Origin of the sequence: Propioniciclava soli (assembly GCF_014858005.1) — a bacterium.
GTDB classification, from domain to species: Bacteria; Actinomycetota; Actinomycetes; order Propionibacteriales; family Propionibacteriaceae; genus Propioniciclava; species Propioniciclava soli.
In genome coordinates, this window is sequence record NZ_JACYOT010000005.1 from 339,642 (window position 1) to 397,312 (window position 57,671).

Sequence of the window (57,671 nt, forward strand, 5' to 3'; positions counted from 1 at the left end):
CGGCCCACTGGCCGTCGTCGTCCTGCAGCGCGAGCAGCCGCGCGCCGAACCCCTCGGTCGCGACCCGGGCGCGGGTCGCCTGCCACGTGACCTCGTCGGCCCCGGCGAGATCACGCTCGACCTGCCAGCGCAGGGCCGGGTCGGAGTCGAGCAGCCAGTCGAGCACTGCGGTGTCCATGCCGCAACGCTACTGCGGGTGACGGACTCCCGGCATCAGCCCCGCGGCGACGATCGCCGCCGCGGCCCGCTGGGCCACCTCGGCCTCGGGGACGCCGAGCGCCCGCGCGGCGTCGACCACGGACGCGAACTCCGCGGCGGCGTGCAGCACGCGGCCCCCGCGCGCGCCGACCTTGACGCGCACCGACTGGCCGAGGACGTCGACGTCGGTCCAGGACCGGTCGAGCACGGTGCGCGTCACGGGCGACTCGCGGACGCCCAGGGTGGTCGTGTGCGACAGCAACACGTCGATGATCCGCGGCCGGGACGCCGCGTCGGCGAGGGCGTGCACGGTGAACGCGGGGCGTCCTTTCTTCATCTGGATCGGGACGAGCCACGCGTCGGCGGCACCGGCGGCCAGGCAGGCGTCCAGCACCCCGGGCCACAGGCGGGGGTCGAGGTCGTCGACGTTGGCGCGGAGCTCGGCGAGATCGGTGGCCGGGTGGTCGGCCACCGACTCGCCAAGCATCACGCGGACGACGTTGGGCCGGCCCGGGGTGTCGCGGCCGCCCGCTCCCACGCCGAGGCCGGTCACCAGCAGGGGCGGCAGCGCCTCGCAGACGTCGGCCAGCGCCCGGATGAGCGCGACCCCCGTCGGGGTGGCCAGCTCACCCGGTTCGCCGGGGGGCAGCACCTCGGCGGGGGTGTCGTGGGCTCCGGTGGCAGGGTCGTCTTGGTGGCCGTGCGGGTACGGATGCGCGTGCGGGTGCGCGTGCCCGGGTGCGTGGGCTCTGGGCGTGCCGGCGGACGCCAGGGTCCGCCAGCCCACCACGAGGCGGGCGACCGCGGGCACGGGGACGGGGATGTCGCCGTGGGCGGCGCGGACGCGTCCGGAGCCGAGCGCCACCGGGGAGGCCGACACGCTGGTGACGCCCAGCAGCCGCAACGCCTCGCACGAGCCGACGACGTCGGCGATCGAGTCGAGCGCGCCCACCTCGTGGAAGTGGACGTCGTCGGGGGCGATGCCGTGGGTGGCGCCCTCGGCGTCCGCCAACCGGCCGAAGACGGCCAGGGCCCGGTCACGGGTGGTCGGATCGAGGTCGGCCTCGGCCAGGCGGGCCCGGATCGAGCGCCACGTGCGGTGCGGCGGGTCGTCGGTCAGGACGCGGACCCGCGCCTTGGTGCCGCGTTGACCCGCCCGGTCGACCACCTCGGTCTCGAGGCGCACCGAGCCGGGCGCGACGGCGTCCAGCGCCTGTTGCACGGCGGCCACGTCCGCGCCGGCGTCCAACAGACTGCCGAGCACCATGTCGCCGGCGACCCCGGCGGTGACGTCGAACCACGCGTGAACCATGGGCCCCATCCTGCCCGGTCCGAGGAAGCGTCAGGCGCCCGCGCCGCCCCGCCGCTTGCTGATGAGGTCGAACGCCACGGCGCCGAGCAGCACCAGTCCCTTGATGGCCTGCTGCCACGCGGGGTCGACGGACAGGATCGACAGGCCCATGTTGAGCACGCCCATGATGAGGGCGCCGATGATCGCGCCGGAGACCCGGCCGATGCCGCCCGTCACCGCGGTGCCACCGATGAAGCAGGCGGCGATGGCGTCCAGCTCGAAGTTGACGCCCGCCGCGGCGATGCCGGCGCCCGCGCGCGAGGTGGTGACCACGGACGCCAGCGCCGCGAGCACGCCCATGTTGACGAAGATCCAGAAGTTGGTCTGCCGCACGTTGACACCCGAGAGCCGCGCCGCCGCGACGTTGCCACCGATGGCGTAGATGTGCCGCCCGAAGACGGTGCGGTTCATCACGAAGGCGTAGACGAGGATCAGGGTGGCGCAGAGGATGAGCACGAACGGGGTGCCGATGGAGCTGTTTGCCAGCGTCCAGGTGAAGAAGAGGATGAGCGCGACGATCAGGCCGTTGCGGATCCAGAACATCGCGGCTCCCTCGGGTGCGAGCCCGTGGCGGGTCATCGTGGCCCGGTTGCGCAGCTGGGACACGACGAGACCGACGGCGGCGACCACGCCGATGACCACGGTCAACACGTCCAGGTTGCCGACGTAGCCGAGCCAGCCCAGCGCGCCCCGGTTGCTGATGGCGATGAACCCGGCGGGCAGCCCCGCGATGGTCTCACCGACGATGACGATCGCCAGACCGCGGAAGAGCAGCATGCCGGCCAGCGTCACGATGAACGCCGGGACGCCCATGAAGGCGACCCAGAACCCCTGCCAGCAGCCGATCAGCGCGCCGACGACCAGGGCCAGGAGCACGGCCAGCGGCCAGGGCAGGTTCCACTGCATCATCGAGATCGCCAGCACGCCGCCGATGAACGCGACGACCGACCCGACGGACAGGTCGATGTGCCCGGCGACGATGACCATGAGCATGCCGATGGCCAGGATCATCACGTACGCGTTCTGCTGCAGCAGGCTGGCCACGTTGTTGGGCATCAGCAACCGGCCGCCGGTGAGGAACTGGAACAACAGCACGATCGCGACGAGCGCGCCGAGGATGCCGTACTGCCGCAGCGCCGACGCGCGCTGGGTCGCCGACTTCGGCGCGGCCGGCTGGGGCTCGGGCGCGGCGGCGGCAGGGGTTGTGGAGGCGGACGCCGTCATCGGGTCACCTTTCCTTGTGCTGGGTCATGAGGGCCATGAGGCTCTCCTGGTCGGCGTCGGCGCGGTCGAGTTGGCCGGTGATGCGGCCCGCCGACAGGGTGAAGATGCGGTCGCAGATGCCGAGGAGCTCGGGCAGCTCCGACGAGATGACGACCACGGCCTTGCCGGCGTCCGCCAACGCGTTGATGTGGGTGTAGATCTCGTACTTGGCCCCCACGTCGATGCCGCGCGTGGGTTCGTCGAGGATGAGGACCTCCGGCTCGCTGAACATCCACTTCGCCAGCACGACCTTTTGCTGGTTGCCGCCCGAGAGCTGCCCGACGACGGTGTCCACCGACGGGGCGCGCGTGTTCAGCTTGGTGCGGTAGCCGTCGGCGACGACATACTCCTTGGGGTTGTCGACGACGCCTGCCGTGGACACCTTGTCCAGCGCGGCGGAGGTCGTGTTGTGCTTGATGTCGTCGATGAGGTTCAGCCCGTAGCGCTTGCGGTCCTCCGACGCGTAGGCGAACCCGAGCTGGATCGCGCGGTCCACCGTGGCGGGCTGCACCTCCTCGCCGTGGAGGAACACCCGCCCGCTGATGCGCGTGCCCCACGAGCGTCCGAACAGGCTCATGGCGAGCTCCGTCCGGCCAGCGCCCATGAGCCCCGCGATGCCGACGATCTCGCCGGCCCGCACGTCCAGGTTCGCCCCGCGGACGACGGCCCGCTCGGGGTCGAGCGGGTGGTGCACCGTCCAGTCCTCGACGCGCAGCACCTCGGCGCCGAGGCGGGGCGTCCGCTCGGGGAACCGGTGGTCGAGGCTGCGGCCCACCATCGCGCGGATGATGCGGGCCTCGGTGACCGGCTCGGCGCCGTGCATGTCCATCGTCTCGATGGTCTGGCCGTCACGGATCACCGTCGTCGTGTCCGCGATGGCCTCGATCTCGTTCAGCTTGTGACTGATGATGATGCAGGTGATGCCCTCGGTGCGCAGCCCCCGGATGAGGTCGAGCAGATGCGCGGAGTCGTCGTCGTTGAGCGCGGCGGTCGGCTCGTCCAGGATCAACAACCGGACGTCCTTGCTGAGCGCCTTGGCGATCTCGACGAGCTGCTGCTTGCCGACGCCGAGGTGCATCACGACCGTCTCGGGCGCCTCGGCGAGGCCGACGCGGGTGAGGAGGGCCGAGGCCTGCGCGTTGGTGGCGTTCCAGTCGATGACGCCGCCCCGGGCACGTTCGTTGCCGAGGAAGATGTTCTCCGCGATCGAGAGGAACGGGCTCAGCGCCAGCTCCTGGTGGATGATGACGACCCCGTCCCGTTCGGAGTCGCGGATGCCGCGGTAGCGCACCTCCGCGCCGTCGATGAGGATCTGACCGTCGTAGCTGCCGTGGGGGTACACCCCGGACAGCACTTTCATCAGCGTCGACTTGCCGGCGCCGTTCTCACCACAGATGGCGTGCACCTCGCCCCGGCGCACCCGCAGATTCACGTTGGACAGCGCCTTGACGCCGGGGAACGTCTTCGTGATGTTCCGCATCTCGAGAATGGTGTCGTCGCTCACAGCGCGCCTTCCTGCTCCGCGCGACGAGATCTCGTCCGCACGAGCTGGTTGTGGTCGGGGCCGGGCGGTGGGGGACGCCCGCGTCGGCGTCCCCCACCCCACGGGTCAGATCCCGAGGTCGGCCTTGGTGTAGAACCCGGACTCCACGAGGGTGTCCTCGATGTTGTCCTGCGTCACCACGACGGGCTCCAGCAGGTAGGTGGGGACCACCTTCTCGCCGTTGTCGTAGGTCTCGGTGTCGTTCACGTCGACCTCCTCGCCCTTGACGACCTGGTCGACCATGGTGGCCACCTGGTCACCCAGCTCGCGGGTGTCTTTCCACACCGTCATCGACTGCTTGCCGGCGATGATGTTCTGCACGTTCGCCTTGTCGGCGTCCTGGCCGGTGAGGATCGGGTAGCCCTCACCCGGGGTGTAGCCGGCTCCCTCGAGCGCCTGGGCGATGCCGAGGGCCAACGAGTCGTTGGGGCTCAGCACGACATCGACCTTCTCGCCGCCGGCGTAGAAGGTGTTGAGGCGGTTCTGCATCTCGTCCTGGGCGTCCTTGCTGCCCCAGCCGAGGATGCCGATGCTCTGCCACTCCTCATCGGTCGCCGGCGCCTTGCCGGAGGGGACGGTGATCTGGCCCGACTGGATCAGCGGGTTGAGCACGTCCCACGCCCCGGAGAAGAAGAACTTGGCGTTGTTGTCGTCGGGTGAGCCGGCGAACGGTTCGAGCGTGACCTGGTCGCTGCCGATCTGCTCGGTGATGTACTCCCCCTGCAGCTTGCCGACGAGGTAGTTGTCGAACGTCGCGTAGTAGTCGACGTCGGGCGTCTCGTTGATGAGCCGGTCGTAGGCGATCACCGTGATGTCGCGGCTCTTCGCGGTGGCCAGCACGGGCGCCAGCGCGGTGCCGTCGATCGAGGCGATGACCAGCACCTCCGGATCCTGGTTGATCATGTTCTGGATCTGGGTGATCTGCTGGTCGACCTTGTTGTCGGCGTACTGCAGGGTGGTCTCGTACCCCATCCCCTGCAACAGGGATTCCAGGTGGGCGCCGTCCTTGTTCCAGCGCTCGAGGCTGCGGGTCGGCATCGCGATCCCGATGAGGCCACCCTCGGCGGCGGCCGTGGTACCACCCGCGGTGGTCTCGCCCGTGGTCGTGGTTCCGGCACGCTCCGAGGAGCACCCGCCGAGCGCGAGGGCGAGGGCCAGGGCACTGGCCCCGATCGCCGCTGAGATGCGTCGCATCGCGTTCCTTTCTCTCCGCGGCCACTGCGCCGCGTCGCCGGGCGCCGCCACCACGCGCCACCCGGTGTTGTTGTTTCCCGCAACATCGGGCTGGCGCACGGGCCACCGCAATCACCACGGGGCGTGGCTGGACATCACAGTTTGGACACGGCCGGACGCCGCCCCCGGGGGGTAGCCTTCGCCCATGCCCGCGACGCCCCGACCGCCGACCCCGCACCCCTCCGGAGCCCGTCCGCCGCGCCTGCCCCGCGCGGTCGTCCCCCAGCACGTGGCCGTCGTCATGGACGGCAACGGCCGGTGGGCCAAGGAGCGCGGTCTCCCCCGCACCGACGGCCACGCCCGCGGCGAGGCGTCCCTGCTCGACGTCATCCACGGCGCCATCGAGATCGGGGTGCCCTACCTCTCGGCGTACGCCTTCTCCACCGAGAACTGGAAGCGGTCGCCCGACGAGGTGCGGTGGCTCATGGGGTTCAACCGCGACGTGATCCACCGGCGCCGCGAGGAGCTGAGCGCCATCGGCGTCCGCATCGTGTGGGCCGGACGCGCACCGCGGCTGTGGCGCAGCGTCATCAACGAGCTGAAGGTCGCGGAGCAGATGAGCGCGGCGAACACCACGCTCACGCTCCAGTTCTGCGTCAACTACGGCGGACGCGCCGAGATCGTGGACGCCGCCCGCCGCCTCGCGGCGGAGGCGCGGGCCGGTCGGCTCGACCCGGAGAAGATCACCGAGAAGACGCTGCGCTCCCAGCTCTACTGGCCCGATGTGCCCGACGTGGACCTGTTCATCCGCAGCTCCGGTGAGCAGCGCACGTCCAACTTCATGCTGTGGCAGTCCGCCTACGCCGAGATGGTGTTCCTCGACCGGCTGTGGCCCGACTTCGACCGGCGCGACCTGTGGGCCGCCGTCGAACAGTACGCCCGCCGCGACCGCCGCTACGGCGGGGCGCTGCCCAACGAGAGCTCCTGACGCCGCCCCGTCACGCGGCCGCCACCCGGCGGTCGTCGGCACGGGTGACGATGACCGGGCACCGGGCTGCGCGCAACACCGCCTTGCTCGTGGAGCCGAGCAAGAGGCCGGCGAACCCGCCGCGCCCGCGCGAGCCCACGACCAGGAGGCTGGCCTGCTTGGACGCCTCGGCCAACAGGTGAGCGGGCTGCCCGGCCTCCACCTCGACGCGGGCCACGAGGCCCGGCTGCGCCGTCCGGTGGGGGGCCAGCTTCGCCTCCATGGCGTCACGCAGCGCGGACTCGAGGGGGACTGGGTCGAAGGCACCGGCACCGAGCGGACCCGGCAGCCAGGGCGTCAGGTCGAAGGCGTGCACGGCCACGAGCTCCACGCGGCGCTGCAGCGCTTCGGCCACCGCCAGCCGCAGCGCGGCCTCCGCTTCGGCGGAGTCGTCGAGACCGACCACGACGGGTCCGTCCGGGGTGTCGTCCGCGAGGTCGGTGATGACCGCGACCGGTCCGCGCGCGTGGGCGACCACCGCGTCCGCCGTGCCGCCCAGCACGCGCACCGTGGCCGGGGCGTGCTCACCGCGGGCCCCCACGACCACGAGCTCGGCGGTCTTCGACGCCTGGGCGAGCGCGTAGGACGCCAGCCCTTCGTGGAGGTGCGTCTCCAGCGACACCTCAGGGTGATGGCCGCTGACCCGTTCGCGCAGCGCGTCCAGGCGTTCCGCGGCGGCCCGGTGGAGATGCTCGGGCCAGTCCGGCGTCGCCATCGCGTCGAACAGGCGAGAGCGCGGCGGTATCGGCACCTCGGGCAGCGCGAGCACGATCAGCAGGCGTGAGCCGCGCTCCGCGGCCCGCTCTGCGGCCCAGTCGACGGCCTGCTCGGCCCTGCGCGAGAGATCGGTCCCGACGACCAACGCATCGGTGGCATCGAACGAAATGGACATGGCCTCCTCCTCACTGAGTGGGCCCCGCCTCACCGGGTGGACCGCTCAGGCGTGGCCCAAGGTGTGCCTCCAGCCTACGCCCGACCCGGCTCGCCCACCGGAGAACGCCCGGAGAGGTTGCTTCCGGGCGGGTCATGGGGTGGTGTAGAGGGACGGGCGGGCATCCGCCGACACTGCACAACGAAGGAGATGGCTGTGAAGGGATTGGACCAGGACCGCGTGTTTTTGATCACCGGGGGGATCGGAGGGATCGGGCTTGGCGTGGCTCAAACGCTGCTGGAGTACGGCTCCCGCGTCGTGGTGACCGACGTGGTGGGCGAGGAGGGCGCAGACGAGGTGGCCCGGCTCGGCGCTGGGGATCGCGTGCGGTACGTCGACCTGGATGTCACCGATCCGGAGGCGGCCGAGTCCGTGGCGGATCAGCTGGAGGCCGACGGCTGGCCAGTGTTCGGGCTGATGGCCAACGCGGGGGTGGCGCCGACGTCGCCCACCGTCGACTACCCGGACGACACGTGGCGCACGACGGTGGACATCAACCTCAATGGCGTCTTCTGGACGGTCCGCAGCTTCGGGCGGCGCATGGTGGAACGCGGCGAGGGGGCGATCATCCTCACCTCCTCGATTGCCGGGCTGCGCGTCGTTTCCCCCGAGACGCACGTCGCCTACGGCGCGACGAAGGCGGCCGTGGCGCACATGGCGTCGCTGTTGGGCGTCGAGTGGGCGAAGGAGGGCGTCAGGGTGAACGCACTCGCGCCGGGCTACACCGACACCTCGATTCTCGACGCGATCCGCGAGGAGTCGCCGGAGACCATCGAGGAGTGGAAGCACCGCACCCCGCTCGGCCGGCTCATTCAACCCGAGGAGATCGGGCAGGCGGCGGCGTTCCTGTTCTCCGATCTGGCGAGCGGCATCACGGCCACCACGCTCAGCGTCGACGGCGGGTACGCCGCCCGCTGACGGCCGCTCGTGCCCGGGGGCCGGCTCGGCCGCGCCTAGTCGGCCCCCGACTCCATGCTCGAGATGACCTGGGCCTCCTCGATGTGGGCCGGCGCGCCGGCGACACCCTCGGTGATCGCCCGGGCCTCACCGCCGTCCAGCTCGCCCACCAGCTCGCTCACCGCGCCGCCGACCAGGCCGAGCGCGGAGTACTGCTCGAGCCGGGTGCGCGTGTCGGCGATGTCGAGGTTGCGCATGGTGAGCTGACCGATGCGGTCGACCGGGCCGAACGCGGCGTCCTCGACCCGCTCCATCGAGAGCTTCTCGGGGTGGTAGCTGAGCGCCGGGCCCGCGGTGTCGAGGATCGAGTGGTCCCAGCCGCGGCGCAGCTTCAGCGTCACCTCGCCGGTGACGGCGGACGCCACCCACTGCTGCAGCGACGTGCGAATCATGAGGGACTGCGGGTCGAGCCAGCGGCCCTCGTAGAGGAGCCGGCCCAGCTTGCGGCCCTCGTTGTGGTAGCTGGCGACCGTGTCCTCGTTGTGGATGGCGTTGACGAGCCGCTCGTAGGCCAGGTGCAGCAGGGCCATACCGGGCGCCTCGTAGATGCCGCGGCTCTTGGCCTCGATGATGCGGTTCTCGATCTGGTCGCTCATGCCGAGCCCATGGCGTCCGCCGATGTCGTTGGCCTCGCGGACGAGGGCGACCGCGTCGGGGAACGTGCGGCCGTTGATGCGCACCGGCAGGCCCTGCTCGAACGCGATCGAGACGACCTCGGCGGCGATCTCGACGTCGTCGCGGTAGTGGGCGACGCCCATGATGGGGTCGACGATCTCCATGCCCGTGTCGAGGTACTCGAGCTTCTTGGCCTCGTGCGTCGCACCCCAGATGTTGGCGTCGGTGGAGTACGCCTTCTCCTTCGAGTCGCGGTAGGGCAGGTCGCGCGCGCTGAGCCAGGCGCTCATCTCGTCGCGGCCACCCAACTCGGTGACGAAGTCGGAGTCGAGCCACGGCTTGTAGATGCGCAGCTGCGGGTTGGCGAGCAACCCGTAGCGGTAGAAGCGCTCGATGTCGTTGCCCTTGTAGGTCGACCCGTCGCCCCAGACGTGGACGTCGTCCTCACGCATCGCGCGCACCAGCATCGTGCCCGTCACCGCGCGGCCGAGGGGGGTGGTGTTGAAGTACGGGACGCCGGCGCTGCGGATGTGGAACGCCCCGCACTGCAGCGCGACCAGGCCCTCGTTCACCAGCTCCGTGGTGCAGTCGACGAGCCGGTAGCCCTCGGCGCCGTACTGGGCGGCGCGGCTCGGCACCGAGTCGATGTCGGGCTCGTCGTACTGGCCGATGTCTGCGGTGTAGGTGTACGGGATCGCCCCCTTCTCCCGCATCCACGCGACGGCCACCGACGTGTCGAGCCCCCCGGAGAATGCGAGACCGACCTTCTCCCCCACGGGAAGCTTCATGAGCACCTTGGACATGGGCGCGATCCTATCGGCCCTCCGGGCGGGCACCTTGAACATCTCGGCCACCGCGCTCACCGGTGCCCGGCCTCGACAACCCATGCACAAGCCCGCCTTGTCGACGCCCGCGGGCTTCAAGACGTCGACAACCCATGCACAAGCCCGCCTTGTCGACGCCCGCGGGCTTCAAGACGTCGACAACCCATGCACAAGCCCGCCTTGTCGACGCCCGCGGGCTTCAAGACGTCGACAACCCATGCACAAGCCCGCCTTGTCGACGCCCGCGGGCTTCAAGACGTCGACAACCCATGCACAAGCCCGCCTTGTCGACGCCCGCGGGCTTCAAGACGTCGACAACCCATGCACAAGCCCGCGTCGTCGACGTCCGCCACCCCGCCAGCCCGGACGCCACGCCCTACGATCGGGACCATGACCAACAGCGCGCGCATCAGCACCGGGGTGCCGGGGTTGGACGCCGCGATCGACGGCCTGCGCATCGGCGACAACGTGGTGTGGCACTGCGCGTCGCTGGACGACTTCGCCCGGGTGCTGGCCCCCTTCTGGACGGCCGCCCGCGCCGACGGCCGTCGCCTGGTGTACGTGCGTTTCGCCGCCCACCCGCCGCTCGTCGAGGGCGACGACGTCGAGACCCACCACCTCGACCCCACCGCGGGCTTCGAGCCGTTCGCCGTTGCCGTCCACGACCTCATCGCGGCGACCGGCCGCGAGGCCTTCTACGTGTTCGACTCGCTGGCCGAGTTGCGCGAGGCCTGGCACTCCGACTTGATGGTGATGAATTTCTTCAAGGTCACGTGCCCCTTCCTCTACGAGCTGGACACCCTCGCCTACTTCCCGCTGCTGCGCGACGCGACCACCCCGGCCACGCTCGCCGGCATCCGGGAGACCACGCAGGTGCTGTTCGACCTCCACGTCGTGGACGGCGCCACGTACGTCCACCCCCTCAAGGTCGACCAGCGCAGCTCGGCCACCATGTTCTTCCCGCACCTCGTGGCCGACGGCACCGCCACCCCGGTCACCAGCTCCGAGGCGTCCGCCCGCCTCACCGCCGCCAAGGGGCGGGCGCGGCGGCGTCCGGACCACTGGACGCAGTTGCTCGACGATTGCTTCGATGCCCTCGATGCGGACGCCGACGCCCAGGCCCGCGCCCATGCGGTGCTCGCCGACGCCCTGCTCGGCCACCGTGGGCAGCGCATGGGTGAGCTGGCCCGCCGGCACCTCACGCTCGCCGACCTGCTCGTCGTCGCGTCCCGGGTGATCGGCACCGGCCAGGTTGGCGGCAAGGCCGTGGGCATGCTGACCTCGCGCGCCATCCTGCAGCACGACCCGCAGCGGCGCTTCGCGGAGCACCTCGAACCCCACGACTCCTTCCACATCGGCGCCGACGTCTTCTACACCTACCTCGTCACCAATGGCTGGTGGGAGCACCGCCTCGCCCAGCGCTCCGACGCGGGCTTTCTCACCGCGGGGGCCACGCTCCACGAGCTCCTGCGCCACGGCAACTTTCCCACCGCCATCCGTGAGGAATTCACCGCCCTGCTGGAGCACTTCGGACAGGCCCCGATCATCGTGCGCTCGTCCTCGCTGCTGGAGGACAACTTCGGCAATGCCTTCGCCGGCAAGTACGACAGCTTCTTCCTGGCCAACCAGGGCTCCCCCGAGGAACGCCTCGCCGCCCTGGAGGGCGCCGTGCGGGCGGTGTACGCGTCCGCCATGAGCGAGGACGCGCTGCGCTACCGGCAGGTGCGCGGGTTGGCCGAGGCCGACGAGCAGATGGCGATCCTCGTACAGCGCGTCTCGGGCGACCACCACGACGGCCGCTTCTTCCCGCACGCCGCCGGCGTCGCCAATTCCTCCAACCTCTACACGTGGGACGCCAGCGTGGACGCCGACGCCGGCATGCTGCGCCTGGTGGTGGGCCTCGGCACGCGCGCCGTCGACCGGACGAACCTCGACCACGCCCGCATCGTTGCGCTCGACGACCCGCTGCGCGGCCGCCTCTCCGATCCCGACGACCTGTCGGAGTTCAGCCAGCGCCGCGTGGACGTGATCGACCTCGCGTCCGGCCTCGCCACGGTGCCGCTGGACTCCCTGGTGGGCACCGACGTCCGCGCCGACTGGTCGCTGTTCACCAGCCCCGACACCGCGGCCCTGCGCCGCCGCGCCGACCTCGAGCGCCGCACCGGACGCCCCCGCGGCACGTCCAAGCCCCTCGTCGTGGCCGACTTCCGCGGTCTGCTCGCGGGCACGCCCTTCCCCCCGCTCATGCGCGGGATGCTCGCGGCCCTGGCGTCCGCCTACGACTACCCCGTCGACGTCGAGTTCACCGTCAACATCACCGCCGAGGGTGCGGTGCGGGTGGGGGTCGTCCAGTGTCGGCCGCTGCAGACGCGCGGCCCGGGCGCCGCAGTGGCCATGCCGACGGTGCGCGACGAGGCGGGCGTCCTGTTCGCCGCGCACGGGGAATTCATGGGCGGCAACGTCCGCACGCCGATTCGTTACGTGGTGGCCGTCCGTCCCGAGCGCTACCTCCAGCTCGGCACCCCCGCCCGCCACGGCGTGGCCCGGCTCGTCGGGCAGGTGAACCGGGCGCTGGCGTCCGAGCCGTTCCTGCTGCTCGGCCCGGGCCGGTGGGGCACCTCGACCGAGGCCCTCGGCGTTCCGGTCCGCTTCGCCGAGATCAACCACGCCACCGCCCTCGTCGAGACGACCTACGCCGAGGGCGGCTTCCGGCCCGAACTGAGCTACGGCAGCCACTTCTTCCAGGATCTCGTCGAGACCGGCATCTTCTACGCCGCGGTGTTCGACACCCGGCCCGACGTGACGTTCCACCCCGGCCTCGCCGTCGAGCGGCCCAACCTCGTCTCCGACCTCGTGACGGACGCCGCGCCGCACCTGGCATCGGTGGTGCACGTCGCCGCGTTCGACGACCTCGAGCTCGCCAGCGACGTCGTCAGCCAACGCGTGCTCTGCGCGACCGCGGGGGCGCTGGACGGCGCCCCCTGCGCCCGGTGAGGCCTCAGATGACGCCGAAGGCCATCATGGCGTCGGCCACGCGCAGGAAGCCGGCGACGTTCGCGCCCAGCACGTAGTCCCCCGGCGCCCCGTACTCCTCGGCGGTCTCGGAGCAGCGGCTGTGGATGCCGACCATGATCTCCTTGAGCCGCTCCTCGGTGTGCTCGAAGCTCCACGAGTCCCGCGATGCGTTCTGCTGCATCTCCAGCGCGGACGTGGCCACGCCACCGGCATTGGCCGCCTTGCCCGGAGCGAAGCGGACGCCGGCCGCGCGCAGCGCGCGGGTCGCCTCCGGGGTCGAGGGCATGTTGGCCCCCTCGGCTACGAGGGTGCACCCGTTCTTGATCAGGCTGCCGGCGCCGGTCTCATCGAGCTCGTTCTGGGTCGCGCACGGCAGGGCGATGTCGCACGGCACGTCCCAGATGGAGCCATCGGCGACGAACCGGGCCGAGCCGTTGGCGTCCGCGTACTCGCTGATCCGACCGCGCCGGATCTCCTTGAGATCCTGGATCTGCTCCAGATCGATGCCGGACTCGTCCACGATGTAGCCGCCGGAGTCCGACATCGCGACCACGGTGCCACCGAGCTGGTTGACCTTCTCCAGGGCGTAGATCGCGACGTTGCCCGAGCCCGACACCACCACCTTCTTGCCGTCGAAGCTCTCCCCCGACAGCTTGAGCATCTCGTCGGCGAAGAAGACCGTGCCGTACCCGGTGGCCTCGGTCCGCGCGCGCGAACCGCCCCAAGTGAGGCCCTTGCCGGTGATGACGCCCGACTCGTAGCGGCCGGTCATCTTCTTGTACTGCCCGAACAGGTAACCGATCTCGCGGCCGCCCACGCCGATGTCACCGGCGGGCACGTCGATGTCGTGGCCGATGTGGCCGCTCAGCTCGGTCATGAACGACTGGCAGAAGCGCATGATCTCGTTGTCGGACTTGCCCTTGGGGTCGAAGTCCGAGCCGCCCTTGCCGCCGCCGATGGGCATGCCGGTCAGGGCGTTCTTGAAGATCTGCTCGAAGCCCAGGAACTTGATGATGCCGAGGTAGACGCTGGGGTGGAAACGCAGGCCACCCTTGTAGGGCCCCAGCACGGAGTTGAACTGGACGCGGAAGCCGCGGTTGGTGTGGACGCGGCCGGCGTCGTCCTGCCAGTTGACCTTGAAGATGATCTGCCGGTTCGGCTCGCAGATGCGCGGGATGATGCCCATCTCGACGAACTCCGGACGCCGCTCCATCACCGGCCCGAGCGACTCGAGCACCTCGCGGACCGCCTGGTGGAACTCCACCTCGCCCGGGTTGCGGCGAACGACGGTCTCGAACTCCTCCTGCAGGGTCGGGGTCAGTTCCATGGGGGTACAGCCTCCTCGGTGTGGGTGCCCCCGCGTCGGGGGTCCTTCCCATCCTAGGGAGGGCATCCCGCCCGATGGGGACGTCAGTCACGGAACGGACGGCCCGCCCGGCCACCGGGCGGGCCGACCGGGCTCACAGCGCGGCGCGGCGGTTGACGGCGCTGAGCACCGCCTTCATGGACGCCGTGACGATCGAACTGTGCCGCCCGACGCCCCACAGGACGCGCGCGTCGTCGCCCTCGCCGACCTCGCACTCGACGTAGGCCGCGGCGAGGGCGTCCCCGCCGGCGGACAGGGCGTGCTCGGTGTAGTCGAGCACGCGCACCGGGTGGCCCGCCATGCCGAGGGCGTCCACGAACGCCGAGAGCGGCCCGTTGCCCTCGCCACCGACCTGCTTCTCGCGGCCGTGGACGCGCAGCGTGGCGTCCACGGTGTAGACGCCCTCCTCCGACTGCGAGCGGTACTGCAGCAGGTCGAGCGGGGTGTGCCGCGTCAGGTACTCGGACTCAAAGATCCGCCACATCTGCGCCGCGTTGACCTCGCCGCCGAGGGAGTCGGCCTGCTGCTGCACCACCCGGCTGAACTCGATCTGGAGGCGACGCGGCAGATCCATCGAGTGGTCGTTCTTCATGATGTAGGCCATGCCGCCCTTGCCGGACTGGCTGTTGACCCGGATGACCGCCTCGTACGTCCGGCCCACGTCGTGCGGGTCGACCGGCAGGTAGGGCGCCTCCCACGGCACCTCGTGGATCGTCTGGCCGGCGTCGGACGCCTTCTTCTCCAGGGCCTCGAGACCCTTCTTGATGGCGTCCTGGTGCGACCCGGAGAACGCCGTGTAGACCAGATCGCCGGCGTAGGGGTGACGCGGGTGGACGCTGATGCCGGTGCAGTACTCGACCGTGCGGCGCACCTCGTCGATGTCGGAGAAGTCCACCTGCGGGTCGATGCCCTGGGTGAACAGGTTCATGGCCAGGGTGACCAGGTCGACGTTGCCGGTCCGCTCGCCGTGGCCGAACAGGCAGCCCTCGACGCGGTCGGCACCGGCCATCAGGGCCAGCTCGGTCGCCGCCACGGCGGTGCCACGATCGTTGTGCGGGTGCAGGCTGACGCAGACGTTCTCGCGGTTGCGGATGTGGCGTCCGAAGTACTCGATCTGGTCGGCGTACGTGTTGGGGGTGCTCATCTCCACCGTGGCCGGCAGGTTGAAGATGATCTCGCGGCCGGCCTCCGGCTGCCAGACGTCGGCCACCCGGTTGCAGATCTCGACGGCGAAGTCCGTCGGCGTCTGGGTGAAGATCTCGGGGCTGTACTGGTAGCCGAACTCCACGTCACCGAGGTGCTGTTCGGCGTATTTCATGACGAGCTCGGTGCCCCGGGTGGCCATCGCGATGCACTGCGCCTCGTCGATGCCGAACACGACGCGGCGGAAGAGCTCGGCCGTCGCGTTGTACAGGTGGATGTTGGCGCGGCGGGCGCCGGCGAGCGACTCCGCGGTGCGGGCGATCAGGTCCTCCCGCGCCTGGGTCAGCACGGAGATCTGCACGTCGTCGGGGATGTGGTCGGCCTCGATGAGCTTGCGCACGAAGTCGAAGTCGGTCTGGGACGCCGACGGGAAGCCGACCTCGATCTCCTTGTAGCCCAGCTTGACGAGCAGGTCGAACATCTTCATCTTGCGGGCGGTCGTCATCGGATCGATGAGGGCCTGGTTGCCGTCACGCAGATCGGTGGACAGCCAGCGCGGGGCGTGGGTGATCTTGCGGCTGGGCCACGTGCGGTCGGGCACGTCGACGGGCTCGAACGCGGCGTAGCGGTGGAACGGCATGGGGCTGGGCTGTTGCACGGGCGCACCCTGCTGGGCGGCCGTACCGAAGGTGGTGGTGCTCATGGCTCTTTCCTGTCGGTGGATGGGGGCTGCCAGGCGCGTGGAGAAACTCCGCAACGAGGAAGCCTGACGCCTCGCACGCCCACGGTGGGGCGGAGGTCTAGGCCTCGCTGCGGCGACCAAGAAGCAGGTACGCCCATGCCATGGCGTCATGCTACACATCCCTGCCGGCCCCGGTGCGCCGGCTTCCCGGGCGTCCACCCGTTGGTCATCTGGGTGTCACCCACGGTGCGTAGGGTCGATCCATGAGCGAGGACCAGCAGAACTTCGATCCGTTCGCCGCCGGCGCGGGCCACGCCCACGCCCAGCGTGGGGAGCAGGCCACCGAAGAGCGCAACCACGACGCGGCAGACGCCGACCCGTCGGGTGCGGACGCCCCGGAGCCCGGCCACCTGGGCAACGACCTCTCCAAGATGACGCTCCTGGACACCGATCTGGAAGAACTCGCCGCCCAGGAGGCGCCCGAGCCGGATGAGTCGATCCAGACCGCGATCCACGACCTCCAGGCCGTGACGGACAAGCACGACATTCCCGGCTCACTGCCCTGACGGGCTCACTCTGACCGGCCCATGCTGGCGGTTCGGTCTGATCGGGTTCAGTGCTGGTCGCCCTCCTCGGGCACCCCGGACTCGACCATGGCCGAGGGCATGAGCCCCGGCAGGATGTCGGACAGGCTCAGGACGCCGACCTCGGCTCCCGACTCGGTGACGACGGCGAGCTGCGTCCGATGGCGCCGCAGCTCGGCGAGCACCGCGGTCAGCCCCGCGCCCGCGTCCACGACCACCGGGGTGCGTGCGAGGCTGCGCACCGGGGCGTCCGACGCCACGGCCAGGGTGTCGCGGACGTGCGCGACACCCACGGTGCGGTCGCCGTCCCGCACGAGGATGCGCAGGTGCCCACTCGCGCGGGTGGCGGCCTGGACGTCCGCGGCCGTGGCGTCCGCCGACACCGCGGTGAAGTGCTGCTGCTCGGCCAGCATCTCCCGCACGGTCTGGTCGCGCAGCCGCAGCACCGAGGTGAGCGAGCCGCGGTAGCGGACGTCGAGCGCGCCGACGTTCGCGGAGTGCTCGACGAGCTCGCGCAGGCCCGCGACGTCCTGGCCCGCAGAGAGTTCATCCACGGGCTCGGCACCCGCCTTGCGCACCAACCAGTTGGCTGCGGCGTTCATGCCGACCAGCAGCGGCCGGACGACGGCCATGAATGCCCGCATCGGCAGCGCCAACAGCACCGAGGAGTCCTCCGGGTGGGCGATCGCCCACGACTTCGGGGCCATCTCCCCCACCACCAGGTGCAGGAACGTGACGACCACCAGAGCCAGCACGAAGGCGACCACGTCGGCCACCACCAGCGGGAGTCCGACCGCCTCCAGCGGCGCCATCAACCAGTGGTGCACCGCCGGCTTGGTGATGGCGCCCAGCGCCAGGGTGCAGACGGTGATGCCGAGCTGGGATCCGGCCAGGAGAAGGGTGATCTCGGAGGAGTTCTTGAGCGCGGCGCGGCCGGCGGCGGAGTCGGCACGCTCCTCGAGCCGGTGCTGCTTGGATGCCATGAGCGCGAACTCGGTGGCCACGAAGAAGGCGGAGGCAACGATGATGACGACGGTCAAGGCGATCACCGCGCCGGTGCTCAACGACGTCTCGAGCGGGGTCATCACGCACCCCCGTCCGCGGCCGGGCCTTCGGTGGCGGCGCCGTCCTCGGCCAGGGAGATGAGCACCCGGCCGGGCACGTGGCGCGCCACCTCGAGCACTTCGAGGGTGACATGCCGCGGCGGCGTGTCAGGGTGCAGGGCGAGCTGGGCGGGGGTGGGTTCGAGCCGCAGCGTGACGCTCTGCCCCACCTCGGGAAGGTCACCGAACTCGCGGATGACGAGGCCGGCGATGGTCTGGAAGTCCCCCTCGGGCAGGGTCAGGCCGGTGCTGCGCTCCACCTCGTCCACGTGGACGTCACCCGCCACCTCCCACGGCCCCTCCGGCGCCCCCGGGGACGCGTCGGCCTCGACCGGGTCGTGCTCGTCGGCGATGTCGCCGATGATCTCCTCCACGAGGTCCTCCACCGTGACGATGCCGACGAAGGCACCGAACTCGTCCACCACGCACGCGATCTCGGCGTGGGCGTCCGCCAGTGCTGCCTGCGCATCCGGCAACGGCATGAAGACGGGCACCACCAGCGCCTCGCGGGTGATGCGGGTCACCGAGAGATCCGCGTCGGCGGGCACCCCGAGCACGTCGACCAGGTCGACGACGCCGACGACCCGCTCGCCGGCATCGAGGACCGGGTAGCGGGTGTGACCGGTCGCCATGAGCGCGCGCACCTCGGCGACGGTGACGGTGTCACGCACCGTGTCGACGCCGACCCGCGGCACCATGGCGTGCTGGACGTCGCGGCGGGGGAAGTCGAGGATGCGATCAATGACCACCGCGAGGGTCGGCGCAAGGGTGCCGGCGTCGCGGGAGAGGGCGACGACGCGCTCGAGGTCCGTGGCGGACGCGGTGGCCTCGACGTCGTGCACGGGCTCGATGCGGAGCGCACGCAACAGCAGCTCGGCCGCCTTGTCGAACACCCAGATCACGGGGCCCAGCACGGTCAGGTAGATCCGGGTCGAGGGCGTCAGCGCGTCCGCCGTCTGCGCCGACCGCGCGATCGCGTAGTTCTTGGGGAACAATTCGCCGAACAGCATCTGCACCAGCGTGGAGAACGCCAGGGCCACGATGCCGCCGATCGTGACGCTGATGGCGGTGCTCGTGCCGCCGGTGACCAGGCTGGCAAACGCCTGACCGATGAGGGGCTCGGCAACGTAACCGACCAGCAGGCCGGTGACCGTGATGCCCAGCTGGGCCCCCGACAGCATGAACGAGGTGCGTCGGGTGATGGTGAGCGTCGCCTCGGCGCGCTGGTCGCCGGCCGACGCGCGGCTGGCGAGCCGCGAGCGGTCCACGGCGACGTAGGCGAACTCCTGGGCCACGAAGTAGGCCGTCGCGGCCGTGATGGCGAACACCACCACCACGCCGACCAGGAGGGAGACGATCGGGGTCATCGGCCGGCCTCCAGTGCGGCCCGAACGGCAGCACTGCCGGCGTCGCGATCGCGCGTGAGCAGCCGCTCCGCCCGGCGCTCGTCCCCCCGCGTGGGCGTCCGGACGGTCACCGTGCCGCTCACCCGGCCGCGGACGACGAGGCGAGCGCCCTCAGCGCTGGGGCGGGTGGGCACGGTGCTCGTCACGCTGGAGCTGGAGTCGATCTGCAGACCCTGGGTGTCGACGCCCCAACTGGCAGGGACGACGAGGGTCGCCGCACCCCACCCACTCCCCACCAGCACGAGATCGATGATGGGCGCGAGCGCCTGGGCACGAGTGAAGTCCAGTGTCAGGCTGCCGATGCCGTACTGCGCCTCGAGGAAGGGCGGCACGTCCCACTCCCCCAGCACGCGCAACATGCGCCAGCCGCTGGATCGCAGCAACAGCGGCTCCTCGAAGCGCCATCCCGGCCCCGTCCCGGGAGTGGACTGCTCCCCCAACAGCGCCGCCAGCTCGGCCGCGGGCAGGAGGTCGTCCAACACGGCGGCCAGGTCCCCCCGGGTGCGGGCGTTCACGGCCCGCGGGACGCGATCCTCGAGTTCGTCGAAGGTGATCCGGGCGTCGGCGGCCGCGTTGCGCAGCGTCTCCAGCGCGTGTTCGCGATGGACGGTGCCGACACGGAGTGTCGCCTCCGGCCCGGGGCTCCCAACTGTCATGACGACGACCCTAGTCCGACCCGGACGTTGATGCCCTCACCGTGAGGCTCGGGCTCCGTTCAGTGCGAGACTCACGAGGGTGGCCAAGCGTTCGGGGAGGGGACGCCAGGAGTCCATGCCCTGCCGGGCGCGGTTGAGTTCAACCAGACCGGCGGAGATCACCATGCGCGCGGCGGCCCGAGCGGCCTCAGGCGGGGCGTCGGCGCCGATGATGTCGGTGATGCGGCGTTCGAGCTGGTCGACCTCGGCGAGGACGGCGTCCCGGTGCACCCCGTCTTGGCCGAACAGCAATTCCCGGGCCACCGCCATCGTGTTGGCGGGGTCGTGCGCCGACGCGGTCACGAATGGCTCGAGCAGGGCGAGGATGGCCTCGACCGGGTCATCGTGGCCGTCCGCCTGCTCCAGCACGTGCGGGAAGTCCCGACGCCACCGGTCCGCGACCACCATCATCAACAGCTCCGGCTTGCTGGCCGCGTACTGGAAGACCGTGCCCGCCGCCACGTCGGCCGCGTGGGCCACCGACGCCATCGTCATCTTGTCGTAGCCGTCGCGCTCCAGCCCGGCGGACGCCGCGGCCAGGATCCGTGCCCGCTTGTCGGCCTTGCTGCGCTCGCGCCGCCCTCCTGCGATCGTGGTTGGTGTCATACCTCCGCATCCTACGCCGTGGCGACACTCGCTCAATGTTGATCTTCCTCATCTTTGACATCCGCTCATTTTTGAGTAGCCTCAGATGTGTACCCAACGAAACCATGGAGGAACCGTGAACCACCTGCGCTACCGAGATGACCTCGAGACCATTCAGCCCAACGAGGAGCGCATCGCCCACGAGATCGTGGAGCACATGGGGCACACGCAGTTGGCGGCCGCCGGCCGCCACCGTCACGCCCACCGGGATGCCCACGCCAAGAGCCACGCACTGCTCACCGGCACCCTGCGCGTCCTCGACAACCTTCCCGACGAGCTCGCCCAGGGCGCCTTCGCCAATGCTGGCGAGCACGAGGTCGTCGCGCGGCTGTCGTCCGCGCCCGGCGACATCCGCAGCGACGAGGTGCCGGCGCCGCGCGGGTTCGCGCTGAAGATCCTCGGCGTCGAGGGCGAGCGGATGCCCGACCACCCCGACTCCACGAACCAGGACCTGCTGATGGTCAACTTCCCCGTGCTGGCCTTCGGCACCGTCGCGCGCTACCAGGAGATGCTGGGGCTGCTCGAGTCGCAGGCCGAGCGGCCAGCGGCCGTGCAGCGGGGCGTCGCCGCCACCGCCCGCGCCGTCGAGAAGGGGGTGGAGCGCCTCGGCCGCACCCCGAGCGCCACCCTCCAGGGCCTGGCCCGCGACTACGCCCACCCGCTCGGTGAGACCTACCACACCCAAGGTGCGCTCCGGTACGGCGACGCCGTCGCCAAGCTCTCCCTCGCGCCGGTCGGGGCCGTCGCCGAGCTCACCGGCCGGCCGATCGAGCCCGACTTCGACAGCAACGCGGACGCCATCGCGCGCCACTTCCGCGACGCCGGCGCCGACTACGAGCTCCGCGTCCAGCTCTGCACCGACCTGGAGCGCATGCCGATCGAGGACGCCGCAGTGCTGTGGGATCCGGCCCTGTCGCCCCACCGCACCGTCGCGACCCTGCACCTGCCCCCGCAGGACCTCAGCTCGCCCGCGCGGCGGGTCCACGGTGACGACCACCTGTCGTTCAGCCCCTTCAACGGGCTGGCGGCCCACCGCCCGCTGGGCTCGATCATGCGCGTGCGTCGGCTCGCCTACGCCCAGTCCTCCGACCTGCGGCACCGCCTCAACGCGGTCGCCCCCGCCGAACCGATGTCGGCCTCCGACATCCCCGCCTGAGCACCACCTCCCGAAAGGAAACCCCCCATGAACAACACGCAATCCCCCCACACCGGCAAGGATCTGCCCCGCCCGGGCAACCCCGACCCGCGGCTGTCCGACGAGTCCCGCCTGGAGGAGTTCCGCCGCGTGGCCGCCGAGGTCGCCGCAGACGCCCCCACCATCGCGCAGATCTCCATCAACGCGCTGATCAAGGACCACAACCCGCTCTACGACGGCAGCTCGCAGTCCGCCGGGCGCGCTGGGCGCCAGTCCGGCAACGTCTCCGAACTCACCGCCATCGCCGAACTCAAGCCCGGCGGCGCTGATCGGCTGCGCCGGATCTTCAACCTCACCGGCGGCAACTTCGACGGCGCCCAGCGCGTCTCGACCCTGCACAACATGCGCTTCGTCTTCTTCGACGACGACACCCGCATCATCTTCGCGACCGCCTACGACGGCGACTGGGACACCTACATCAACGACTTTGCGACCAAGATCCCCGAGCTGATGGACCTGCTGTTCGCGAACGTGGTCGGCTGGCCCGGCATCAGCTCCCCCGACGTCAAGGACTACATCGCCGAGCACCAGATCGACGCCGCGGGCTGGTTCGTCGCCAACCCGCAGGTGACCGTCGTCGACACCCGCCGCCTGCAGCGGACCGAGCAGGCGCTCGACACGTTCCTGGACACCATGGCCTCGAACGATGCCGTCGACCCCACCACCCGGGAGGCGCTGCGCGTCCTCGCCGAGCAGGTCTCTGAGCCGACGGGGGTGGACTACTGATGTCCCCCACGCACCTGCTGCGCCGCTTCCGCCGCGAGAACGTGAGCCTGCAGCTCGACGACATCCAGGCGTTGATCCTGCGGGCGCGCCCCGAGCCCTACGTCGGGCTGCACGCCATGGTCCACTTCGACGAGCCGGACGGCGGACGCGACCTCATCGCCCGGCTCGCCGAGCACATCCCCTCCGCGGACGACTGGGCCGAGGACCGGCACGCCTGGTCCGGTGTGGCCCTGAGCTTCGCCGGGCTGCGGGCGCTCGGCGTGCCCGACGCGTCGCTCGAATCGTTCCCGCTGCCCTTCCAACAGGGCATGGCCGCGCGCGCCGAACAGCTGCGCGACCACGGTGAGAACGCCCCCGAGGACTGGGAGGAGGCCTACCGCGACCAGCGCTGCCACCTGGCGCTGACCATCTATGCGGACAACGAGGACGACCTCGCCCAGGCCGTCGCGACCGCCGAGCGCGAGCTCGAGGCGTCCACCGGGATCACCGTGGTGGGCACCCACACGTTCGGCGTCGACGAGCGGGCCGAGAACCCGTTCGGCTACCGCGACTCGATCTCCCAGCCCACCGTCGCTGGCTCGGGCGTGGCTCCGCAGCCGGGACAGGAGCGGGCCATCGCCGCCGGGGAGTTCATCCTCGGCGAGAACAGCGAGACCGGTGCGCCGGTCGCCATGCCCTCCCCCGACGTGCTGGGCCGCAACGGCTCGTTCGTCGTGCTGCGCAAGTACGACAGCCGGGTGGGCGCCTGGAACGACTTCCTGCGCGACCACGCCGGTGACGAGGCGGCCCAGGACCGGCTGGGTGCGCAGATGGTCGGGCGATGGCGCTCGGGCGCTCCGCTCGTCCTGGCCCCGGAGGGCGACGACCCCGCCCTCGGCGCCGACCCGACGCGGAACAACGACTTCGACTACGCCGACGACACCCGCGGCCTGGTGTGCCCGCACAGCAGCCACACGCGCCGGCTGAACCCGCGGTTCAGCGAGACCACCATCCTGAACGACGAGAACATTCACCGCATCATCCGGCGATCGTCGACGTTCGGGCCGCGCTGGACGCGAGAACTCACCGCTGCCGATGACCACGACGACGAGCGCGGGCTGTTCTTCATCTTCATCAGCGCGCGCGCCTACGACACGATCGAGTTCCTGCAACAAGAGTGGATCAACCGCGGCAACTTCATCGACCTCGGCACCGAGCGCGATCCCGTTGTCGGCCTCCACGACGAACCGGGGACCTTCACCGTGCCCGCCGAGCCGGCCCGCCGCCGCGTCCCGGGGGTGACCACCTTCAACCGGCTCCGCGGCGGGGAGTACATGTTCATGCCGTCGCTCTCGGCCCTGGCCTGGCTCGGACGGGCGGGCTGGCAGGCCTGAGGCTCAGCCCCACAGGGGCGAGGCCCCGTCGTCGCTCGCGTGGGGCCCCCGTTCGGGATCGTCGTCGGCGAACGGTCGACCCTCGGTCTCGGCCAGGGCCGCGCGGGCGGCGTCGCGCGACAGACCGGTCATCTGCAGCAGGTCGACGACCAGGGCGCGCAGCAGCACCATGAGCGCCACCGAGCGCCAGTAGTCGGCGCGCATCTGGGACGGCGCGAGCTGGGCCGCGGTGTCCAGCAGCAGGGCGCGGGCCCGGTCGGGCCGCGACCAGGTCCGCACCGCGTCGGCCAGCAGCCGGGCGGCCCGAGCGGTGTCGCTGACCAGCCCGCCCACCTCGGGCATCCAGCCGACCTCCTCGGTCATGCCCACCGCCTGGCGCTCCAGCAGCATCGCGCTGCGCACGGCCCGGCGCAGCAACCGGAACAGCCGGCCCAGCTGCGCCACCTCGCCACGGTGCCGCCGCAGCGCCGGGTTGAAACCCACGACGTCGCGCGCCGTCTTGATCGTGCGCTCCCAGTCGTCGGACACGTCGGTCAGCACTCGCCGCTGGGCCTTGACGTCGCCCAGCACCTCACGGTCGCCGGTGGTGAGGCCCCGGCCGATCAGCTCCAACATCTCGGCCAGCGCGATGAGGGCCGACGTGGCGTAGCGGCGTGGCCGGCTGGTGGGGTGACGGGGCAGGAGCACCGCGATCACGAAGGCGACGCTCACCCCGATCAGCGCCTCCACCCACCGGCTCTGGACGCCGCCGAGCGCGGCGTCCAACCACGACATGCCGACGATGACGATGCCGTTCACCCCGGCCTGCATGGTGGTGAGGTCACCGCGATCGATGAACCGCCCGAAGCACGCGGCGACGACGAGCACGACGCCGATCTGCCACCAGCCGGCGTCGAAGAAGTGCGTGAGCAGCTCGCCGATGAGCACGCCGACGGACGCCCCCAACCCCAGCTCGGCGACCTTCCGCGGCTCCCGGTCCACCTTGAACCCCAGGCACACCCACGCCGCGATCGGCGCGAAGATCGGGCTGGTGTGCCCGAAGACGCGCTCGGCGACCAGCCAGGCCAGAGACGCCCCGAACGCGGCCACCACGATCGGGAACAGCGACCCCCGGACGCGGCGGAACCCCTGCCGCACCGCCGAGCCGACGAAGACGCCCCGGCGCCGCAGGTCCAACCGCTCGGTGGTGCGGACGAGGAAGCTGTCGGGCATCGGTCACCCCCTCCGCTCAGAACCCCAGTCGGTTCAGATGCTTGGGGTCGCGCTGCCAGTCCGCGAGCACCTTGACGTGGATCATCAGGTGCACCGGCATGCCGAGCAACTGCTTGATCTGCAGGCGGGCATCGGTGCCGACCTGCTTGAGCCGCTCCCCGCGATGCCCGATGATGATGCCCTTCTGGCTCGCCCGCTCGACGATCACCGAGGCGTAGATGTCCATCAGCGGCTTGTCGGCCGGACGCCCTTCCCGCGGGTTCATCTCGTCGATGACCACGGCGATCGAGTGGGGCAACTCGTCGCTGACGCCCTCCAGCGCCGCCTCGCGGATCAGCTCGGCGATGCGGGTCTCGGTGGGCTCGTCGGTGATCTCCCCGTCCGGGTAGAGGGCTGGCCCCGGGGGCAGCAGGTTCACGATCTCGTCGACGACCACGTCCACCTGGTCGCCCGCCACCGCCGAGACCGGCACGACGGACTCCCACCGCACCCCGAGCGATTCCTCCAGCGAGGCGATCTTGACGAGGTGCTGGCCGAGTCGCTCGCGGCTCACCAGGTCGGTCTTCGTGGCCAGCGCGATCAGCTTCGGACGCCGCGGCAGCTCCGCGATCTGGCGCACCAGGTACTCATCCCCAGGGCCGATCCGCTGTGACGCCGGCAGGCAGACCCCGATGACGTCGACCTCGCTCCACGTGTCGTGCACCAGGTCATTGAGACGCTCACCGAGCAGCGTCCGCGGCCGGTGCAACCCGGGGGTGTCGACCAGCACCAGCTGGGCGTCGTCGCGGTTCACGATGCCGCGGATGACCCGCCGGGTGGTCTGCGGCTTGGACGACGTAATGGCGATCTTCTGCCCCACGATCGCGTTCGTCAGCGTCGACTTGCCTGCGTTCGGCCGCCCCACGAAGCAGGCGAAGCCCGACCGGAACCCCTCGGGAAAAACGAACGCGGACGCCGGCGCCGCGGCCGGCCCCCCGGCTCCCAAGGCCCGCTCGTCGTCGTCGAGGTCGTCGTCGACGTCCTCCGGGAGGTCGTCGGGGAGGTCGTCGGGAAGGCTGTCATCCATGTGGTCGGCTCCGTTCACTGGTCACGTGTCCAGCTCGTGGCGCCCCGGTGACCGGCCTCGGCGCCGCTCTCGGCGGCCAGGCCGACGGCGGCGTCCACCGCGGCATCGGCGTGGCTGTCGTCGGCGATGAGGCCGGCCACCACCGTCTGGATGGCGTGGCGCCGCCCGGACGCCCGCTCGGCCACGAGCTCGAGGCCCTCCCACTCGACCACCGACCCGGGGATGGGCACCTTGTTGAGTTCCTTGGCCATCAGGCCCAACACCGTGTCCACGTCGTCGTCGTCGACCCGCAGCCCGAACAGTTCACCCAACTCGTCCACCTGCAGTCGCGAGTTGACCCGGAACCGCCCGTCGGCGAGCTGCACGTAGGGCGGGATCTCCCGGTCGTACTCGTCGACGATCTCGCCGACGATCTCCTCCAGGATGTCCTCGATGGTCGCGAGCCCGGCCGTGCCCCCGAACTCGTCCACCACGATCACCACGTGGCTGCGGGTGAGCTGCATCTCCTTCAGCAGGGCGTCCACGGGCTTGGAGTCGGGGCAGAACGTCGGCTTGCGCATGAGCGAGTCGACCGTCTCGGACGCCTGCGCCTGCGGGTTGTCGTAGCTGCGGCGGATCACGTCCTTGAGGTAGAGCACGCCGCGCACGTCGTCGACGTCGTCACCGATCACCGGGATCCGGCTGAACCCCGAGCGGAGCGCGAGCGACAGGCCCTGGCGCAGCGTCTTGTCGGCCTCGATCCACACCATCTCGGTGCGGGGCACCATCACTTCCTTGACGATGGTGTCGCCCAGCTCGAACACCTGGTGGATCATCCGGCGCTCGCCCGCCTCGATCAGGTCGGACGCCTCCGCCATGTCCACCAGCTCGCGCAGTTCGGCCTCGGAGGTGAACGGGCCGTCGACGAAGCCGCGGCCCGGGGTGATCCAGTTGCCGACGATGATGAGGATCTGGGGGAACCAGCCGAGCACGGTCGTCAGCCCACTGACCAGCCCCGACGTGCGCAGCGCGATGGAATCGGCGTGCTGGCGGCCCAGCGTCCGGGCCCCCACCCCGATGAGGATGTAGCTGATGAGAACCATCGGCACGGCCGCCCACAGCAGCTGCCCGCCGATGCTCCCGACGTGGTCGGCGACGACGGCCGTCACCAACACGATGGCGACGATCTCGAGCACCATGCCGACGAACAACATGGTGTTGAGCGAGGGGGCGGGATCCTGCGTCATGGTCAGCAGCCGCTCGGCGCCGCGGCGTCCGTTCTTCACGTGCGCCTCGGCACGCGCCTTCGAGAACGACGTCAGCGCCGCCTGGATGGCCGTCGCCAGCCCGGACAGCAACACGCAGACAGCGGCAACCCCCAGCAGGATCCACTCGAATTGGGTCAACAGGGCACTACCGTTTCTGTGCGGCGACGGGTCGCGGCCATCCTACCCGTTGCGCATCGGGCGACCGTCAGGCGCCGGCCGCCGCCCAGGCGGCGATCACCTGGTCGTTGAGGCCGAACATGACCCGCTTCTCCTCCGGCTCGGCATGGTCGAAACCCAGCAGGTGCAACAGGCCGTGCACGAGCAGGTAGTCGGCCTCCTCCTCGGGCGTCCGCTGGTGCTGCGACGCCTGCGCCGCCGTCACCGTCGGGCACAGCACGATGTCGCCGAGCAGCCCCAGCGGCGGCTCGTCGTCGTCGGACGGGGGCCGCAGCTCGTCCATGGGGAAGCTCAGGACGTCGGTGGGGCCGGGCAGCCCCATGAACCGCTCGTGGTAGTCAGCCATCGTGGTCTCGTCGACCAGCAGGATCGACAGCTCGGCCTGCGGATGGATCCGCAGCTGCTCCAGGGCGAACGCGGCGAGCCGGACGAGGCGCTTCTCGTCCACCTCGATGCCGGACTCGTTGTTCAGGTCGATCATGGCCTGCTCCTGCGGGTGGGTTCGGGACGGGTCGATTCGGGTCGGGTCGACTCGTACCGGTCGTACGCCTCGACGATGCGCCCCACCAGCCGGTGCCGCACCACGTCGTGGTTGGTGAGGCGGCAGAAGGCGATGTCGGTGACCCCGTCCAGGATCGACTCGGCCTCGCGCAGCCCCGATTTCGTTCCCGACGGCAGGTCGACCTGGGTGACGTCGCCGGTCACGACCATGCGGGAGTTGAACCCGAGCCGGGTCAGGAACATCTTCATCTGTTCCATCGAGGTGTTCTGGGCCTCGTCGAGGATGATGAACGCGTCGTTCAGCGTGCGGCCGCGCATGTAGGCGAGCGGCGCCACCTCCACCGTGCCGGCGGTGAGCAGCCGCGGCACCTGGTCGGGGTCGAGCATGTCGTGCAGCGCGTCATACAGCGGGCGGACGTACGGGTCGATCTTGTCGTTCAGGGTGCCGGGCAGGAAGCCGAGGCGCTCACCGGCCTCGATCGCCGGCCGGGTCAAGATGATGCGGTTGACCTCCTTGGCCTGCAGCGCCTGGACGGCCTTGGCGACGGCGAGGTAGGTCTTGCCCGTACCGGCCGGCCCGATGCCGAACACCACGGTGTGGGCATCGATCGCGTCCACGTACCGCTTCTGGTTGAGCGTCTTGGGCCGGATCGTCTTGCCGCGCGCGGACAAGATGTTCTGGGTCAGCACCTCGGACGCGTGCAACTCGCCCGGCTCGGACGCCATCCCCACCACCCGCTCGACGGCGTCGGCGGTGAGACCCTGGCCGGTGCGGGCGATCGTGATGATCTCGGTGAGGGCGTCCGCAGCGGTGGCGACATCCGCGGCCGAACCCGTCAGGGTGATCTCGTTGCCGCGCACGTGGACGCCGGCGTCCACCGCCTGCTCGAGGATGCGCAGGAACTCGTCGCGGGGCCCCACGATGGTGACCATCGGGATGGAGGCCGGCACCGTGATGCGGCGGGTGGCCTCGGTCAGCGGAGTAGTCAGGATCGCTCCTCGTCAGCGGCAGGTTGAGGGGCCGGCCCCACGGCCGGCACCCGGGTGATTCTACTGGACTTCGTCGTCATCCTCGGTGTCGATGACGTGCATCGCCGCCTCCTCCGCCGAGGCCGCCCCGCCGTCGATGCCCACCGAGAACGCCACCGCGTCCTTCTCGTCGTCGACACCCGCCTCGCCGTGGCGGGCGTCCACGAGGCGTCCGGCGCGCTGGTTGCCCACCTGCCGCGACTCGCCGTCGGGGTTCCACGGGCGGTCATCCGGGCCGGACGACTCGGGCTCCTCCTGCTTGACGCGCATGGCGAGGGTCTCGCCCCGGCGCATTTCCGCGGCGGTGTTGCCGAAGCCCTGGGCCGGGGACCAGTCGTCCGGCGCGATGTACCCCTCGTCGAGCACGTCCGGGACGCCGCGATCCACCAGCGTGTCCGCCGGCTGCAGCTGCTCCAGGGAGTCGTCGAAGCCGTCCGCGATTCCGTTGTTCTCGCTCATGCACCGATCCTGCCACCAACGCCCGCGCCAGGCACGCCAATCACCGGGCCGCTGGGGTGGATCCGTGATCGCGGCGCGGGCGGCGGGGCGTAGGCTGTGCGGCCGTGACCTCGACAGCGACCCGCACCGACCGGCCCACCGCCACCTACGCGCGAGGGACGCGCGGCGTCCACGACCTCGTGCTCATGTCCTTCGTCGCCGTGCTGCTCATCAGCAACATCGGCGCGACGAAGCTGATCCAGTTCGGGCCGGACGTGGCGATCCTCGGCTTCCCGGTGCTGCCGATCATCACCGACGGCGGCGCGTTCCTGTTCCCCCTCGCCTACCTGCTGGGCGACGTGCTCGCGGAGGTCTACGGCATGCGTCGCGCCCGCCGGGCCATCGTCACCGGGTTCGTCTGGGCCGCGGTCATGAGCGTGACCTTCCTGGTGGTGGACGCCGCCCCGCCCGCCGTCGACTGGCCCAACCAAGAGGCGTGGAGCGCCGTCCTCGGCTTCGTGCCACGCATCGTGCTGGCCAGCCTGGTCGGATTCCTCGTCGGGCAGTTCCTCAACGCGTGGGTGCTGGTGCGCATCAAGGACGCCTTCGGCGAGCGACGCCTGTGGGTGCGCCTCGTCACCTCGACCGTCGTCGGAGAGTTCGCCGACACAGTGCTGTTCTGCACCATCGCGTTCGGCCCGTTGGGGATGTGGCTCGGGGGCGGCTCGATCCCCCTGCCCCAGCTCGTCAACTACATCGTGGTGGGTTGGGTCTACAAGGTGCTGGTGGAGGTGCTGCTGCTCCCGGTCACCTACCGGCTCGTCGCGGCGGTGAAGCGGCGCGAGCCCGACTACCACTGACTCTCCTCGGCGTCCGCGACCCCGCCGGTGGCTGGCGGGTCAGGCGGCGCGGGGGCGTGCGGGGACGCTGACCACCACGGCGTTCGACGCCAGGTCGTGCCAGCCGCGCCGCTCCGGCCCGAGCACCGACAGGTAGCCCAGACCGGCGGGCAATCCGAGCACGAACAGCATCGCCGCGCGCGCGAGGCCCCGGCTCCACCCGAGCCGCTCGCGGGTGCGATAGTGCACCACCCGCGTCCCCACCAGCCGCTTGCCGAGCGTCTGACCCCGCGCATTGCCGATCGTGAAGTACACCAGCGCCAGCAGCGAGACGCTCCCGAGCACGGTCGCCATCGCCGCCACGTAGGCGGCCAGGGCCTGCGGTGTCGTGGGCCGGGGCACGACGAAGCCGGTCGCGAACTGGGCCCCGAGCATGACGGCGCTCAACAACAACCCGTCCAACAGCGCTCCGCCGAATCGCTGGCCAAGAGGTGCGAGATCGGGCGCCACCGTCGCCGCAGCCGGCGCGGGGCGCCGGGCCGGGTCGGATGCCCGGGTGGGGTCAGGTCGGCGAACCGGGTCCGGGACGACGGCGGGGCCACGAACCGGGCCCCCACCCGCCCCGCGCAGCGCCGCCCGGGCCACCGTGCGACCGTCCACGCCGTCTTCCGGAGCGGCCGGGTCGACTTCGTCCGGATGGCCCGCCCTGTCCGCACGGCCCGCCCTGTCCGCCCGGTGCTCACCGTCGCCGGTCCACGGTTCTGGACGCGGCCCGACGTGTCCGCTCTGCCGTGCTGCTGCAGTCGCGCCTCCCAACGGCGCGCCGCAGCGCGCGCAGCTGCGCGCCCCTGCGGTGTTGTGGTGCCGGCACAAGGAGCACTCCACGGGCCGGGGCCTCCTTCGCGTCCGTCACCGGCTGAGCGCGGTGAGCACTGGAATCGTCGTGCCAAGCCTGCCAGAGCGAAGGGGGACTGTCGGTGGGGAGGACTCCCCATTCACATCGGGTGCCGGGAGCGGGCGAGTTGTCCACAGGCGGCACCGGTCGCGCTGGCGGCGCGAGGCGTCCACGCCGCAGGCTCGTCCCATGACGGTTCCCGTGCCGGCCCTCGCGCCCCTCAGCCGCCCGGTGCTCATCCGACTGGTTCCACCCCTGCCCGCCGATGGCCCGGCGCAGCCGGAGCTGCCGTTCCGGGAGCCCCGGCCCGATCTCTGGCCCGCCCAGCCCTCCCGAACGGCGGAGGAACGGGTCGTGCGGGCGATCGCCGTCGCGCTCGTCGAGGTGCTCGCCGGGCGGCGTCCACCGAGCCAGGCCCACCCCATCGTGGCCGAGGAGGTGGGCAGCGTGGTCGGTCACGTGCTGCGTTCCCGCGTCGCGCACGGCCTGGTCGTGGCCTCGTTCCGCATGCAGGAGCCCCGACCCGGCGTCGCCGAGGTCACGCTCCGGCTCGCCGACGCCCACCGCAACGCCGCGCTGGCGCTCCGCCTCGAGGGGCGCCGCACCCGCTGGCGCTGCACCGCCCTGGAGGGGAGCCTCGTCGAGGGGGCGACCCGCCCGTTCCGGAGCCACTCCTGACCGGTCCCGCCCGGGCAGAGCGCCCGCCTCAGACCGTGCGGCCGTGGCAGTGCTTGAACTTCTTGCCCGACCCGCAGTGGCAGCGCTGGTTCGGGCCCAGCTTGCTGCGGCGCGGCTGGTCGGCATCGTCTCCGTCCTCCGCACCCGCACCCGCACCACCATCCGACGCCGCGTCCTGCGCCGGGGCCGCGCTGCGGACGGCCTGGCCGTCCTCGTCGGGAGCCGTGTAGGTCAACCGGGCCGGCTCGCGCTGCGGCGTGAGGCCGGGGGCCTGCACCGCCCCGGCGACGTTCACCGGCGCCCCGTCCGCGCCGGTCACGACGCCGACCTGCGGCGCCGGGGCCGTCTGGGGCGCGGCGTTGACCTCCAGGTTGAACAGGAAGCCGATCGACTCCTCGAGGAAGGCGTCCATCATGGCGTTGAACATGTCGCCACCCTCGCGCTGGTACTCCACCAGCGGGTCGCGCTGCGCCATCGCACGCAGGCCGATGCCCTCGCGCAGATAGTCCATCTCGTAGAGGTGTTCGCGCCACTTGCGGTCGAGCACGGTCAGGACGATGCGCCGCTCCAGCTCGCGCATCACCGGGGCCGTCAGCTGCTCCTCGCGCCGGTCGTAGGCGGCGTCGGCGTCCGCCACGAAGTCGTCCACCAGCGTGTCGGTCGTCAGGTCGGTGCGCTCGGCGTACTCCTCCAGGTCGAGGCCCACCGGGTAGAGGGTCCGCAGCTGGGTCCACAGCGCCTCGAGGTCCCAGTCCTCCAGGAACCCCTCGGTGTGCTGGCGGACGACCTGCTCCACGACGCGCGACGTCGCCACCCGCAGCTGGCCGTCCACATCGGCGCCCTCGAGCACCTTGCGCCGGTCACCGTAGATCGTGTGCCGCTGCCGGTTCATCACGTCGTCGTACTTCAGGACGTTCTTGCGCATCTCGAAGTTCTGCGCCTCCACCATCTCCTGGGCGCTCGCCACGGAGTTGGTGACCTGCTTGTTCTCGATCGGCACGTCGTCCGGCACGTTGAGCACGAGCAGGACGCGCTCGATCAGGTCGGCCTTGAACAACCGCATCAGGTCATCGGCCAGCGAGAGGTAGAACCGCGACTCCCCCGGGTCGCCCTGTCGACCCGACCGGCCGCGCAGCTGGTTGTCGATGCGTCGGCTCTCGTGCCGCTCCGAGCCCACCACGTACAGCCCGCCCAGCCCGACGACCTCCTCGTGCTCGGCGGCCGTCTGCGTTTCGAGCTCGGCGTACACCTCGGGCCACGCCGCCTCGTACTCCTCGGCGTTCTCCCGCGGGTCGAGCCCGCGCTGCCGCAGGGCGGCGTCCGCCAGGAACTCGGCGTTGCCGCCCAGGATGATGTCGGTACCGCGGCCAGCCATGTTGGTGGCCACGGTGACGGCGCCCTTGCGGCCGGCGAGCGCCACGATCGCGGCCTCCCGCGCGTGGTTCTTCGCGTTCAGCACCTCGTGCTTGACCCCGGCCTTCACGAGCCGGGCGCTGATGATCTCCGACTTCGCGACGGACGCGGTGCCCAGCAGCACCGGCTGCCCGGCGGCGTGGCGCTCCACGACGTCGGCGACCACGGCGTCGAACTTCGCGTCCTCCGTGCGGTAGATGAGGTCGGGCTGGTCGACGCGGATCATCGGCTTGTTCGTGGCGATCGGCAGCACGCCCAGGCCGTAGATCTTCTGGAACTCGCTCTCCTCGGTCTTCGCCGTGCCGGTCATGCCGGCGAGCTTGTCGTACATGCGGAAGTAGTTCTGCAGCGTGATCGTCGCGAGCGTCTGGAACTCCTCGCGGATCTGGACGCCCTCCTTCGCCTCGAGCGCCTGGTGCAGGCCCTCGGAGTAGCGACGCCCCACGAGCGTGCGGCCGGTGAACTCGTCGACGATCAGCACCTCGTTCTCGGGGGTGACCATGTAGTCCTTGTCCCGCCGGAACAGCTCCTTGGCGCGCACCGCATTGTTCAGGTAGCTGATCAACGGGGTGTTGGCCGACTCGTAGAGGTTGTCGATGCCCAAGCTGTCCTCGACCATCGTGATGCCGGGTTCCAGCACCGAAACGGTCTTCTTCTTCTCGTCGACCTCGTAGTGGGTGTCGCGCTTCATGCGCTTCACCAGGCGCGAGAACACCGGGTACCAGCGGTGGTTGTCCTCTGCCGGGCCGGAGATGATCAGCGGCGTGCGGGCCTCGTCGACGAGAATCGAGTCGACCTCGTCCACGATCGCGAAGTGGTGGCCGCGCTGCACGCAGTCGGCCAGCGACAGCGCCATGTTGTCGCGCAGGTAGTCGAAGCCGAACTCGTTGTTGGTGCCGTAGGTGACGTCGGCCGCGTAGGCCACCCGGCGCTGCGCCGGCGTCATCTGCTGCAGGATGACACCGGTCTCGAGGCCCAGGAAGTGGTGGACACGGCCCATCTGCTCGGACTGGTAACGCGCCAGGTAGTCGTTGACCGTGACGACGTGGACGCCCTTGCCCGACAGGGCGTTGAGGTAGCTGGGCAGCGTCGCGACGAGGGTCTTGCCCTCACCGGTCTTCATCTCGGCGATGTTGCCGAGGTGGAGGGCCGCCCCGCCCATGATCTGCACGTCGTAGTGCCGCTTGCCCAGCACGCGGGTGGCCGCCTCGCGGACGACGGCGAACGCCTCGGGGAGGATCGTGTCGAGCGACTCCCCGTTCTCGATCCGCTGGCGGAACGCCGGCGTCTCCGCGCGCAGGTCGTCGTCGCTCATCGCCTCGAACTCCGGCCCCACGAGGTTGACCTGGTCGGCGATCGCCGCGAGGCGACGGATCTGTCGCCCCTCGCCGAGATGCATCAGCTTGTCGAAAAGTCCCACGAGGAGTCATCCTACCGGCCCCGGCCCCCGCCCCCACCGGGCGGGCCCTCACAGCGCGGCGGCCAGCTCCGCAGCGAGGGTGCCTCGGCCGGCCGGCACCACGTCGTCGAGCCCCAGCCAGCCCGCCATCGTGCGCAGCTCGGACGCCAGCGCCGCGGCCGTCGCGGCCGCCGGTGCCGGTTCCTCCAGCCAGGCGGCCTGCACCCGCAGGACGCCGGCCGCCCGATCGGCCTTCAGGTCGACCCGCGCGGCAACCGCGTCGCCGTGGAGGAACAGGTACACGTAGTAGCCGTAACGGCGCTGCGGCTCGGGCACGTAGATCTCGATGCGGTACTCGGCGCCGAACAGCTGCTCCAGCCGTGGCCGGTCGAACACCAACGTGTCGAACGGGCTCACGAGGGCCTGCACGGCCAGGTTGCGCGGCCGTCGCGCCGCGTGCCACAGCCAGAACGGCTGCGGCAGCCCGGCGACGGTCGCCGGCACCAGCTCGCCGGACGCCTCGAGCGTCGCCACCGCCCGGCGCACCGCATCGGTGCGGAGGTAGAAGTACGTGCTGAGCGCCTTGACGTCAGCGACCCCCAAGGCGCGCGCCGCCCGGCGCACATAGGCCAGGTGGGCGTCCTCGGCCGTCAGCTCCCCGCGCGCGAGCACGGCGGGGGGCACCACGCGTTCGGTCAGGTCGTAGCGCCGCTCGAACGCGGCGTTGCGGCTGGCCACGCCGACCGTTCCGGCCGTGAAGTGGTGCTCTAGGACGTGCTTGACGGCCGACCAGTTCCACCCCCAGTGGTCGCGGGAGCGCTCCTCGGCGTGGTCGATCTCGCGTGGCGTCAGGGGCCCCGCGCCGGTGACGTCGGCCAGCACCCGCTGCTCGAGCTCGGGTGTCTCGGCGCGCAGGCGGGCGAGCGTGGCGTGCTCACGGCCCGCATTCGCGCGCATCCGCCAGCGCAGCGCCGGAAACAGGTCGACATCGACGAGGCAGGCGGCGTGGCTCCAGTATTCGACGAGCCGGCGCGGCGCCTGCCCGGCCGCCCGGTCGAGCAGCGCGGTGTCGTAGGGGCCGAGGCGGGCGAACAGTGGCATGTAGTGCGCACGCACCGCCACGTTCACCGAATCGATCTGGAACTGCGCGACGTCGCCGATGACGCGGGCGACGTGGCGCATGCCGACCGCCGCGGGGCGCGGCCGCCCAAACCCCTGGGCGGCCAGCGCGATGCGGCGGGCGGCGGCACGGGTGAGCCGAACCGGCGTCACTCCTTCTGACCGAGATCGAGGTGGATGACGCCGTAGTCGTAGGCCTTGCGCCGATAGACGACACTCGGTGCCCCCGACTCGGCGTCGACGTAGAGGAAGAAGTCGTGGCCGACGAGCTCCATCTCGTCCAGGGCCTGGGCCAACGTGAGCGGGGTGGCGGGGAAGATCTTCTCGCGGACGACCAGCGGGCCGTCGCCGGTGATCTCCAGCCCGCCGATGCGCTGCACGGGCGGGGCGTCCGGGTCGACGGCCGGCGTCTCCACCGGCGCGGACGCCATCTCGAGCGTCTCGGCGACCCGCAGCCCGCGGTGCACCTTGCGCCGGTCGGCGGCGCGGCGGAGCTGGGCCTTCAGCCGGTCCAGCGCGTGCTCGAAGGCCATCGACTTGTCGTCGGCGGCCGCCTCGGAGCGGACGACGGGGCCGCGGCCGTACAGCGTGATCTCGACGCTGGTGGCGTGGTCGGGCTGCTTGTGGGGGTGGGCCGACACCTGCACCTCGACGCGTTGGACGCGATCGCGGAAGCGTTCGATCGAGGCGATGCGCTCGGTCACCCTCTCCCTGAAGTCGTCGTTGATGGTGCAGCGGCGTCCGGTGACGATGACGTCCATGGCGAACCCTCCTTGATCGCGGATCACGAAAGGCACCGGGCCAGCCTCCGGCGAGGAACGCCGGGGGCCTGGCTGCTGGTGCCATGCGCCGACCCTAGCGCAGCGCCGTCCGCAATTCACCCGGATGGGGGTGCCCCGCCCCCGGGACGTTCCCGCGTCACGGCACACAGGACGGCCGCCCCGCACACGCTGGCCCCCGCGGCCCGTAGCGCCCGCGTCGCCTCGGCCAGGCTGGCGCCGGTGGTCGCCAGGTCGTCCACGACCACCACCGGACGCCCCCGCCGCGGTCGCGCCACGAACGCCCCCGCCACGTTGCGCCGACGGCCCACGACATCCAGACCCGCCTGGTCGGCGACGCGACGCCGGTGGCGCAGGCAGGCGTCCACCCCGGCGTCCAGCCCGGTGCCGGCCACCACCGCGGCGGCGTGTCGGGCCAGGAGGGCCGTGGTGTCCAGGCCGCGCTCGCGGACGGCGGCCGCCCGCGACGGCATGGGAACGAGGTCCACCCCGTCCGGCAGCCGGCCGCCGGCGAGCAGCAGGGCGGCGACCGCCCGCGCCAACGCCCACCCCAGCGGGTCGGCCAAACTGCGCGCGCCGCGCTCCTTGAACCCGATCGCCGCGGTGCGCCACGGGTCGGTGTAGTCGGCCGAGGCCCACACGGCGACGCCGGCGTCCACCGGCGCCGCGAACGGCGCCACCCCGGTGAGTGTGGCGTGGCAGGCCGGACACACGCCGGCGGTGGGCGCACCACACGTGGGGCAGCTCGCGCCCAGGAACCAGGACGCCGCCGCGTCCACCCCCGCCCGCACCCACACGCCCAGACATTAGGCCGGGCCTGTCACCTCACCCGGGGTAGAACACCGACGACGCCGACGACTGCTGGGCCGACCACCGGAAGTCGGCGTTGTAACGCAGCAGCTCACCCTCGGTGGAGCGGGCCAGCGCCGGCACGCCCGGTGCCACGGCGAGCTCGACGAGCCCGTCCTCACCGGTCGGCCCGATGGGCGCGAGCACCGACCCGTCCTGCGCCACGGACATGACGGTCGTCGTTCTGCCGTCGGCGACGAGGACGCACAGGGTGTCGGCGCTGCGCCACCCCACGTCGCGCACGGTACGCTGGGTGAGTTCCGACTCCGTGACCGACAGCGCCCGGACTCCCTCGACGCGCACCTCGTCCTCCGCCCGGACGATGACGCCGAGTGCCACCGTCCCCCCGCCGGGGCCATCCATGACGAACGCGATGCGGACCCCGTCCGGCGCGACCCGCAGGGCCCCGACGCGGCCCTCAGCCGAGCCCGTCACCGTCACGGCGACCGTCCGGCCGTCCGGCAGCACGGCACCGACCGCACCTCGGTCGTCGACGAACCACAGCTCGCCCTGCCGCGCGTAGTGCGGGCGGCGCAGGCCGATGGCGGAGGCGACCGGCTCGGCTCCCGGCTGGGTCATGGGTGCCACCAGGAGCTGGGAGCGGTCGGCGTTCACCCCCGCCGCGGCGAGGGCGTCCGGGCGGACGGCGGCGTAGGCGACGGCGTCCAGCCCGGGGGCGGTTTCGATCGCCTCGAGGCCGCCCGGCACCTCCACCAGACGCACGACGCGGCCGGCCACGACCGCGAAGAGCTGCCGGCTGGTCTGCCGGTCCTGCGGGTCGGCGTCCGCGAAGGCGTCCACCGCCACGAGACGCCCCTGCCCCTCCACCTGCCACGGCGACTGGCCAGCCCAGCCGACCTCGACCGCCGCCACGTTCTCGAAGGGACGCAGCGTCCACACGAGGCGGACGGCCAGCGCCCTCCGCTCGGCGTCGCTCAGATCGGGCCCGGTGCGCCGCAGCACCACCTGGGCGACCCCGTCCGTGTCGACGCGGACCGAGTCCAGCCCCACCACGGGGGACGCGGGGTCCAGCCCCGGGGCCAACCAGGCCGTCGGTGTGCTCACCACCGAGCGGACTGCCCCCTCAAGCGCGTAGGAACCGCGCGGGAAATACCGCGGGTCGGGCACCAGCCACTGCTGCCCGGGCGCGAAGAAGTACACCACGACCCGGGTGAAGGCACTCGTGAACAGGTACTCGGACACGATCAGACCCTCGGGCGGGTGGTCGATGCGCCACTGGCCGTCCGCGTCGGTGACCAGCCCGAAGTCGTGGTCGATCTCGCCGCTGGACTGGCGGTACGATCCGAGGTGGTCGAGGGTGCCGACCACGGGGGCGCTCAGCACGGCGCTGTCGTCGGTGGCGACGACGGGGTTGCCCTCGGCGTAGATGCGGACGCCGGCGTCCGGGTTCCACTCCGCATCCGCGGCCGGGGTGAGGTAGGCGCGGGCCAGCCGATACCCGGGCTGCCAGGACGCCATGGCGTGCAGGAAGCCCTCCACGACCTCGCTCGGGGTGGCGTCGCGACCGGGTGGGGCGGGTGCGATCTCCACGCCCGGATTGATGCGGCCGGGGTCGGCCGACACCTGCGTCACCGGGCCCGAGGTCGGCACCGAGGCGCAGCCGGCCAGGGCGCCTGCGGCCGCCCCGAGCAGCAGCGTGCGGCGTTTCAACGGACGCCCCCCGCCCCCGGCACCACCGGGATCGGCGACTCGGCCACGATGCCGCCCGGGGTCCGGGGCAGCGTGAGGCGAAACTGGGCGCCATGGCCGGGGCGGCCCCAGGCGTTGAGCCAGCCGCCGTGCAGTTCGGCGTTCTCCAGCGCGATCGACAGGCCGAGGCCCGACCCGCCCACCGTGCGCTGCCGCGACGGGTCGGCCCGCCAGAAGCGGGAGAACACCTGGTGCGCCTGGGCGGCGCTGAACCCGACGCCGTGGTCACGGACGGCGACGGCCACGGCGTCCTCGTTCGCGCGCACCGTGACGTCCACGTCCCGACCCTCACCGTGCTCGATCGCATTGCTCAACAGGTTCGACAGGATGCGCCGGATGCGCCGCGGGTCGACCTGGCAGCGGGTGTCGCCTGTGGCGTCCACGTGGATGGTCGTCGCGTACGCCTCGGCCAGCGACTGCTGGGCGGCCACCTCCGCCGCCACCAGGGCGGCGAGGTCGACCTCGTCGGCCTGGAGTTCGGCGGCGCCGGCGTCGAACCGGGAGATCTCCAGCAGGTCGGTGAGCAGCACCTCGAAGCGGTCGATCTCCTGGCGGAGCAGCTCCGCCGAGCGCTGCGGCAGCGGCGGCAGGGCGTCGCGGCCCTCGTAGAGCACGTCCACCGCCATCCGGATCGTGGTGAGCGGCGTACGCAGCTCGTGGCTCACGTCGGAGACGAACTGCCGCTGCACGCGGGAGAGATCCTCGAGCTGCTCCAACCGGCGGCCCAACTCGTCGGCCATGTGGTTCATGGAGCGCCCCAGCCCGGCCAGGTCGTCCGAGCCGCGGACGGCCATCCGCTCGTCGAGCTTGCCGGCGGCGATGCGTTCGGACGTCTCCCGCGCGGCCCGGATCGGGCGCAGCGCCTGCAGCGAGATGAGGTACATGATCCCGGTCATCAGGGGGAGGAAGGCCGCGGCGGCGAGCAGCGCCGAGCGTTGCACCACCTGGAGGGTCTGCTGCTCCTGGTCCATGAGGAACAGGAAGTACACCGGGTAGCGCCCGCTCCCGGGGGCCAGGAGCGCGCCCCCGACCACCAGCCCCGCCCGGTCGGCCCGGCCGTCGGTGAACCGGACCACGGTGGGGGTGGTGAACATCTCCGAGCCACCGACCTCGACGGCGTAGCGGATCGGGTCGGGCACGCTGGCGACGTCGACGCCGGCCGACGCGATGTCGGAGACGGGCCCCGCGATCACCACCTCGTACTGGTGACCCACGTTGCCGCGGCTGGCCGCGTCCCGGGCCAGCAGGGTGAGCCGTTCGTTGACCGTGGACGTCCGCAGGTCGGCGTCCCGCAGCGAGGCCTGCATGCCGTCCATCACGGCCGCCGCCTCGGACACCGACTGGCTGGTCTTGGCCGCCAGGATGCCGCGGGAGGAACTGTCGACCAGCAGCCAGCCGGTCACGGCGAGGACGATCAGCGAGGCGGCGACACTCATCGTCACGACCCGGAACGACAACGAGCGCGACCACCACGCCCGCGGCGAGCGCGCCAGGGCCGGCGGTTCGGGGGCCGGACGCGGTGCGTCCACCTGCTGGGTGGTCACGGGCTGGGCACGCCGGCCCGGTACCCGATGCCCCGCACGGTCACGACGATCTCGGGCCGCTCGGGGTCGCGCTCGATCTTGCTGCGCAGGCGCTGCACGTGCACGTTGACGAGCCGCGTGTCCCCCGTGTGGCGGTAGCCCCACACCTCTTGCAGCAGCAGCTCGCGGGTGAACGCCTGGCGGGGCTTGCGGGCCAGAGCGAGCAGGAGATCGAACTCCAGCGGCGTCAGGGCGATGGGCTCCCCGCCGCGGTGGACGGTGTGCGCCTCCACGTCGATCGCCACCTCACCGATGCGCAGGGTGTCGGCGTCCTCCTCCGGCGGGGCCGAGCGGCGCAGCCGCGTCTTCACGCGCGCCAGCAACTCCTGGGTCTTGAACGGCTTCGGCACGTAGTCGTCCGCGCCCGCCTCCAGCCCCTCCACGACGTCACGGGTGTCGGACTTGGCCGTGAGCATGACGATCGGGACGTCGGATTCCGCCCGCAGATCCCGGCACACGTCGACGCCGTCGCGCCCGGGCAGCATCAGGTCGAGCAGCACCAGATCCGGGCGGGCGCGGCGGAACTCCTCCAGCACCCTGTCCCCCCGCGCCACCCAGCTGGTCTCGTACCCGGACGCCTGCAACACGATCTGCAACATCTCGGCCAGCGCCACGTCGTCGTCGACGACGAGGATCACGCCGCCGGTGGATCGGCTCTCCCCCATGCTGCCCTCCTCGGTCTTCCCCGGGTCAGTTGAGCTCGGGGGTGGACGTCCATGTCGACAGCCAGCCTAGTTCGCCCTCCTGGCGGGCCAGCACGCGACGCCACAGCGTTTCGGGGTCGGGGTCGAACACGTCGGAGTACGTGGCCGGCACCACGAGCCACAGGTCGTCGGCGATCTCGCCCGCAAGCTGCCCGGGCCCCCACCCGGTGTAGCCGGCGAAGATCCGGAGGTCGCGGAACGCACCGTCGGCGAGTTCCAGCGGCGTCTGCAGGTGCAACAACCCGACCGTCGCGAACAGCTCGCGCCAGCCAGGTGGCTCCTCCGCGGCATCGGCCGGGGACGCCAGCGCGATCGCGCCGTCCGGCGACACCGGTCCGCCGTCGTGGAGGCGGTGCGGAAAGCTGACCAGCCGCTCCCACCCCGGCAGTGCGCGCTCGAGGTCAAAGTCGGAGAGCCGGTTGAGGATGACGCCGAGCGCGCCGTCGCCGTCCACGTCGAGCAACAGGACCACCGCGCCGTCGAACAGCCCGTCGCCCACCATGACGCCAGCCACCAGCAGGGTGCCCGGCCTGATCGCCGGGCCCGGGTTGTCGGCGTCCACGAGGCTCATCCTGCCATGCAGGCCGGCGCGGGGGGCTGCCCACGAATCCTCGGGAGCGTGCGACCGGGGGCGGCCGCCGTCCCATCTCATCGCTTCGAAAGGACTCCGGGCCCACGCCAACGTGCGGAGATCGAGACGCGTCCGGATCCTGGCGGCAGCCAGGAAGCGGCTCGCTGCCGCCGGCCACGAGGGGACGACCAACACCATGGACACGCGCGCCACGATGACGGACCTGGTCATCACGAGGATCGCCGCACGAACCCGCCCCCGCGCCCAGCTTCGGCAGGGGCACGCCATTGCGGCACGGGATCTTTCGTGACCGCAACGCCCGCCCCCGACCAGCCGGAGTCGCAGGGCGGCAACCTGGTCACTGTGCTGATCGCGCTCGGCGCCAACGCTCTCATCGCTGTCGCCAAGACGGTCGCCGCCCTGCTCTCGGGGTCGGCATCCATGGTTGCCGAGGCGGCCCACTCCTGGGCCGACACCGGCAACGAGGGACTGCTCCTCGTGGCCGAACGGCGCTCGGCACGGCGTGCGGACGACACGCACCCGCTGGGCTACGGTCGCGAGGCCTACGTGTGGGCCATGGTCGCCGCGTTCGGACTCTTCACGGCGGGGTCGATCCTGTCGATCACGCACGGCATCTCCGAGCTCTCCGCCGAGGGCGAGGGTGGCGACTACCTGCTGAGCTACGCCGTCCTCGCCGTGGCGTTCGTCCTGGAGGGCACCTCCTTTGCCCAGGCGGTGCGTCAGACGCGCGCGAGCGCTGCCCGGCTCGACATGCGACCCATGCGGTTCATCCTCGACACCAGCCAGACCACCCTGCGGGCGGTGTTCTTCGAGGACCTCGCCGCGCTCCTGGGCATCCTGCTCGCCGCCGGCGGCCTCGCGCTGCACGAGATCACCGACAACGCCATCTACGACGCCATCGGCTCCATCCTCGTCGGAGTCCTGCTCGGCGTGGTCGCCATCCTGCTCATCGTCCGCAACGGCCAGTTCCTGGTGGGCCAGACGGTCAGCCCCGAGATTCGACGCCGGGCCCTGGACGTCCTGAAGGCCGACCCGGAGGTCGACCGGGTGACCTTCCTCCACATGGAGTACGTCGGACCCTCCCGGGTCTTCGTCATCGCCGCCGTCGACCTCGTGGACGATGCGACCGAGTCCGTCATGCAAGGTCGGCTTCAAGCGGTCGAGGACCGCCTCCAGGCCAACCCCTTCGTCGAGCGCGCGGTCCTCAGCCTCGCGGCCCCGGGTGAGGCGGCGCTCGACTGAGCGCGTCCCGAACCGACGACCCCGCGCATCGCAAACGGACCAGGCACCGGGTGCATCACGTGGCGCGGCAGGGAGGGGAGTCGGCGGGGGCGATCACCTCCGGCAGGAGCGCCGGCGACCACGATCGCTCCAGCTACGCTAAACCCCCGGACCCGCGCGGTTGAGCGTGGGTCCGGGGGTTGACGTGCACCCTCACGAGGCACACAGGGGTGGAGGTGGCGGGAATTGAACCCGCGTCCTCGAAAGGCGAACCAGACATTCTCCGGGCGCAGCCGATGGTGTCGTTCTGCTCGGCCCCCGCGCTCGTCATCGGCACGTCGCGGACAGGCCCAGCCCTGGTGAAGTCCCGACCAGCCGCCAAGGCGTCGGCTGGTCAGCAAGCCTCCTAGATGAGGCCAGACACCGGACGGAAGGCTACATCCGGGCTGACCCTTCGATCACTGATCAGGCAGCGAGAGCGAAGTCTGCGCGAGTGTTGTCGGCAGTTAATGGTTTCCAGCGTTCGTTAACGAGATGTCGCTGGCTCCTCGGCCCGCTTCTCCTGGAACTACCGTCCCGAGTCGAAACCAGTCACCCCCTGTTGAGTTGTGCCCGTCCACCCTACCCGATCCTCGCCGGCTCGGATGGACGCTACCTCCTCAACGCCCGCGGGTGTCCAATGCTTCCCACGGCACGATGCGGGTCACGGGGTTGCGGAACGGCTGGCCGCTGAAGGCCCGCGCACCGCCCACCACGGTCAGACAGGCCCAGCCGAGCCAAGTGCCGAGCACGGTCAACGCAGCGATCCAGTCCGGCAGCAGCTGCGGCGCCGCGATGGCGACGACGAGGAACAGCGGCCCGGCGATCAGCTGGAAGTTGAACGCCTTCGCCGCCTCGGCACGCGCGGACGAGCCCCGCGAGCCCATCAGGTGGAACAGCAGTGGCCCCAGGATCCACGTGAACAGGCCCGACAGGTGCGCCAAGCCACCGGCGATCTGACCGGTCCGGGTGGCGAGCACCTGACGGCTGATCGCGGGCAGGCCGGCCAGACTCCCGCTCAGTTCGCGACGCGTCCGTGCCGCCAGCGCGGCGGAGAGGCGTTCGTCGAGCTCGACCTCGTCCAGCCGTCCCTCGCCGTAGGCGTCGCAGAGCCGCTGGGTGGCGCGCTGCCGTTCGGTCTCGGTGATGGGGGGTGCGGGGCGGTGGGCATCCAGGGCGGTCATGCTCCCAGTGTGCCCCCTCGGCGCAGCCCGCCCATCGGGTCAACCCCCGCCCGACCCCTGGGCGCGGTGGGTGTGTGGTGTCAGGTGGGCGGCGCCCGGTGTGTAGCGTGGCGTGCATGGACAAGCCAGACGTGAACATCCCCGACACTCCCCCACCCACCGAGCTCCAGCTCGACGACCTCGAGACCGGCAGCGGCCCCGAAGCCACACCCGGCAAGCGCGTGGCGGTGCACTACGTCGGGGTCGCCTGGTCCGACGGAACCGAGTTCGACAGCAGCTACGGACGCGGCGAGCCCCTCGTGTTCCCGCTCGGCGCGGGTCAGGTCATCCAGGGGTGGGACACGGGCATCGCCGGCATGAAGGTCGGTGGACGCCGTCGCATCACCATCCCGCCGCACCTGGGCTACGGCGCGCGGGGCGCGGGCGGCGTCATCAAGCCGAACGAGACCCTGGTGTTCGTGTGCGACCTGGTGGGCGTGGCCTGATCTGACGCCATGAAGACGCGGCGGTGCCCCTCAGGGGCGCCGCCGCCGTCGCGTCACCAGCTGCCGCCGCCGCCTCCACCGCCGCCGCCCCCGGCGAAGCCACCGAAACCGCCCCCACCGAGGCCGCCGAAGCCACCCCCGCCCCCGAAGCCGGATCCGCCACCGAAGCCGGTGTCACTGGCGAAGCTCGGGCCGCTGTGCGCGATCGACGGCGCGGTGGCCGGCCCCAGGGAGGAGCCCACGGCGTCCAGGTTCCACAAGATGACCGGCCCGTCCCAGAAGGTGCCCCCGTACCAGCTCGTGTCGGGCTGGGTGAGGCGTCCGAGCGAGATCGCCTCCTGGCACACCGACACCCACCGCTCGGCCAGGCCGAACAGCACGGCCCACGGCAGGTACTTGCTGAAGATGTCCTCGCCCTCCTCGAAGCGGAGCTGGTCGGCCTCCGCGGTGGCGATGTAGGTGCGGAACCCCTCGATCTGGTCGGTCCACGCCCGGCCGAGCGCCGTCCGCTGCCCGCGCGCCATGCGCGCCCGCACGACGAGCAGGGTGATCACCAGCGACACCGTGGCCGGCCCGAGGAACCACCAGAGCCCCCCGAGCGCCGGGAGGTCGAGGAACATGACGACGAGGAAGCCCGCCCACAACAGCCCCATGGCCGAGCCGGAACGCCGGCCTCGCCGGAGCTGGGTGAACCAGTTCTGCGCCCCCACCTCGGAGCGCGCATCCGCGGCCAGGCGGTCGGACGCCTGCGCGAGCTGCCCGGCCCGGCTGACGTCCACCGCGTCCTCGCCCCGGGCGAACATCTCGTCGCGCAGCAGGCGGCTCGGATGATCCGGCGCTCGCCGCGGGTCGCGGAGGATTGCGGTCGTTCCGTCCTGGCTGCTGAGCTGGACGGTGCCGGACGTCGCCAGCCCCACCAGGGTGGCCGAGAGGTGCGTGGTGCGGTAATGGCCGTCGAGCAGGAAGCCCGCGTAGGTCAGCGGCAGCGCCGGCGGGCTGAACGACACCGGCACCTCCTGGCGCGGGTCGTGACGGGTGATCGTCGCGGGTTGGCCCGGCGCAGGGACGGTGCCCGGCGGGAGACCGGCGTACCGCTGGTCGTGGCCATTGCGGCGGTAGTACCACCAGCCGAGCACGGGAATGACCAAGGCGGCCACCGCCCCGGCCCCCTGCATGAGGCGGGTGACCCGCACGTCCTGGGCATCCCCGCGCTCCACCAGGATCGGGGTGGCTCCGGTGACAGCGGACGCCTGCATCTGAACGCCCACGGTCAACAGGTCGCCCGCGGGAATGCCGTCCTGGGTGAACACCGCCTCACCCGCCTCGATGGTGGCACTCGTGCATGGCGTGTTCGAGCCCGGCTGCCCGACCGCACACCCCTGACCCTGGGCTCCGCCGGGCACGCTCACGCGGACACCGGCAGTCTCGATGGCGCCCATGCTCGAGCCGGTCACGTCCCAGTAGAGCTCGGGGACGCCGCTCTGCGGCGTCCGCAGCGAACCCCGCACTTCGTAGTTGATGACGTAGGTGGCGGTCGGCGCCGTGATCCTGCGATCCGCGCTACCGATGCGGATGCGCAGGACGCCTTCGCGGGGCGACGGGTTGTAGCGGGTGGTCTGCACCTCCGTGGAAACCCCCGGATCCGGCGAGGACACCTCGACGTTGGAGATGTCGTACACCATGTCCTGCTCGTCGTCGTAACGCTCACGCGTCACGAGGTAGCGCTCGTACCCGCGGCGCCCCGAGTCAGCCCCGAACCGCAGGACCACGGTCTCGGTGACGCTCAGCGCTCCGTCGGGAGACACCGTGTAGACGGCGTCGAAGGAGTCGAAGGAGTCATCGGCGGACGCCGGGAGCGCCACCCCGAGCCACAGGGTCAGCATCACCCCGAGGCCCACCAGGGCCGCCAGGAGGCGTCGAGGCACGGCCCTCACGTCACCGCCTGCCCTTGTTCCGGGTCGCCAGCGCCCGTTGCGCCTCCCGGTCAGCGTCACGCTTCGCGATCGTCTGGCGCTTGTCCCAATCGCGCTTGCCGGTCGCCACGGCGATCTCGACCTTCGCGTAGCCGTCGCTGAAGTAGATGGCCAGCGGCACGAGGGTGCGGCCCGAGTCCGCCACCTCACGCTCGAGCTTGACGATCTGGCGGCGGTGGAGCAGCAGCTTGCGGTTGCGGCGCGGAAGGTGGTTGTTGTGGGTGCCGAACGTGTACTCGGGGATGTGGACGTTGCGCAGCCACACCTCGCCGTCGTCGACGGTCGCGAAGCCCTCCGTGAGGGACGCCCGACCGGCACGCAACGCCTTCACCTCGGTGCCGGTGAGCACCATCCCCGCCTCCACCGTGTCGCCGATGGCATAGTTGCGCCGCGCCAGCTTGTTCTGGGCCACGAGGACCCTGCCCGTGGGTCGTGGCATGGAGATCCCCCTTCGTGTTCCGCCCGGAACGCCCAGCATAACCCGATCCGCCCGCCCGGGGCCGTCCGGTGCTCCCGGGCGGCTCGGGCAGGGGCCGGCGGTGCTCAGGGCAGGTACTGCATCGGGTTGACCGGGACCCCGTCGAGGCGCACCTCGAAGTGCAGGTGCGGCGTCGTGGAGAGGCCGGTGCTGCCGACGTAGCCGATCAGTTGGCCACGCTCGACGCGCTGCCCCACCGACACGGCGATGCGGGACTGGTGGGCGTACCCCGTCGTGACGTACTTGCCGTCGATGAGGTTGCCGTGGCCGATGAGCACGAAGTTGCCGAAGCCACCGTTGAGGCCGGCCTTCAACACGGTGCCGGACTGCGCGGCATAGATCGGCGTGCCGGTCGCAGCGCCCCAGTCGTTGCCGTTGTGCGGGCGCCAGACCTTGAGGATGGGGTGGAAGCGCATCCCGAAGGCCGAGCCCGGCGAGGCGTTGACCGGCCGGACGAAGCCGGCCGACGACACGCGCCCGCCCGAGCGCGACGCCGTCGACGACGTCTTCTCCGGGGCCGGGGCCGCCACCCGCTGCTGGGACGCCTGCCGTTGCGCCGCCTGGGCGGCGGCCGTGTCGCGCGCCGCACGCTCGCGCGCCTCGCGGGCCGCCTGCTCGCGGGCCGCCTGTTCCCGCGCCCGCTCCCGGGCCGCCTGCTCCCGGGCCTCGCGCTCGGCGCGCTCACGGGCCTCGGCCTCGGCCTTGAGCCGGCTGAGCTCGCCCTGGATCTCGGACTGCAGCTGGGCCTCCTCCGCAGCGAAGGACGCGTAGGACGCCTCGTCGGCGGCGAGCTGCGCCTGCGCACTCTGCCGCGCCGCCTCGTTGGCGGACACGAGAGCGGCGACGGATCGCTGCTGGGCGGCGGCCTGCGCCTCGAGCTGGGAGATCCTGAGCACGTTTGCCTCGGACTCGGCCTTGGCGTCGGCCACCCGCTGCTCCAGGGCGGCCGCCTCATCACGCGCCGCCTGCAGCTGGAGCAGGATCGCATCGAGGCGCGCCTTCTGCGCGGCCTGGGTGTCGAAGATCGTGGTGTTCCACTGGATGCGCTGCCCGAGCTCGGCGGTGGACCGCGCGTCGAACACGACCGACAGCCCCTCCAACCCCGAGCGCTGCTGGTAGGACTCGGTGACGGCGCCGATGATCACCTTCTGCTGCGCGGCCACGTCGGCCTCGCCCTGGGCCACGCGGGCCCGGGCCTCCTCGAGGGCCGCCTGGGCGGCGGCCAGCTCGGCGGCCAGTTGGGCATCGCGCTCCCGGGCAGCGGACAATTGCACCTGCATATCGGCCAAAACGGCGCGCGCGGCGTCCAATTGCGCTTGCGACTGCGCCAATTTCTGCGTGGCCGAATCGAGCGTCGCCGTCGATTCGCCGATGTCATTTCTGGCCTGATTCTGATTGGCCTGTGCCGCTGCGGCCGCGGCCCGCAAATCGGCCAGGGTGTCGGCATGGGCCACCGGGGTGCCGAGCGCCGTCGCGAGCACGACGACGGCCGCGGTGGCGGCCCGACGCCGGCCCCGCGAGCGGGACGTACGGTCAGGGGCGTGGGACGAGACGTCCACGGGGGGATCCCTTCGCTGGTTCGGTCGACGCACCGAACCCTGCGGGGATCAGACTCGCAGGAAGCGGCGCGTCGCTATCAACGTGGGAATGATAGAAAGCACGAGGGCGACCGTGACAAGCCCGATGACGGCGAGAGCCACGTGATCCCAGCCGATCCACTGCACAGTCTGGATGGCAGGTTTAGCCTTGTCGACGATCACGAACTTCTGCAGGGCCGCCAGCGTGCCCCCCGCCAGGGCCGCCCCGAGCAGCCCGGCGAGCACCGACTCGAGGAGGAACGGCGCCATGATGTAGGCGTTGCTGGCGCCCACGAGCCGCATGATCCCGATCTCGCGGCGGCGGCTGATCGCCGCCATGCGGATGGTGTTGGCGATCTGCAGGCCGGCGGCCAGCAGCAGCAGCGCGGACGCCCCCACCGCGAGCCAGCGGGCCAGGTTCAACCACTCGAAAAGGGGGTCCAGGTATTGCCGCAGGTCCTGGATCGCCTGGACGCCCGGCATCTGCCCGACCGACCCCTGCACGAGGGCATATTCCTCGGGGTTCACCAAGGCCACCCTGAAAAGATCCTGCATGTTCTCAGCAGACATGGAGTCGAGGATCGGCGAGTCCGCATAAGCGAGGCGGAACTCCTCAAACACCTCGGCCTTGCTCTGGTAGAACACCGCCTCGACCTCGGGGTTGGCCTCCAGGGCGGCGCGGACGCTCTCGCGCTGGGCCTCGGTCGCGTCCTGCCCCGGGGTGCAGTTGGGCCCCGAGGAGTCGGCGGTGCACAGGAAGACGGTGATCTCGATCTGGTCGTACCAGCGGCCCTTGATGAGCTCGACCTGCTGGGCCGCCAGCAGACCGACGCCGAACAGAGTGAGCGAGACCCACATGGTGACGATGACCGCCAGGGTCATGGACAGATTGCGGCGAAGGCCGGAGACCGCCTCCCTCAGCGTGTGACGCATGCCAGGTCCTCCCTCACCGATACCCGTAGACGCCCTGGGCCTGGTCGCGCACCAGTTCGCCGGCGTTGAGCTCGATGACGCGCCGGCGCATCTGGTCGACGATCGTCGAGTCGTGCGTGGCGACGACGACGGTCGTTCCGCCCTTGTTGATGCGGTCGAGCAGCTTCATGATGCCGACGCTGGTCGCCGGGTCGAGGTTGCCGGTCGGCTCGTCGGCGATCAGGATCGGCGGAGCGTTCACGACGGCGCGCGCCAGGGCCACCCGCTGCTGCTCGCCTCCGGAGAGCTCGTCGGGCAGTCGATCGGCCTTGTCCCCCAGCCCGACGAGCTCGAGGGTCTGCGGCACGGTGCGGCGGATGTGGGACCCCGACTTGCCGATCACCTGCAGCGCGAAGGCGACGTTCTCGTGGACCGTCTTGCCCGGCAGCAACCGGAAGTCCTGGAAGACGGTGCCGATCTGGCGGCGCAGCCGCGGCACGCGCCAGCCGGGGAGGCGTCCGACGTCGTGCCCGTTCACCGTCACGCTGCCCCGAGTGGCGCGGTGCTCGCGCAGGATCAGGCGCAGGAACGTCGACTTGCCCGATCCCGACGGGCCGACGAGGAAGACGAATTCACCAGGATCGATGGTGACATCGATGTGCGACAGGGCGGGACGCCGCTGCCCGGGGTAGGTCTTGGCGACCTGGTCGAACGTGATCACAGCTGTGCCCTCGGCCGGAGTCGGGAATGGGGGAAGGGTCCTGAGTTTTCTCAGGCGGCCGCTTCAACTGTAGGTGAGGACTCCCGCCGCCCCCGTGCGGCACGCCGACGCACGCCGCCTGGGCGCACCGCTCAGGAGTCGGCCTCGCCCTGCATGCGCCAGCGGATGCCGGCGTCGATGAACCCGTCGATGTCCCCGTCGAACACCGAGTCGGGGTTGCCCACCTCGTGGCCGGTGCGCAGGTCCTTCACCATCTGGTAGGGGTTGAGCACGTAGGAGCGCATCTGGTCGCCCCACGACGCCTTGACGTCGCCGGCGAGTTCCTTCTTCTTCGCATCCTCTTCGGACTTCTTGAGCAGCAGCAGGCGCGACTGCAGGACGCGCATCGCGGCGGCACGGTTCTGGATCTGGCTCTTCTCGTCCTGCATCGAGACGACCAGGCCGGTGGGCAGGTGGGTGATGCGGACGGCGGAGTCGGTGGTGTTGACCGACTGGCCGCCGGGGCCGGAGCTGCGGAACACGTCGACGCGGATGTCGGTCTCCGGCACCTCGATGTGGTCGGTCGACTCGATGAGCGGAATGACCTCGACGGCGGCGAAGCTGGTCTGGCGGCGTCCCTGGTTGTCGAACGGGGAGATGCGGACGAGCCGGTGGGTGCCGCCCTCGACCGACAGGGTCCCGAAGGCGAACGGCGCGCTCACCTCGAACGTGACCGACTTCAGCCCCGCCTCCTCGGCGTAGCTCGTGTCGAGCACCTTGACCGCGTAGGAGTGGCGCTCAGCCCAGCGGACGTACATGCGCAGGAGCATCTCGGCGAAGTCCGCCGCGTCGACGCCACCGGCGCCCGAGCGGATGGTGACGACGGCGTCGCGCTCGTCGTACTCACCCGACAGCAGGGTGCGGACCTCGAGGGCCTCGATCTCACTGCGAAGCCGGGTGAGTTCGGCCTGCGCCTCGGTCAGCGAGGCTGGATCGCCTTCCTCCTGGGCCAGCTCGGCCAGGACGCCGGCGTCCTCGAGCCGTCCGCGGAGGCGGACGACGCGCTCCACCTCGGACTCCAGCCGCGAGAGCTGCGACGTGACGCGCTGCGCATTCTCCTGGTCGTCCCACAGGTCCGGTGCGGCCACCTGCTCCTGCAGGGCCGCGATCTCGGCCCGCTTGGCCTCGGGATCGACGACGGCCTCGATCGAGGAGAGCGACCGGTCGAGGTCGGCGATGTCCTGGGAGATGTCTACTGCCACATCGGCCCACTCTACCGGCCCCCGTCCCCCACTCGACATGGGGGGCCCTGCTATCATGAACTAGCACGCGCTAGTTGAGTGCGCACGTGTCGCACGGATCGAAGGAGAACCTGCCATGGCAGAGCACCGCCGCCGCATCCTGTTGACGGGGGCGACCGGGAACTGGGGCCGCGCCACGCTGCGCGAGCTGCGCCGCCGCGATGCCGTCGACGTCGTCGCATTCGCGCTCCCGACGCCAGCCGAGCGACGCGTCCTGGCCGAGTTCGACGACATGACCAACCTCACCGTCGTGTGGGGCGACCTCACGAACGCCGCCGATGTGGCGCGCGCCGTCGCGGGGGTGGATGTGGTGCTGCACGTCGGTGCGGTGGTGTCGCCCCTGGCGGACGCCCACCCTGCGCTCGCGCGGCGGGTCAACATCGGCTCGATGCAGCACATCATCGCGGCGGTGAAGGCGTTGCCGGATCCGGGGGCCGTCGAGGTCGTGGGCGTCGGCTCGGTCGCCGAGACCGGGGATCGCCCGGCTCCCCACCACTGGGGACGCGTCGGCGACCCGATCCGGGTCTCGCAGTTCGATGAGTACGGCCAGACGAAGGTGGTCGCGGAGCGGCTGCTGGTGGATTCCGGCCTGCCTCGGTGGGCCTGGTTGCGCCAGACCGGGATCCTGCACCCGGGGTTGCTGGGCATCCGCGACCCCATCGCGATGCACACCCCGTTCGCCGGGGTGATGGAGTGGGCCTCGGACGAGGACTCCGCCCGGCTGCTGGCCGGCATCGCCGAGGGCGCCCCCGAGGAGTTCTGGAACGCCACGTACAACGTCGGGGGTGGCGAGGACTGGCGGCTCACCAACTGGGAACTGCAGACCACGCTGGGCGCGGCGATGGGCGTCCGGGACATCCGCGCCTGGTACGACCGCAACTGGTTCGCCCTGAAGAACTTCCATGGGCATTGGTACACCGATTCCGACCTCCTGCAGGATCTGGTTCCCTTCCGCGAGGACACGCTGGCCGACGCGGTCGCCCGCGCGATGGCGGCCTCCCCCGCCTCGGTGCGCAGCGCGGGCAAGGTGCCTGCCTGGATCGTGAAGCACCTGGTGATGCGGCCGCTGACGCGCAAGGCCCGGGGCACGCTGCACGCGCTGCGGCGCGGGCGCGCCGATGAGATCGCGGCGCACTTCGGGTCCAAGGACGCCTGGAGCGCGATCGGCGACTGGTCGACCTTCGAGCCGCCGGAGCCCTCGCGGACGCCCACGCAGCTCGACCACGGCTACGACGAGTCGAAGCCCACCGATGATTGGGACGCCTCCGACTACCACGACGCCGCCCGCTTCCGCGGCGGCGAGCTGCTCAGCCCCGACGCGCCCCGCGGCGACGCCGGCGCGCTGCTGGTGTGGCGCTGCGCGTTCGGTCACGCGTTCGCCGCCAGCCCCCGGCTGGTCCTGACGAACGGGCACTGGTGCCCCGAGTGCGTGCGGGACTCCGGCCAGTACGGCGTCCAGGCCGAGCAGAACCCGTTCCTCGCGCAACTGGAAGGCTGAGCCGAGCCCCGAGAAGGGACGGGGGAGCACGGTGGTGGGCGCAACCGGACTCGAACCGATGACACCCTGCTTGTAAGGCAGGTGCTCTACCAACTGAGCTATGCGCCCCGACGCACCATTGTGGCGCAGACGCCGCGGCGGCCGAAATCAGTGTTCGGCGTCAGCGCCGGCCCGCTTTGGGGCGGACCACCTTCTGCGCCTGCCAGTGCGACGACACGTTCGCCACGTTAGCCAGCGTCAGCCCGGCGGTGACGGCCCCCTCGGCGATGTCGGTCGGGCCCACGTGGCCGTCTCGACCGACCTTGGGCGTCAGCAGCCAAATGTGCCCCGATCGGGAGAGGTCACGGAGGGCGTCGACGAGCCCGTCGGCGACATCGCCGTCCTCGTCGCGCCACCACAGCACGACGGCGTCCACGGCCTCGACGGGATCCTCGACGAGGTCGGCGTCGATGGCGTCCATGATGCCCTCGCGGAGGGCCTCGTCCACGTCGTCGTCCCAGCCGAGTTCCTGGACGACCTGCCCGGCCTCCAGCCCCATTGCGGCCACCCGGGAAGCGCCCCCCGGGCTTGACTGCCCTACCAAGAATCTTCCCCCTGTCCGTGCGGTTGCTGGTCCAAGCCTGCCAGAGGAGCGGCCCGCCCGCGAGCCGTGGACGGGCAGAACACGCCGGAGGCCGCCCGCGCGGTGCGGACGGCCCCCGGAGTGGCGTGGGTCAGGACTCCCCGCCGGCGTTCCCGGACGAGCCGGCCGTGACGTCGAGCAGGCGGTACTTGTCGATCGCCTGACCGACGGTGCCGGCGTCCACCTCACCCTTCTCGGCGAGCTTCTGCAGCGCCTTGACCACCATCGACGGCCCGTCGATGTGGAAGAAGCGCCGCGCCGCGGCCCGCGTGTCGGAGAAGCCGAAGCCGTCCGCACCGAGGGCGGCGTACCGCTCCCCCAGCCACTGGGCGATCTGGTCCTGCGTCTGCTTCATGTAGTCGCTGGTCGCGACGATGGGGCCCTCGGTGTCGCCCAGCTGCTGCACGAGCCAGCTGTCCTCGACCTCCTCACCCGGGTGCAGGAAGCGGCGCTGGTCGACGTCCATGGCCTCGCGGCGCAGCTCGGTCCACGACGTGACGCTCCACACGTCGGCCACGACGCCCCAGTCCTGCGCCAGCAGGTCCGCGGCCTCGAGGGCCCAGTGCACCCCGGTGCCCGAGGCGAGCAGCTGGACGCGGGGCCCGTCACCCTCCCCGGTGCGGATCTTGTGGAGGCCACGCAGGATGCCCTCGACGTCCACCCCCTCGGGCTCGGCCGGCTGCACGGTCGGCTCGTTGTAGACCGTCAGGTAGAACGTGATGTCTTCCGGGTTCTCCCCGTACATCCGTTCCAGCCCGCTCTTGACGATGTGGGCGATCTCGTAGCTGAAGGCCGGGTCGTACCAGATGACTGCCGGGTTGGTCGCCGCGAGAACGGGCGAGTGCCCGTCCATGTGCTGCGTGCCCTCGCCGGTCAGCGTCGTGCGGCCGGCGGTGGCCCCGATGTAGAAGCCGCGGCAGAGCTGGTCGGCCGCCGCCCACATCGCGTCCCCGGTGCGCTGGAACCCGAACATCGAGTAGAAGATGTAGACGGGCACCATGGGGATGCCGTGGGTGGCGTAGCTGCTGCCCACCGCCGTGAAGGACGCCACCGAGCCGGCCTCGTTGATGCCGGTGTGGATGATCTGGCCGTTCTTCGCCTCGCGGTAGCTCAGCATCAGGTCGTGGTCGACCGGCGTGTAGTTCTGGCCGTGCGGGGAGTAGATCTTGATCGTCGGGAACAGCGAGTCCATGCCGAACGTGCGCGCCTCGTCCGGGATGATCGGCACCACGTGGGCGCCGAACTCCTTGTCGCGCAGCAGATCCTTGAACAGCCGGACGAGCGCCATGGTCGTGGCGATCTCCTGCTTGCCGGAGCCCTTCTTGACCGCCGCGTACGCCTTGTCCTCCGGCAGCTTCAGCGACTCGCCGGCGATGCGGCGCTCCGGCACCGGCCCGCCGAGGGCGCGGCGGCGCTCCTTGGCGTAGCGGATGCGGTCGTCGTTCTCGTCCGGCTTGATGTAGGGCGGACGGTACGGGTCGTCCTCGAGCTGGGCGTCCGTCACCGGCATGTCGAGCCGGTCGCGGAACTGCTTGAGGTCGTCCAGCGCCAGCTTCTTCATCTGGTGCGTCGCGTTGCGACCGGCGAAGTGCTGGCCGAGGAAGTAACCCTTGATGGTGTGGGCCAGGATGACCGTCGGCGCCCCGGTGAACTTCATGGCGGCGTCGTAGGCGGCGTACACCTTGCGGAAATCGTGGCCGCCGCGGGTGAGCTGCCAGACCTGGTCCTCGCTCCAGTTCTCGATCATCTTGGCGGTGCGGGGGTCGCGTCCGAAGAAGTTGTCGCGAACATAGGCGCCGTCGTTGGCCTTGAACGTCTGGTAGTCGCCGTCCGAGGTGGTGTTCATCAGGTTGACGAGCGCGCCGTCCTTGTCGGCGGCGAGCAGCGGATCCCAGCCGCGGCCCCACACGACCTTGATGACGTTCCAGCCCGCGCCGCGGAAGAACGACTCCAGCTCGCTCATGATCTTGCCGTTGCCGCGCACCGGGCCGTCGAGCCGCTGCAGGTTGCAGTTCACGACGAAGGTGAGGTTGTCGAGCTCCTCGTAGGACGCGAGCTGCAGGGCGCCTCGGCTCTCGACCTCGTCCATCTCACCGTCGCCGAGGAAGGCCCACACGTGCTGCTGGCTCGTGTCCTTCATGCCGCGGTTGTGGAGGTACTTGTTGAAGTGCGCCTGCCAGATCGCGTTGATCGGCCCCAGGCCCATCGACACCGTGGGGAACTCCCAGAAGTCGGGCATCTGGCGGGGGTGGGGGTAGCTGGGCAGGCCCTGGATGCGGCCGTCGACCAGGTGGCTCTTCTCCTGGCGGAAGCCGTCCATGCGCTCCTCGCTCAGGCGCCCCTCGAGGAAGGCGCGGGCGTACATGCCGGGGCTGGCGTGGCCCTGGAAGAACACCTGGTCGCCGCCACCCGGGTGGTCCTTGCCGCGGAAGAAGTGGTTGAAGCCCACCTCGTACAGCGTCGCCGAGGACGCGAACGTGGAGATGTGGCCGCCCACCCCGACGCCGGGGCGCTGGGCGCGGTGCACCATGACCGCGGCGTTCCAGCGCAGCAGGCGGCGGAACTTGCGCTCCAGATCCTGGTCGCCCGGGTACCACGGCTCGGCCTCGGCGGGGATGGTGTTGACGTGGTCGGTCGCCGTCAGCGACGGGACGCCGAGGTGCCGCTCCCGGGCACGCTCGAGCAGCTTCAACATGATGTAGCGGGCGCGGTTGCGCCCCTGTTCATCGGTGAGCAGGTCGAGCGACTCCAGCCACTCGGAGGTCTCCTCCGCGTCGATGTCGGGCAGGTTGGTCGGCAGGCCGTTGAGGATGGGGCCCGCGCTGTCGCGAGATGCCACGAGAGTCCTTTCTCCGAGATCCGATGCTGGCGAAACTGAGGTCCGGACGAGCACCGGGGCTTCGTCGATCCTAGCCGCCCGCGCCACCCGGCGCAGGTTCAGCTCCGGCGCGCGGACGCCCACGCCACGACCTCATCGGCCGGCCACGTGGTGACGATCCGCTCGGGCGCGATCCCCGCGGCGTGGGCGCGGGCCGCGCCGTACTCCAGGAAGCCGAGCTGGCCGGGGGCGTGGGCGTCGGTGTCGATGCTGAACAGGCAGCCGGCGTCCGCCGCGAGGGCCAGAAGCTCGTCGGGCGGGTCCTGCCGCTCGGGCCTGCTGTTGATCTCCACCGCCACGCCGAACTGGCGGCACGCCTCGAACACCACCTCGGCATCGAAGCGGCTCGGGGCGCGGACGCCGCGGTCGCCGGCCACGAGGCGTCCGGTGCAATGGCCCAGCACATTCGTGCGCGGCGTGGCGATGGCGGCGACCATCCGCACGGTCATGGCGTCGGCGTCCATCGCGAGCTTGCTGTGCACGCTGGCGACCACGACGTCCAGGCTGTCCAGCACCTCTCCCGCGCCGTCGAGGGAACCGTCGTCGAGGATGTCGACCTCCGCCCCGCTCAGCACCCGCACCGTGTCGAGGGCCTCGTTGAGCGCGGCGATGTGCTCCAGTTGCGCCAGACGCCGCTCGGCGTCCAGGCCGTTGGCCACCCGCAGGCGCGGGCTGTGGTCGGTGATCGCGAGGTACTCCCGGCCGAGACGGGCCGCCTCCAGCGCCATCTCCTCCAGGGGGCTCGACCCGTCAGACCA

General features: G+C 71.2%; 50 protein-coding genes, 1 tRNA gene and 1 other RNA gene (2 of these 52 cut by a window edge). 12 read left to right on the forward strand and 40 right to left on the reverse strand.

From position 1 onward, the window contains the following. From IFY26_RS06685 to IFY26_RS06705, 5 genes are all read right to left on the reverse strand, one after another. On the reverse strand, positions 1-178 hold the start of the coding sequence (locus tag IFY26_RS06685) for a squalene cyclase (RefSeq protein ID WP_232548218.1). It extends 803 nt beyond the left edge of the window; 178 of the gene's 981 nt are visible here — the first part of the coding sequence; it begins with the start codon at positions 176-178; its stop codon lies off the left edge, out of view. A 9-nt stretch (positions 179-187) separates the two neighbouring features. Further along, the gene (gene larC, locus IFY26_RS06690) at positions 188-1,510 is read right to left on the reverse strand and encodes a nickel pincer cofactor biosynthesis protein LarC (RefSeq protein ID WP_232548219.1); all 1,323 of its coding nucleotides are present in this window, start codon (positions 1,508-1,510) and stop codon (positions 188-190) included. A gap of 30 nt (positions 1,511-1,540) precedes the next feature. Further along, on the reverse strand, positions 1,541-2,773 hold the full coding sequence (gene mmsB, locus IFY26_RS06695; protein WP_232548220.1) for a multiple monosaccharide ABC transporter permease: 1,233 nt from the start codon (positions 2,771-2,773) through the stop codon (positions 1,541-1,543). A gap of 4 nt (positions 2,774-2,777) precedes the next feature. After that, positions 2,778-4,316: a multiple monosaccharide ABC transporter ATP-binding protein gene (mmsA, locus tag IFY26_RS06700; RefSeq protein ID WP_332836156.1), complete on the reverse strand. Its 1,539-nt coding sequence runs from the start codon at positions 4,314-4,316 to the stop codon at positions 2,778-2,780. A gap of 105 nt (positions 4,317-4,421) precedes the next feature. After that, positions 4,422-5,549, reverse strand: a complete 1,128-nt coding sequence (locus tag IFY26_RS06705) for a substrate-binding domain-containing protein (protein ID WP_232548221.1) — start codon at positions 5,547-5,549, stop codon at positions 4,422-4,424. 184 nt (positions 5,550-5,733) lie between these two features. Between IFY26_RS06705 and IFY26_RS06710 the strand changes: the two genes are divergently transcribed. Beyond that, positions 5,734-6,516 carry an isoprenyl transferase gene (locus tag IFY26_RS06710; protein ID WP_232548222.1) on the forward strand — a complete coding sequence of 261 codons (783 nt, stop codon included), beginning with the start codon at positions 5,734-5,736 and terminating at the stop codon, positions 6,514-6,516. Positions 6,517-6,526: 10 nt separating this feature from the next. Here IFY26_RS06710 and IFY26_RS06715 read toward each other — a convergent pair whose 3' ends face one another. Beyond that, positions 6,527-7,447, reverse strand: a complete 921-nt coding sequence (locus IFY26_RS06715) for a universal stress protein (RefSeq protein ID WP_232548223.1) — start codon at positions 7,445-7,447, stop codon at positions 6,527-6,529. A 189-nt stretch (positions 7,448-7,636) separates the two neighbouring features. Here IFY26_RS06715 and IFY26_RS06720 point away from each other — a divergent pair, with 189 nt between their 5' ends. Continuing rightward, a complete protein-coding gene (locus IFY26_RS06720) occupies positions 7,637-8,404 on the forward strand; it encodes an SDR family NAD(P)-dependent oxidoreductase (protein ID WP_269779167.1) in 768 nt (255 codons plus the stop codon). Between the two features lie 35 nt (positions 8,405-8,439). Here IFY26_RS06720 and argG read toward each other — a convergent pair whose 3' ends face one another. After that, positions 8,440-9,861 (reverse strand): argininosuccinate synthase, encoded by a 1,422-nt coding sequence (gene argG, locus IFY26_RS06725; protein WP_232548225.1) that lies wholly within the window; start codon positions 9,859-9,861, stop codon positions 8,440-8,442. Positions 9,862-10,272: 411 nt separating this feature from the next. Here argG and IFY26_RS06730 point away from each other — a divergent pair, with 411 nt between their 5' ends. Further along, positions 10,273-12,876 carry a PEP/pyruvate-binding domain-containing protein gene (locus tag IFY26_RS06730; RefSeq protein ID WP_232548226.1) on the forward strand — a complete coding sequence of 868 codons (2,604 nt, stop codon included), beginning with the start codon at positions 10,273-10,275 and terminating at the stop codon, positions 12,874-12,876. 4 nt (positions 12,877-12,880) lie between these two features. Here the strand turns inward: IFY26_RS06730 and gdhA are convergent, their stop codons facing one another. Next, the gene (gdhA, locus tag IFY26_RS06735; RefSeq protein WP_269779225.1) at positions 12,881-14,218 is read right to left on the reverse strand and encodes an NADP-specific glutamate dehydrogenase; all 1,338 of its coding nucleotides are present in this window, start codon (positions 14,216-14,218) and stop codon (positions 12,881-12,883) included. Positions 14,219-14,357: 139 nt separating this feature from the next. After that, positions 14,358-16,109, reverse strand: a complete 1,752-nt coding sequence (gene leuA / locus IFY26_RS06740; RefSeq protein ID WP_232548228.1) for a 2-isopropylmalate synthase — start codon at positions 16,107-16,109, stop codon at positions 14,358-14,360. Between the two features lie 242 nt (positions 16,110-16,351). On the opposite strand from leuA, the gene IFY26_RS06745 reads away from it, so the two are divergent. After that, positions 16,352-16,654, forward strand: a complete 303-nt coding sequence (locus IFY26_RS06745; RefSeq protein WP_232548229.1) for a hypothetical protein — start codon at positions 16,352-16,354, stop codon at positions 16,652-16,654. 47 nt (positions 16,655-16,701) lie between these two features. On the opposite strand, the gene IFY26_RS06750 is transcribed toward IFY26_RS06745, so the two are convergent. From IFY26_RS06750 to IFY26_RS06765, 4 genes are read right to left on the reverse strand one after another with little or no spacing between them, the layout of a single operon-like run. Then, entirely contained in the window at positions 16,702-17,757 is a 1,056-nt protein-coding gene (locus IFY26_RS06750) for a CNNM domain-containing protein (protein WP_232548230.1), read from the reverse strand. Then, the gene (locus tag IFY26_RS06755) at positions 17,757-19,142 is read right to left on the reverse strand and encodes a hemolysin family protein (RefSeq protein WP_232548231.1); all 1,386 of its coding nucleotides are present in this window, start codon (positions 19,140-19,142) and stop codon (positions 17,757-17,759) included. The genes IFY26_RS06750 and IFY26_RS06755 overlap by 1 nt, the downstream gene beginning before the upstream one ends. Then, a complete protein-coding gene (locus tag IFY26_RS06760; RefSeq protein ID WP_232548232.1) occupies positions 19,139-19,837 on the reverse strand; it encodes a DUF1707 SHOCT-like domain-containing protein in 699 nt (232 codons plus the stop codon). The genes IFY26_RS06755 and IFY26_RS06760 overlap by 4 nt, the downstream gene beginning before the upstream one ends. Before the next feature lie 36 nt (positions 19,838-19,873). Further along, positions 19,874-20,482, reverse strand: coding sequence for a TetR/AcrR family transcriptional regulator (locus IFY26_RS06765; RefSeq protein ID WP_232548233.1), 609 nt, complete (start codon positions 20,480-20,482; stop codon positions 19,874-19,876). Positions 20,483-20,597: 115 nt separating this feature from the next. Here IFY26_RS06765 and IFY26_RS06770 point away from each other — a divergent pair, with 115 nt between their 5' ends. From IFY26_RS06770 to IFY26_RS06780, 3 genes are read left to right on the forward strand one after another with little or no spacing between them, the layout of a single operon-like run. Further along, positions 20,598-21,677, forward strand: coding sequence for a catalase family protein (locus IFY26_RS06770; protein ID WP_232548234.1), 1,080 nt, complete (start codon positions 20,598-20,600; stop codon positions 21,675-21,677). 27 nt (positions 21,678-21,704) lie between these two features. Further along, the gene (locus IFY26_RS06775) at positions 21,705-22,442 is read left to right on the forward strand and encodes a hypothetical protein (protein ID WP_232548235.1); all 738 of its coding nucleotides are present in this window, start codon (positions 21,705-21,707) and stop codon (positions 22,440-22,442) included. Further along, positions 22,442-23,815 (forward strand): Dyp-type peroxidase, encoded by a 1,374-nt coding sequence (locus IFY26_RS06780; RefSeq protein ID WP_232548236.1) that lies wholly within the window; start codon positions 22,442-22,444, stop codon positions 23,813-23,815. Before IFY26_RS06775 ends, IFY26_RS06780 begins: the two co-directional genes overlap by 1 nt. 3 nt (positions 23,816-23,818) lie before the next feature. Here the strand turns inward: IFY26_RS06780 and IFY26_RS06785 are convergent, their stop codons facing one another. The 6 genes from IFY26_RS06785 to IFY26_RS06810 form a co-directional block, all read right to left on the reverse strand. Further along, a complete protein-coding gene (locus IFY26_RS06785) occupies positions 23,819-25,027 on the reverse strand; it encodes an FUSC family protein (protein WP_232548237.1) in 1,209 nt (402 codons plus the stop codon). 16 nt (positions 25,028-25,043) lie between these two features. Then, positions 25,044-26,093, reverse strand: coding sequence for a GTPase Era (gene era, locus IFY26_RS06790; RefSeq protein ID WP_232548238.1), 1,050 nt, complete (start codon positions 26,091-26,093; stop codon positions 25,044-25,046). A 14-nt stretch (positions 26,094-26,107) separates the two neighbouring features. Further along, the gene (locus IFY26_RS06795) at positions 26,108-27,478 is read right to left on the reverse strand and encodes a hemolysin family protein (RefSeq protein WP_232548239.1); all 1,371 of its coding nucleotides are present in this window, start codon (positions 27,476-27,478) and stop codon (positions 26,108-26,110) included. Between the two features lie 67 nt (positions 27,479-27,545). Then, a complete protein-coding gene (gene ybeY / locus IFY26_RS06800) occupies positions 27,546-27,998 on the reverse strand; it encodes an rRNA maturation RNase YbeY (protein WP_232548240.1) in 453 nt (150 codons plus the stop codon). Beyond that, positions 27,995-28,951 carry a PhoH family protein gene (locus IFY26_RS06805; protein WP_232548241.1) on the reverse strand — a complete coding sequence of 319 codons (957 nt, stop codon included), beginning with the start codon at positions 28,949-28,951 and terminating at the stop codon, positions 27,995-27,997. The genes ybeY and IFY26_RS06805 overlap by 4 nt, the downstream gene beginning before the upstream one ends. A 117-nt stretch (positions 28,952-29,068) precedes the next feature. Next, on the reverse strand, positions 29,069-29,506 hold the full coding sequence (locus IFY26_RS06810; RefSeq protein ID WP_232548242.1) for a DUF5709 domain-containing protein: 438 nt from the start codon (positions 29,504-29,506) through the stop codon (positions 29,069-29,071). Positions 29,507-29,610: 104 nt separating this feature from the next. Between IFY26_RS06810 and IFY26_RS06815 the strand changes: the two genes are divergently transcribed. Further along, positions 29,611-30,345, forward strand: coding sequence for a queuosine precursor transporter (locus IFY26_RS06815; RefSeq protein ID WP_232548243.1), 735 nt, complete (start codon positions 29,611-29,613; stop codon positions 30,343-30,345). Positions 30,346-30,384: 39 nt separating this feature from the next. Here IFY26_RS06815 and IFY26_RS06820 read toward each other — a convergent pair whose 3' ends face one another. Then, entirely contained in the window at positions 30,385-30,984 is a 600-nt protein-coding gene (locus IFY26_RS06820; protein ID WP_232548244.1) for an RDD family protein, read from the reverse strand. A 424-nt stretch (positions 30,985-31,408) separates the two neighbouring features. On the opposite strand from IFY26_RS06820, the gene IFY26_RS06825 reads away from it, so the two are divergent. After that, positions 31,409-31,897: an Rv3235 family protein gene (locus IFY26_RS06825; RefSeq protein WP_232548245.1), complete on the forward strand. Its 489-nt coding sequence runs from the start codon at positions 31,409-31,411 to the stop codon at positions 31,895-31,897. A gap of 28 nt (positions 31,898-31,925) precedes the next feature. Here the strand turns inward: IFY26_RS06825 and secA are convergent, their stop codons facing one another. The 8 genes from secA to IFY26_RS06865 all read right to left on the reverse strand — a co-directional run bounded on the left by secA (position 31,926) and on the right by IFY26_RS06865 (position 42,024). Further along, positions 31,926-34,730: a preprotein translocase subunit SecA gene (gene secA / locus IFY26_RS06830; RefSeq protein ID WP_463366318.1), complete on the reverse strand. Its 2,805-nt coding sequence runs from the start codon at positions 34,728-34,730 to the stop codon at positions 31,926-31,928. A gap of 48 nt (positions 34,731-34,778) precedes the next feature. Next, the gene (locus tag IFY26_RS06835) at positions 34,779-35,981 is read right to left on the reverse strand and encodes a winged helix-turn-helix domain-containing protein (protein ID WP_232548246.1); all 1,203 of its coding nucleotides are present in this window, start codon (positions 35,979-35,981) and stop codon (positions 34,779-34,781) included. Next, complete coding sequence (gene hpf / locus IFY26_RS06840) at positions 35,978-36,589, reverse strand: ribosome hibernation-promoting factor, HPF/YfiA family (protein ID WP_232548247.1); 612 nt, start codon at positions 36,587-36,589, stop codon at positions 35,978-35,980. The genes IFY26_RS06835 and hpf overlap by 4 nt, the downstream gene beginning before the upstream one ends. A 116-nt stretch (positions 36,590-36,705) precedes the next feature. Then, entirely contained in the window at positions 36,706-37,287 is a 582-nt protein-coding gene (locus IFY26_RS18125; protein WP_232548248.1) for a ComF family protein, read from the reverse strand. Positions 37,288-37,432: 145 nt separating this feature from the next. Further along, a complete protein-coding gene (locus tag IFY26_RS06850; protein WP_232548249.1) occupies positions 37,433-39,127 on the reverse strand; it encodes an LpqB family beta-propeller domain-containing protein in 1,695 nt (564 codons plus the stop codon). Then, positions 39,124-40,623, reverse strand: coding sequence for an MtrAB system histidine kinase MtrB (mtrB, locus tag IFY26_RS06855; protein WP_269779230.1), 1,500 nt, complete (start codon positions 40,621-40,623; stop codon positions 39,124-39,126). The genes IFY26_RS06850 and mtrB overlap by 4 nt, the downstream gene beginning before the upstream one ends. Positions 40,624-40,706: 83 nt before the next feature. Beyond that, a complete protein-coding gene (gene mtrA / locus IFY26_RS06860) occupies positions 40,707-41,414 on the reverse strand; it encodes an MtrAB system response regulator MtrA (RefSeq protein ID WP_232548250.1) in 708 nt (235 codons plus the stop codon). 25 nt (positions 41,415-41,439) lie between these two features. Then, positions 41,440-42,024, reverse strand: coding sequence for a YqgE/AlgH family protein (locus IFY26_RS06865; RefSeq protein WP_232548251.1), 585 nt, complete (start codon positions 42,022-42,024; stop codon positions 41,440-41,442). 306 nt (positions 42,025-42,330) lie between these two features. Here IFY26_RS06865 and IFY26_RS06870 point away from each other — a divergent pair, with 306 nt between their 5' ends. After that, complete coding sequence (locus tag IFY26_RS06870) at positions 42,331-43,287, forward strand: cation diffusion facilitator family transporter (RefSeq protein WP_232548252.1); 957 nt, start codon at positions 42,331-42,333, stop codon at positions 43,285-43,287. Positions 43,288-43,494: 207 nt separating this feature from the next. Here the strand turns inward: IFY26_RS06870 and ssrA are convergent. Both ssrA and IFY26_RS06880 read right to left on the reverse strand, forming a co-directional pair. Continuing rightward, positions 43,495-43,865: a transfer-messenger RNA gene (ssrA, locus tag IFY26_RS06875) on the reverse strand. 60 nt (positions 43,866-43,925) lie between these two features. Then, the gene (locus tag IFY26_RS06880) at positions 43,926-44,489 is read right to left on the reverse strand and encodes a DUF1707 and DUF4870 domain-containing protein (protein WP_232548253.1); all 564 of its coding nucleotides are present in this window, start codon (positions 44,487-44,489) and stop codon (positions 43,926-43,928) included. Between the two features lie 116 nt (positions 44,490-44,605). On the opposite strand from IFY26_RS06880, the gene IFY26_RS06885 reads away from it, so the two are divergent. After that, entirely contained in the window at positions 44,606-44,974 is a 369-nt protein-coding gene (locus IFY26_RS06885; protein ID WP_232548254.1) for an FKBP-type peptidyl-prolyl cis-trans isomerase, read from the forward strand. Positions 44,975-45,027: 53 nt separating this feature from the next. On the opposite strand, the gene IFY26_RS06890 is transcribed toward IFY26_RS06885, so the two are convergent. The 6 genes from IFY26_RS06890 to prfB all read right to left on the reverse strand — a co-directional run bounded on the left by IFY26_RS06890 (position 45,028) and on the right by prfB (position 51,876). After that, positions 45,028-46,899, reverse strand: a complete 1,872-nt coding sequence (locus IFY26_RS06890; protein ID WP_232548255.1) for a DUF2207 domain-containing protein — start codon at positions 46,897-46,899, stop codon at positions 45,028-45,030. Positions 46,900-46,909: 10 nt separating this feature from the next. Next, on the reverse strand, positions 46,910-47,386 hold the full coding sequence (gene smpB, locus IFY26_RS06895) for an SsrA-binding protein SmpB (RefSeq protein ID WP_232548256.1): 477 nt from the start codon (positions 47,384-47,386) through the stop codon (positions 46,910-46,912). Between the two features lie 104 nt (positions 47,387-47,490). Beyond that, positions 47,491-48,984 (reverse strand): M23 family metallopeptidase, encoded by a 1,494-nt coding sequence (locus IFY26_RS18130; RefSeq protein ID WP_232548257.1) that lies wholly within the window; start codon positions 48,982-48,984, stop codon positions 47,491-47,493. A 48-nt stretch (positions 48,985-49,032) separates the two neighbouring features. Next, positions 49,033-49,935, reverse strand: coding sequence for a permease-like cell division protein FtsX (gene ftsX / locus IFY26_RS06905; protein WP_232548258.1), 903 nt, complete (start codon positions 49,933-49,935; stop codon positions 49,033-49,035). A gap of 13 nt (positions 49,936-49,948) precedes the next feature. Continuing rightward, positions 49,949-50,635, reverse strand: a complete 687-nt coding sequence (ftsE, locus tag IFY26_RS06910; protein WP_232548259.1) for a cell division ATP-binding protein FtsE — start codon at positions 50,633-50,635, stop codon at positions 49,949-49,951. 131 nt (positions 50,636-50,766) lie between these two features. Further along, on the reverse strand, positions 50,767-51,876 hold the full coding sequence (prfB, locus tag IFY26_RS06915; RefSeq protein ID WP_342373332.1) for a peptide chain release factor 2: 1,110 nt from the start codon (positions 51,874-51,876) through the stop codon (positions 50,767-50,769). 115 nt (positions 51,877-51,991) lie between these two features. On the opposite strand from prfB, the gene IFY26_RS06920 reads away from it, so the two are divergent. Beyond that, the gene (locus tag IFY26_RS06920; RefSeq protein ID WP_232548261.1) at positions 51,992-53,413 is read left to right on the forward strand and encodes an NAD-dependent epimerase/dehydratase family protein; all 1,422 of its coding nucleotides are present in this window, start codon (positions 51,992-51,994) and stop codon (positions 53,411-53,413) included. Positions 53,414-53,445: 32 nt separating this feature from the next. Here IFY26_RS06920 and IFY26_RS06925 read toward each other — a convergent pair. The 4 genes from IFY26_RS06925 to IFY26_RS06940 form a co-directional block, all read right to left on the reverse strand. After that, a tRNA-Val gene (locus IFY26_RS06925) sits at positions 53,446-53,521 on the reverse strand. A gap of 52 nt (positions 53,522-53,573) precedes the next feature. Then, a complete protein-coding gene (locus tag IFY26_RS06930) occupies positions 53,574-53,951 on the reverse strand; it encodes a DUF3052 domain-containing protein (protein ID WP_232548297.1) in 378 nt (125 codons plus the stop codon). A gap of 175 nt (positions 53,952-54,126) precedes the next feature. Next, a complete protein-coding gene (gene aceE, locus IFY26_RS06935; RefSeq protein WP_232548262.1) occupies positions 54,127-56,874 on the reverse strand; it encodes a pyruvate dehydrogenase (acetyl-transferring), homodimeric type in 2,748 nt (915 codons plus the stop codon). Between the two features lie 98 nt (positions 56,875-56,972). After that, on the reverse strand, positions 56,973-57,671 hold the 3' portion of the coding sequence (locus IFY26_RS06940; RefSeq protein WP_232548263.1) for a PHP domain-containing protein. The gene runs 327 nt beyond the window's last position; 699 of the gene's 1,026 nt are visible here — the last part of the coding sequence; the start codon falls outside the window, past its right edge — the gene reads right to left on this strand; its stop codon occupies positions 56,973-56,975.

Coding starts and splice junctions, on each gene's coding strand:
- IFY26_RS06930 (WP_232548297.1), bottom strand. CDS start 53,951: ATGGGGCTGGAGGCCGGGCAGGTCGTCCAGGAACTCGGCTGGGACGAC.
- IFY26_RS06785 (WP_232548237.1), bottom strand. CDS start 25,027: ATGCCCGACAGCTTCCTCGTCCGCACCACCGAGCGGTTGGACCTGCGG.
- IFY26_RS06715 (WP_232548223.1), bottom strand. CDS start 7,447: ATGTCCATTTCGTTCGATGCCACCGATGCGTTGGTCGTCGGGACCGAT.
- IFY26_RS06745 (WP_232548229.1), top strand. CDS start 16,352: ATGAGCGAGGACCAGCAGAACTTCGATCCGTTCGCCGCCGGCGCGGGC.
- ftsX (WP_232548258.1), bottom strand. CDS start 49,935: ATGCGTCACACGCTGAGGGAGGCGGTCTCCGGCCTTCGCCGCAATCTG.
- era (WP_232548238.1), bottom strand. CDS start 26,093: ATGGATGACAGCCTTCCCGACGACCTCCCCGACGACCTCCCGGAGGAC.
- IFY26_RS06710 (WP_232548222.1), top strand. CDS start 5,734: ATGCCCGCGACGCCCCGACCGCCGACCCCGCACCCCTCCGGAGCCCGT.
- IFY26_RS06750 (WP_232548230.1), bottom strand. CDS start 17,757: ATGACCCCGCTCGAGACGTCGTTGAGCACCGGCGCGGTGATCGCCTTG.
- IFY26_RS06810 (WP_232548242.1), bottom strand. CDS start 29,506: ATGAGCGAGAACAACGGAATCGCGGACGGCTTCGACGACTCCCTGGAG.
- mmsB (WP_232548220.1), bottom strand. CDS start 2,773: ATGACGGCGTCCGCCTCCACAACCCCTGCCGCCGCCGCGCCCGAGCCC.
- mtrA (WP_232548250.1), bottom strand. CDS start 41,414: ATGGGGGAGAGCCGATCCACCGGCGGCGTGATCCTCGTCGTCGACGAC.
- IFY26_RS06720 (WP_269779167.1), top strand. CDS start 7,637: ATGGCTGTGAAGGGATTGGACCAGGACCGCGTGTTTTTGATCACCGGG.
- IFY26_RS06780 (WP_232548236.1), top strand. CDS start 22,442: ATGTCCCCCACGCACCTGCTGCGCCGCTTCCGCCGCGAGAACGTGAGC.
- smpB (WP_232548256.1), bottom strand. CDS start 47,386: ATGCCACGACCCACGGGCAGGGTCCTCGTGGCCCAGAACAAGCTGGCG.
- IFY26_RS06765 (WP_232548233.1), bottom strand. CDS start 20,482: ATGACACCAACCACGATCGCAGGAGGGCGGCGCGAGCGCAGCAAGGCC.
- IFY26_RS06705 (WP_232548221.1), bottom strand. CDS start 5,549: ATGCGACGCATCTCAGCGGCGATCGGGGCCAGTGCCCTGGCCCTCGCC.
- IFY26_RS06885 (WP_232548254.1), top strand. CDS start 44,606: ATGGACAAGCCAGACGTGAACATCCCCGACACTCCCCCACCCACCGAG.
- IFY26_RS06920 (WP_232548261.1), top strand. CDS start 51,992: ATGGCAGAGCACCGCCGCCGCATCCTGTTGACGGGGGCGACCGGGAAC.
- IFY26_RS06775 (WP_232548235.1), top strand. CDS start 21,705: ATGAACAACACGCAATCCCCCCACACCGGCAAGGATCTGCCCCGCCCG.
- hpf (WP_232548247.1), bottom strand. CDS start 36,589: ATGGACGTCATCGTCACCGGACGCCGCTGCACCATCAACGACGACTTC.
- argG (WP_232548225.1), bottom strand. CDS start 9,861: ATGTCCAAGGTGCTCATGAAGCTTCCCGTGGGGGAGAAGGTCGGTCTC.
- IFY26_RS06760 (WP_232548232.1), bottom strand. CDS start 19,837: ATGACAGTTGGGAGCCCCGGGCCGGAGGCGACACTCCGTGTCGGCACC.
- IFY26_RS06880 (WP_232548253.1), bottom strand. CDS start 44,489: ATGACCGCCCTGGATGCCCACCGCCCCGCACCCCCCATCACCGAGACC.
- leuA (WP_232548228.1), bottom strand. CDS start 16,109: ATGAGCACCACCACCTTCGGTACGGCCGCCCAGCAGGGTGCGCCCGTG.
- ybeY (WP_232548240.1), bottom strand. CDS start 27,998: ATGATCGACCTGAACAACGAGTCCGGCATCGAGGTGGACGAGAAGCGC.
- IFY26_RS06865 (WP_232548251.1), bottom strand. CDS start 42,024: ATGAGCCTCGTGGACGCCGACAACCCGGGCCCGGCGATCAGGCCGGGC.
- IFY26_RS06730 (WP_232548226.1), top strand. CDS start 10,273: ATGACCAACAGCGCGCGCATCAGCACCGGGGTGCCGGGGTTGGACGCC.
- larC (WP_232548219.1), bottom strand. CDS start 1,510: ATGGTTCACGCGTGGTTCGACGTCACCGCCGGGGTCGCCGGCGACATG.
- IFY26_RS06825 (WP_232548245.1), top strand. CDS start 31,409: ATGACGGTTCCCGTGCCGGCCCTCGCGCCCCTCAGCCGCCCGGTGCTC.
- IFY26_RS06805 (WP_232548241.1), bottom strand. CDS start 28,951: ATGGTCACCATCGTGGGGCCCCGCGACGAGTTCCTGCGCATCCTCGAG.
- IFY26_RS06755 (WP_232548231.1), bottom strand. CDS start 19,142: ATGACCCCGATCGTCTCCCTCCTGGTCGGCGTGGTGGTGGTGTTCGCC.